The 57,671-nt window shown below is 69.2% G+C and carries 44 protein-coding genes and 6 pseudogenes (2 of these 50 running past the window's edge); 22 read left to right on the plus strand and 28 right to left on the minus strand.

All coding sequences use genetic code 11. The features are described from left to right. The 5 genes and pseudogenes from ACHMXA_RS33305 to ACHMXA_RS33325 all read right to left on the minus strand — a co-directional run. Nucleotides 1-239, minus strand: partial view of a VOC family protein gene (locus tag ACHMXA_RS33305; protein ID WP_395321644.1) — the beginning only. Its footprint begins 280 nt before the window's first position; only the first 239 of its 519 coding nucleotides appear in the window; it begins with the start codon at nucleotides 237-239; the stop codon falls past the left edge of the window. Between the two features lie 16 nt (nucleotides 240-255). Then, nucleotides 256-1,293 carry a WD40/YVTN/BNR-like repeat-containing protein gene (locus ACHMXA_RS33310; protein WP_395321646.1) on the minus strand — a complete coding sequence of 346 codons (1,038 nt, stop codon included), beginning with the start codon at nucleotides 1,291-1,293 and terminating at the stop codon, nucleotides 256-258. A 25-nt stretch (nucleotides 1,294-1,318) separates the two neighbouring features. Beyond that, entirely contained in the window at nucleotides 1,319-2,113 is a 795-nt protein-coding gene (locus tag ACHMXA_RS33315; protein ID WP_176666441.1) for an SDR family NAD(P)-dependent oxidoreductase, read from the minus strand. Nucleotides 2,114-2,157: 44 nt separating this feature from the next. After that, nucleotides 2,158-3,716, minus strand: a pseudogene (locus tag ACHMXA_RS33320) (acetolactate synthase large subunit). Nucleotides 3,717-3,764: 48 nt separating this feature from the next. After that, nucleotides 3,765-4,751, minus strand: coding sequence for a tripartite tricarboxylate transporter substrate binding protein (locus ACHMXA_RS33325; protein ID WP_256099081.1), 987 nt, complete (start codon nucleotides 4,749-4,751; stop codon nucleotides 3,765-3,767). A gap of 582 nt (nucleotides 4,752-5,333) precedes the next feature. Here ACHMXA_RS33325 and gstA (ACHMXA_RS33330) point away from each other — a divergent pair. The 6 genes and pseudogenes from gstA (ACHMXA_RS33330) (at nucleotide 5,334) to ACHMXA_RS33355 (ending at nucleotide 9,706) form a co-directional block, all read left to right on the plus strand. Further along, nucleotides 5,334-5,960, plus strand: a complete 627-nt coding sequence (gstA, locus tag ACHMXA_RS33330) for a glutathione transferase GstA (protein ID WP_176666439.1) — start codon at nucleotides 5,334-5,336, stop codon at nucleotides 5,958-5,960. Between the two features lie 33 nt (nucleotides 5,961-5,993). Next, a complete protein-coding gene (gene gstA / locus ACHMXA_RS33335; protein WP_176666438.1) occupies nucleotides 5,994-6,641 on the plus strand; it encodes a glutathione transferase GstA in 648 nt (215 codons plus the stop codon). Nucleotides 6,642-6,673: 32 nt separating this feature from the next. Continuing rightward, complete coding sequence (locus tag ACHMXA_RS33340; protein ID WP_395321649.1) at nucleotides 6,674-7,645, plus strand: Bug family tripartite tricarboxylate transporter substrate binding protein; 972 nt, start codon at nucleotides 6,674-6,676, stop codon at nucleotides 7,643-7,645. A 32-nt stretch (nucleotides 7,646-7,677) separates the two neighbouring features. Next, a pseudogene (locus tag ACHMXA_RS33345) lies at nucleotides 7,678-8,328 on the plus strand (Bug family tripartite tricarboxylate transporter substrate binding protein); the annotation flags it as partial. A 97-nt stretch (nucleotides 8,329-8,425) separates the two neighbouring features. Continuing rightward, nucleotides 8,426-8,662 (plus strand): tripartite tricarboxylate transporter substrate-binding protein, encoded by a 237-nt coding sequence (locus ACHMXA_RS33350; protein ID WP_395321651.1) that lies wholly within the window; start codon nucleotides 8,426-8,428, stop codon nucleotides 8,660-8,662. A 39-nt stretch (nucleotides 8,663-8,701) separates the two neighbouring features. Further along, nucleotides 8,702-9,706, plus strand: coding sequence for a tripartite tricarboxylate transporter substrate binding protein (locus tag ACHMXA_RS33355; protein ID WP_176666435.1), 1,005 nt, complete (start codon nucleotides 8,702-8,704; stop codon nucleotides 9,704-9,706). Between the two features lie 31 nt (nucleotides 9,707-9,737). On the opposite strand, the gene ACHMXA_RS33360 is transcribed toward ACHMXA_RS33355, so the two are convergent. The 5 genes from ACHMXA_RS33360 to ACHMXA_RS33380 all read right to left on the minus strand — a co-directional run bounded on the left by ACHMXA_RS33360 (nucleotide 9,738) and on the right by ACHMXA_RS33380 (nucleotide 14,909). Next, nucleotides 9,738-10,610 (minus strand): IclR family transcriptional regulator, encoded by an 873-nt coding sequence (locus ACHMXA_RS33360; RefSeq protein WP_256099080.1) that lies wholly within the window; start codon nucleotides 10,608-10,610, stop codon nucleotides 9,738-9,740. Between the two features lie 208 nt (nucleotides 10,611-10,818). Then, complete coding sequence (locus tag ACHMXA_RS33365) at nucleotides 10,819-12,660, minus strand: RecQ family ATP-dependent DNA helicase (protein ID WP_395321653.1); 1,842 nt, start codon at nucleotides 12,658-12,660, stop codon at nucleotides 10,819-10,821. A 57-nt stretch (nucleotides 12,661-12,717) separates the two neighbouring features. Beyond that, nucleotides 12,718-13,251: a hypothetical protein gene (locus tag ACHMXA_RS33370; protein ID WP_395321655.1), complete on the minus strand. Its 534-nt coding sequence runs from the start codon at nucleotides 13,249-13,251 to the stop codon at nucleotides 12,718-12,720. 227 nt (nucleotides 13,252-13,478) lie between these two features. Further along, on the minus strand, nucleotides 13,479-13,964 hold the full coding sequence (locus ACHMXA_RS33375; RefSeq protein ID WP_371132214.1) for a hypothetical protein: 486 nt from the start codon (nucleotides 13,962-13,964) through the stop codon (nucleotides 13,479-13,481). Nucleotides 13,965-13,970: 6 nt separating this feature from the next. Then, nucleotides 13,971-14,909 (minus strand): LuxR C-terminal-related transcriptional regulator, encoded by a 939-nt coding sequence (locus ACHMXA_RS33380; protein WP_395321657.1) that lies wholly within the window; start codon nucleotides 14,907-14,909, stop codon nucleotides 13,971-13,973. A gap of 367 nt (nucleotides 14,910-15,276) precedes the next feature. Between ACHMXA_RS33380 and ACHMXA_RS33385 the strand changes: the two genes are divergently transcribed. Beyond that, nucleotides 15,277-16,074 carry a helix-turn-helix domain-containing protein gene (locus tag ACHMXA_RS33385; RefSeq protein ID WP_395321659.1) on the plus strand — a complete coding sequence of 266 codons (798 nt, stop codon included), beginning with the start codon at nucleotides 15,277-15,279 and terminating at the stop codon, nucleotides 16,072-16,074. A 14-nt stretch (nucleotides 16,075-16,088) separates the two neighbouring features. Here ACHMXA_RS33385 and ACHMXA_RS33390 read toward each other — a convergent pair whose 3' ends face one another. The 13 genes and pseudogenes from ACHMXA_RS33390 to sctV all read right to left on the minus strand — a co-directional run bounded on the left by ACHMXA_RS33390 (nucleotide 16,089) and on the right by sctV (nucleotide 28,118). Next, a complete protein-coding gene (locus tag ACHMXA_RS33390) occupies nucleotides 16,089-17,120 on the minus strand; it encodes an EscU/YscU/HrcU family type III secretion system export apparatus switch protein (RefSeq protein ID WP_395321661.1) in 1,032 nt (343 codons plus the stop codon). 4 nt (nucleotides 17,121-17,124) lie between these two features. Further along, the gene (sctT, locus tag ACHMXA_RS33395) at nucleotides 17,125-17,907 is read right to left on the minus strand and encodes a type III secretion system export apparatus subunit SctT (RefSeq protein WP_395321663.1); all 783 of its coding nucleotides are present in this window, start codon (nucleotides 17,905-17,907) and stop codon (nucleotides 17,125-17,127) included. 43 nt (nucleotides 17,908-17,950) lie between these two features. After that, complete coding sequence (locus ACHMXA_RS33400; RefSeq protein WP_176666429.1) at nucleotides 17,951-18,439, minus strand: serine kinase; 489 nt, start codon at nucleotides 18,437-18,439, stop codon at nucleotides 17,951-17,953. Next, nucleotides 18,436-19,784 (minus strand): annotated as a pseudogene (locus ACHMXA_RS33405) (FliI/YscN family ATPase). The gene ACHMXA_RS33400 and the pseudogene ACHMXA_RS33405 overlap by 4 nt, the downstream one beginning before the upstream one ends. Next, nucleotides 19,781-20,419 (minus strand): type III secretion system stator protein SctL, encoded by a 639-nt coding sequence (sctL, locus tag ACHMXA_RS33410; protein ID WP_395321665.1) that lies wholly within the window; start codon nucleotides 20,417-20,419, stop codon nucleotides 19,781-19,783. Before sctL ends, ACHMXA_RS33405 begins: the two are co-directional and overlap by 4 nt. Beyond that, nucleotides 20,401-21,105, minus strand: coding sequence for a type III secretion system protein (locus ACHMXA_RS33415; RefSeq protein ID WP_176666426.1), 705 nt, complete (start codon nucleotides 21,103-21,105; stop codon nucleotides 20,401-20,403). Before ACHMXA_RS33415 ends, sctL begins: the two co-directional genes overlap by 19 nt. A gap of 6 nt (nucleotides 21,106-21,111) precedes the next feature. Next, on the minus strand, nucleotides 21,112-21,918 hold the full coding sequence (gene sctJ, locus ACHMXA_RS33420) for a type III secretion system inner membrane ring lipoprotein SctJ (RefSeq protein ID WP_371132211.1): 807 nt from the start codon (nucleotides 21,916-21,918) through the stop codon (nucleotides 21,112-21,114). A 7-nt stretch (nucleotides 21,919-21,925) separates the two neighbouring features. Further along, entirely contained in the window at nucleotides 21,926-22,339 is a 414-nt protein-coding gene (locus ACHMXA_RS33425; RefSeq protein ID WP_093305386.1) for a hypothetical protein, read from the minus strand. 73 nt (nucleotides 22,340-22,412) lie between these two features. Further along, the gene (locus ACHMXA_RS33430) at nucleotides 22,413-22,619 is read right to left on the minus strand and encodes a hypothetical protein (RefSeq protein WP_021004014.1); all 207 of its coding nucleotides are present in this window, start codon (nucleotides 22,617-22,619) and stop codon (nucleotides 22,413-22,415) included. A 144-nt stretch (nucleotides 22,620-22,763) separates the two neighbouring features. Continuing rightward, a complete protein-coding gene (locus ACHMXA_RS33435) occupies nucleotides 22,764-23,954 on the minus strand; it encodes an FHA domain-containing protein (RefSeq protein ID WP_395321669.1) in 1,191 nt (396 codons plus the stop codon). 2 nt (nucleotides 23,955-23,956) lie between these two features. Beyond that, a complete protein-coding gene (gene sctC / locus ACHMXA_RS33440; protein ID WP_395321671.1) occupies nucleotides 23,957-25,720 on the minus strand; it encodes a type III secretion system outer membrane ring subunit SctC in 1,764 nt (587 codons plus the stop codon). 14 nt (nucleotides 25,721-25,734) lie between these two features. Then, nucleotides 25,735-26,001, minus strand: a complete 267-nt coding sequence (gene sctS / locus ACHMXA_RS33445; protein WP_093200459.1) for a type III secretion system export apparatus subunit SctS — start codon at nucleotides 25,999-26,001, stop codon at nucleotides 25,735-25,737. 44 nt (nucleotides 26,002-26,045) lie between these two features. Continuing rightward, the gene (sctV, locus tag ACHMXA_RS33450; RefSeq protein ID WP_395321673.1) at nucleotides 26,046-28,118 is read right to left on the minus strand and encodes a type III secretion system export apparatus subunit SctV; all 2,073 of its coding nucleotides are present in this window, start codon (nucleotides 28,116-28,118) and stop codon (nucleotides 26,046-26,048) included. A gap of 312 nt (nucleotides 28,119-28,430) precedes the next feature. On the opposite strand from sctV, the gene sctQ reads away from it, so the two are divergent. The 3 genes from sctQ (at nucleotide 28,431) to ACHMXA_RS33465 (ending at nucleotide 40,321) form a co-directional block, all read left to right on the plus strand. Next, the gene (sctQ, locus tag ACHMXA_RS33455; RefSeq protein ID WP_395321675.1) at nucleotides 28,431-29,546 is read left to right on the plus strand and encodes a type III secretion system cytoplasmic ring protein SctQ; all 1,116 of its coding nucleotides are present in this window, start codon (nucleotides 28,431-28,433) and stop codon (nucleotides 29,544-29,546) included. A 28-nt stretch (nucleotides 29,547-29,574) separates the two neighbouring features. Beyond that, nucleotides 29,575-30,234, plus strand: a complete 660-nt coding sequence (gene sctR, locus ACHMXA_RS33460) for a type III secretion system export apparatus subunit SctR (protein WP_125947233.1) — start codon at nucleotides 29,575-29,577, stop codon at nucleotides 30,232-30,234. Nucleotides 30,235-30,487: 253 nt separating this feature from the next. Continuing rightward, on the plus strand, nucleotides 30,488-40,321 hold the full coding sequence (locus ACHMXA_RS33465; protein WP_395321678.1) for a DUF4781 domain-containing protein: 9,834 nt from the start codon (nucleotides 30,488-30,490) through the stop codon (nucleotides 40,319-40,321). A gap of 42 nt (nucleotides 40,322-40,363) precedes the next feature. Here ACHMXA_RS33465 and ACHMXA_RS33470 read toward each other — a convergent pair whose 3' ends face one another. Continuing rightward, nucleotides 40,364-41,098 carry a helix-turn-helix transcriptional regulator gene (locus ACHMXA_RS33470; protein WP_395321680.1) on the minus strand — a complete coding sequence of 245 codons (735 nt, stop codon included), beginning with the start codon at nucleotides 41,096-41,098 and terminating at the stop codon, nucleotides 40,364-40,366. A gap of 311 nt (nucleotides 41,099-41,409) precedes the next feature. Between ACHMXA_RS33470 and ACHMXA_RS33475 the strand changes: the two are divergent. The 8 genes and pseudogenes from ACHMXA_RS33475 to ACHMXA_RS33510 all read left to right on the plus strand — a co-directional run. Continuing rightward, nucleotides 41,410-41,706, plus strand: a pseudogene (locus tag ACHMXA_RS33475) (ABC transporter substrate-binding protein); the annotation flags it as partial. Between the two features lie 55 nt (nucleotides 41,707-41,761). Then, nucleotides 41,762-42,433, plus strand: a pseudogene (locus ACHMXA_RS33480) (ABC transporter substrate-binding protein); the annotation flags it as partial. Nucleotide 42,434: 1 nt separating this feature from the next. Continuing rightward, nucleotides 42,435-43,004: a hypothetical protein gene (locus tag ACHMXA_RS33485; protein WP_395322698.1), complete on the plus strand. Its 570-nt coding sequence runs from the start codon at nucleotides 42,435-42,437 to the stop codon at nucleotides 43,002-43,004. 5 nt (nucleotides 43,005-43,009) lie between these two features. Further along, nucleotides 43,010-44,029: a M14 family metallopeptidase gene (locus ACHMXA_RS33490; protein ID WP_256099106.1), complete on the plus strand. Its 1,020-nt coding sequence runs from the start codon at nucleotides 43,010-43,012 to the stop codon at nucleotides 44,027-44,029. A 38-nt stretch (nucleotides 44,030-44,067) separates the two neighbouring features. Further along, nucleotides 44,068-45,046, plus strand: a pseudogene (locus ACHMXA_RS33495) (ABC transporter permease). Continuing rightward, nucleotides 45,043-45,954: an ABC transporter permease gene (locus tag ACHMXA_RS33500; protein ID WP_176666416.1), complete on the plus strand. Its 912-nt coding sequence runs from the start codon at nucleotides 45,043-45,045 to the stop codon at nucleotides 45,952-45,954. Before ACHMXA_RS33495 ends, ACHMXA_RS33500 begins: the two are co-directional and overlap by 4 nt. Further along, nucleotides 45,951-46,964, plus strand: coding sequence for an ABC transporter ATP-binding protein (locus ACHMXA_RS33505; protein WP_395321682.1), 1,014 nt, complete (start codon nucleotides 45,951-45,953; stop codon nucleotides 46,962-46,964). Before ACHMXA_RS33500 ends, ACHMXA_RS33505 begins: the two co-directional genes overlap by 4 nt. Nucleotides 46,965-46,968: 4 nt before the next feature. Then, nucleotides 46,969-47,994, plus strand: coding sequence for an ABC transporter ATP-binding protein (locus ACHMXA_RS33510; RefSeq protein WP_176666414.1), 1,026 nt, complete (start codon nucleotides 46,969-46,971; stop codon nucleotides 47,992-47,994). Here the strand turns inward: ACHMXA_RS33510 and ACHMXA_RS33515 are convergent. Continuing rightward, complete coding sequence (locus ACHMXA_RS33515) at nucleotides 47,949-49,112, minus strand: hypothetical protein (protein WP_395321684.1); 1,164 nt, start codon at nucleotides 49,110-49,112, stop codon at nucleotides 47,949-47,951. The two genes, ACHMXA_RS33510 and ACHMXA_RS33515, sit on opposite strands and share 46 nt — an antisense overlap. A gap of 61 nt (nucleotides 49,113-49,173) precedes the next feature. Between ACHMXA_RS33515 and ACHMXA_RS33520 the strand changes: the two genes are divergently transcribed. The 4 genes from ACHMXA_RS33520 to ACHMXA_RS33535 are packed head-to-tail and all read left to right on the plus strand — an operon-like array spanning nucleotide 49,174 to nucleotide 55,597. Next, nucleotides 49,174-49,779: a hypothetical protein gene (locus ACHMXA_RS33520; protein WP_395321686.1), complete on the plus strand. Its 606-nt coding sequence runs from the start codon at nucleotides 49,174-49,176 to the stop codon at nucleotides 49,777-49,779. Next, nucleotides 49,776-52,826, plus strand: a complete 3,051-nt coding sequence (locus ACHMXA_RS33525) for an AMP-binding protein (protein WP_395321688.1) — start codon at nucleotides 49,776-49,778, stop codon at nucleotides 52,824-52,826. The genes ACHMXA_RS33520 and ACHMXA_RS33525 overlap by 4 nt, the downstream gene beginning before the upstream one ends. Then, the gene (locus ACHMXA_RS33530) at nucleotides 52,819-53,748 is read left to right on the plus strand and encodes a DMT family transporter (protein ID WP_395321690.1); all 930 of its coding nucleotides are present in this window, start codon (nucleotides 52,819-52,821) and stop codon (nucleotides 53,746-53,748) included. The genes ACHMXA_RS33525 and ACHMXA_RS33530 overlap by 8 nt, the downstream gene beginning before the upstream one ends. After that, a complete protein-coding gene (locus ACHMXA_RS33535; protein ID WP_395321692.1) occupies nucleotides 53,738-55,597 on the plus strand; it encodes an FAD/NAD(P)-binding protein in 1,860 nt (619 codons plus the stop codon). The genes ACHMXA_RS33530 and ACHMXA_RS33535 overlap by 11 nt, the downstream gene beginning before the upstream one ends. Before the next feature lie 137 nt (nucleotides 55,598-55,734). Here the strand turns inward: ACHMXA_RS33535 and ACHMXA_RS33540 are convergent, their stop codons facing one another. The 3 genes from ACHMXA_RS33540 to ACHMXA_RS33550 form a co-directional block, all read right to left on the minus strand. After that, nucleotides 55,735-55,896, minus strand: a complete 162-nt coding sequence (locus ACHMXA_RS33540) for a polysaccharide deacetylase (RefSeq protein WP_395321694.1) — start codon at nucleotides 55,894-55,896, stop codon at nucleotides 55,735-55,737. 9 nt (nucleotides 55,897-55,905) lie between these two features. Further along, entirely contained in the window at nucleotides 55,906-56,082 is a 177-nt protein-coding gene (locus ACHMXA_RS33545) for a hypothetical protein (RefSeq protein WP_395321696.1), read from the minus strand. Nucleotides 56,083-57,295: 1,213 nt separating this feature from the next. Further along, on the minus strand, nucleotides 57,296-57,671 hold the end of the coding sequence (locus ACHMXA_RS33550) for a putative zinc-binding metallopeptidase (RefSeq protein WP_395322681.1). Its footprint extends 701 nt past the window's final position; 376 of the gene's 1,077 nt are visible here — the last part of the coding sequence; its start codon lies off the right edge, out of view; its stop codon occupies nucleotides 57,296-57,298.

The following is a 57,671-nucleotide window of genomic DNA, read 5'->3' on the forward strand; positions in this document are numbered from 1 at the left end:
GGCTCGTCCACCTGGATGAGCGCGATGTCGTGGTGCTTCTGCCCGAAGGAGAGGAACACCCAGCGCGTCCCGCGCGCCGTGACCTGCATGCCCAGCACCTCCTCGTACCAGGGCGCGGAGGCGAAGGGGTCCTTCACGAACAGCGCCAGGTGCGTGCGGCGGATGCGCGGACGAACCTCTTCGGCAATGTCGCCGGCGCCGTCGGTGCCGTCGGTGGATGCGGGGTCGCGGGTGTTCATGGCCGGCCTCCGTGCTTCAGTGGATGGACTGCGGATGCGCGTGCACCGGCGCCACGAAGGGCGTCCAGGCCACCGAGGTGATCTCGCTGAAGTCGCGCCACTCCTTGAACCAGCTGCGCCCGCCGTTGGTGGAGCGCAGCAGGTGGCCGTACTTGGTGCCGGCAAAGAGCAGCCCACGGTCGCTCGCGTGGCCGCCGAAGGCCCACACGGTGGAATTGGGCGCGGTGTTCAGCAGCGTCTGCGCCCAGGTCTCGCCACGGTCGGCGGAGCGGTAGATGCGCGTGCGCGAACCCGGCGTGCCGTCGCCGATGGCCAGCAGCAGTTCGCGGCCTTCAGGGTCCAGCGGCTGCACCGTGCGGGTGTAGTACAGGCCGTCGAAGCGGTCCTTGGAGGGATGGCAGACGAAGCTCTGGGCATCGTCGATGCTCTCGCACACCGAGTTGACGGTGACCACGATGTGCTTGGCAGGCGCATCCTGCGTGGCCGGCAGCACCGAGATGGCGTGGATGTCGGAGTTGTTGATGCCGCGCCCGGGCGTGTCGATGCGCTCCCAGCTGTCGCCCGCATCGCGCGTGCGCCAGGCCCCGCCTTCTTCCACGCCGAACCAGGCCTCGCCCGCGCGCTGCGGGTGGAAGGCGATGGTGAGGATGCGCGGGCGGTGCACGCCGGAGCAGAACTCCGGCAGCTCCACGTCCAGCAGCTGCCAGCTCAGGCCGCCGTTGCGCGAGCGGTACATGCGCGCCCGCGAAGGTGCGCCGGTGCCGGCAAACACCAGCTGCGGGTCCAGCGGGCTGAAGGCCAGGGCCCATACGGTCTGGCCATCGGCCGGCGAGGCCATGCGCTGGAAGTGCGCGCCACCGTCGATCGACAGGCAGATGCCCGCGTCGGCGCCCGCCAGCACGCGGCTGGGGTCCGACGGGTCCACGGCCAGCGCGCGTACCGTGCCGTCGAATTCGATGGCCTCCTTCAGGCCCAGGCGGTGCCAGGTGGCGCCGTCGTCCACGCTGCGCAGGATGCCTTGCCCTGCCGTGCCCACGAGAATGGTTCCGTTCATGTCTGCGACTCCTTGGATGGATGGCTCAGAGGAAGATGCCGCGCGTGATGCCGCCATCGACCGCGATGGATTCGCCGGTGATGGCCGCCGCGCGGTCCGAGGCCAGGAAGAGCACCACGTCGGCGATCTCATTGACCTGCAGCACACGGCGGATGGGCGTGGCCTTGGCGTAGTTCGCCTCGACCTGCGCGGGCGTGAGGCCCTGCAGCCTGGCTTCCTTGGCGTAGAGCTCGTGGATGTGCGGCGTCTCGACCACGCCGGGGTGGAGCACGTTGACCGTGATGCCCGAGGGGCCGAGCTGGTCCGACAGCGTCTTGGTCATGTGCGCCACGGCCACGTTGCGCATGCCCGAGAGCTGCTTGCTGCCGCGCCCGGTGAGGCCGCCGATATTGATGATGCGGCCCCAGCCGCCCTTGCGCATGTGCGCCGCGCAGGCCTTGGCGAAGCGCATGTAGCCGACCACCTTGATGTCGATGTCCTGCAGCAGCCCTTCGGGGTCGGCGTTCTCGATCTCGCTGCGCACCAGGCCGCCCGGATGGGCTGCGCCGTTGATCAGGATGTCGATGCGGCCGAAGTGCGCCGCCGCCTTGTCGACCGCGGCCTGCACCTGCGCGGTGTCGCTCACGTCGGCGGGGGTGGCCAGCACCTCCACGCCGGTCTTGGCGGTGATTTCGCGCGCGGCTTCCTCCAGCGCGCCCTGGCTGCGCGCCACGATGGCCACGCGCACGCCCTCGGCCGCGAAGGCTTCCGCCACCGCCCGGCCGATGCCCAGGCTGCCGCCCGTCACCACGGCCACTTTGCCCTTGAGTCTGAGATCCATGTTCGATTGCTCCTTGGATGTTGGGAAAGGCGCCGGCCTGCGGCTCAGAGCGCCATTTCGATGAGGGCCGGCCCGCGGCGCCGAAGGCGTCACGCAGCTGGACCGAGAGTTCTTCGGCCGTGGCGGCCCGCGTGGCCGGCACGCCATAGGACTGCGCCAGGCCCACCCAGTCGATGCGCGGCGAGTCGAGCGCGGTGAGCGCCTCGGCGCGCGCGCCCAGCGCGGCGCCGCCGCGGCGCAGCTCGTTGCGCAGGATGGCGTACTGGTGGTTGGCGGCGATGAGCACGACCACGTCGAGCTGCTCGTGCGCCATCGTCCACAGCGACTGGATCGTGTACTGGGTGCTGCCGTCCGACAGCAGCCCCACCACCCGCCGCCCGGGGCAGGCGATGGCCGCGCCCACCGCCACGGGCAGGCCCTGGCCGATGGCGCCGCCGGTGTTGGTCAGCGTCGTGTGCGGTGCCGCGGCAGCCGACGCCGCATAGAAGGGATAGCCACAGGTGCCGCCTTCGACGGAAACGATGGCGCCTTCGGGCAGCGCGCGCGTGAGCACCGCGCCGATGGCCGCGGGCGTGAGCGCGCCGGTGGGCTCTGCCGGCAGCGGATGCACCGGCGCTTCGAAAGCGGGGGCCTGCAGCGCATCGGCCAACTGCTCCAGCGCCTCAGCCACCGGATGGCCGGGCTCACCCAGGCTCAGCAGGCGATCGGCTTCGACCATCAGGCTGGGATGGCCCGCGTAGCCGAAGTAGGTGACCGGCGGCAGCGCGCCGGCCAGCACCACCAGGTCGGCGGGATCGAGCACGGCGCGCGCCGGCTCGGGAAAGTAAGGCAGCCGGTCGAAGGCCGGCAGGCCTTGGCCGCGCTCCGCGCGGGCCGGGAAGGTCTCGGCATAGGCCGTGGCGCCCAGCGCTGCGCACAGCCGCGCGGCGGCATGCTGCGCCCGCACGCCCAGGCCACCGAGTTCACCACCGCCGCCCAGCAGGAAGACGATACGGCGCGCCGAGCGCAGGCGCTGCGCGCAGGCGGCGATGTCGATGGGCGCAGTGGATGCCGCGGCCTGCGCCGGAGCAACGGCATCGGCCGCCGCGCCCTGCAGCGGATCGGCCTGGTAGTCCGCCGGAAAGATCAGCGTTGCGCCCTGCCCGCCGTTGGCCAGCGACTGGCGCACGGACTCGGCAGCAGCGCGCGGCGCATCGGCCGTGCTGGCGATGCGGTGCACCCAGCCCGACACCGGCCGCGCCAGCGACTCGATGTCCGAGGTCAGTGGCGCATCGAAGGGCAGGTGCCAGCTGGTGTGGTCGCCGATCAGGTTGACGATCGGCGTGCGCGCGCGCCGTGCGTTGTGCAGGTTGGCGATGCCGTTGGCGAAGCCTGGGCCCAGGTGCAGCAGCGTGGCGGCGGGCCGCCCAAGCATGCGACCGTAGCCGTCGGCCGCGCCGGTGCAGACGTTCTCCTGCAGGCCGATCACGCAGCGGATCGAGTCCTGGCCTTCCAGCGCGCGCACCAGGTCCAGCTCCGTCGTGCCGGGGTTGGCGAAGCAGGTGTCCACCCCTTCGCCGGAGAGCGCTGCCCACAGGGCCTGCGCGCCAGTCTGCTCAGTCATCGCCGATGTCCTCTCATTGCTTCTGTGTTGGGAATGCAGCGACCGACGTCACTGCACCTTGATGCCGCGCTCGCGCACGAGGCGGCCGATGCGGTCGTTGTCCACGGCGATGCGTGCGTCCAGTTCCGCGGGCGTGGAGGCGCCGGCGCCCAGGCCGCGCTCGGCCGCCCAGCGCTTGAGCTCGGGCTGCGCCAGCACCTTGGTCAGCGCCGCGTTCATGCGCGCCAGGATCTCGGGCGGCACGCCGCTCTTCGCGTGGAAGGAATAGGAGGTGGACAGCAGCATGTCCGAGCCGCCCGCCTCCACGATGGTGGGTACGTTCGGCACGATGGCCTGGCGCGTGGGCGCGCCCACGGCCAGCAGCTTGAAGCTGCCCTTCTGCACGTAGGGCAGCATGGCCTCCACGCCGCCGGAGGTAACTTCCACCTGGCCGCCGAGCATGGCCGGAATCACCTCCGCCAGGGCCTTGTAGGGCACGTGCAGGAACTTGACCCCGGTGCCAGATTCGAGCAGCTCCATGTTCAGGTGCATCACGCTGCCCACGCCGCCCGTGCCGAAGGTGACCTTGCCCGGGTTGGCCTTGGCATAGGCAATGAAGGACTTGAAGTCGTTGGCCGGCAGCTGCGCGCTGGTGACCAGGTACAGGTTCACGTCGGCGATGTTGCTGACGGAGACGAGGTCCTTCTTCGGGTCGTAGGGCGGCTGGTAGAGCAGCGGGTTGACGGTCAGCGTGAGCCGGTCGACCAGCAGATAGGTGTAGCCGTCGGCCGGCGCCTTCACCACTTCGGCGGTGCCGATGATGCCGTTGGCCCCGGCCTTGTTCTCCACCACGACGGAAGCCTTCAGCTCCTTGGAGAGCCCCTCGCCCACGAGCCGGGCCATGACGTCGGGACCCGTGCCCGGCGGGTAGGGCACTTCGATGCGAATCGGCCGCGAGGGCCAACTGCCCTGGGCCGAAGCCAGCGGCGACACCAGCCCGCATGCCGCCGCCAAGGCGACGGCACCACAGACCTGCAGAACGGACTTTCTATTCATTGCGCGATTCCTCGGTACCCCTGCGAAGACGGGGCCGACACCAGGAGCCAGAGGGGACGCTCCTGGGCGGCAATGGACGACTGACGACACCGAACACTCATCGGTCGCCGAATCATATGCTGATTTGTCGAATAAACGAAATTCAGCAATCTAATTGGCTTTTAGTGGTTTCCCTTAGGATCAACTTTCGTCCATGTGACACATGAGCAAGCAATCGGCGTTCCAGGGCGAGTGTGGGCCGACAATCTACGTATTACTGCATAGTGATAAGTGATGATTCAGGCACCACGTCCTAGGGAAAAGGATGTCACCGCCGGCACGAAACGCGCGCCGCAACCAAGCGTTTGTCAACTATCCAGGTACTTCTACCGACACGTGCGGCCCAGATCGAATGGCATATTTATCGCATAGAAGTAATTTCATGACCATGTCTTCGACCCTATGCAACACAACGGGGCACCGTTGCACCAGAACGCTGCGCGGGCAGCGGGTCGGCACCGCATCCGCGCCCGCAACGGCGCTCATCCCGGGTCTGCCGGCACGCAGGCGCGCCCCTCCATCCCCGCGAGGCGCCTTGCTGCCATGAAGCTCTATCTCACTCCCAGGACCTGCGCACTGGCCGTCGACATCGTGGCGCGCGAGATCGGCCTCGCGCTCGAACTCGTCTGGGTCGACGTGCGGGCCAAGAAGCTCAAAGACGGCGGTGACCTCCACCGCATCAATCCCAAGGGCCAGGTGCCCGCGCTGGAGACGGACGACGGCCAGTTCCTCACCGAGGGCGGCGTGATCATTCAGTACCTGTGCGACCGCCACGGGGCGGACCACCTGCTGCCTGGCAGCCTCGACATGGAGCGCTACCGCGTGCTGGAGTGGATGAGCTTCATGAGCTCGGAGCTGCACAAGACCTTCACGCCGCTGTTCCGCGCCAACACGCCGCCCGCCTACCGCGGCATCGCCATCGAGAACCTGCAGCGCCGCTTCGCCTGGCTCGACCGGGTGCTCGCCGCTCGAAGCTTCCTCCACGCGCAGCGCTTCACCGCGGCAGACGCCTATTGCTTCACCATCGTGATGTGGGCCGAGCTGCACGCCATCGACCTGGCGCAATGGCCGCACCTGCACGGCTACCTGCAGCGCATCGGCGCGCGCCCCAGCGTGCGGGCGGCGCTGGCCGACGAGCGCGACGAGCTCGCTACCCACCCGGCCGCCTGAGCCGCCGGCGCCGTTCCATTCCCGGAGAACCCCATGAAGCTCTATCACGAAGTCCGCGGCTGCTCGCTCTCGGTGGACATCGTCGCGCGCGAACTGCAGCTGCCCCTGGCGCTGGAGTGGGTCGACATGAAGACCAAGCGGCTGGCCGATGGCCGCGACTACTTCGGCGTCAACTCCAAGGGCACCGTGCCCACGCTCGAGATGCCCGACGGCCAGCACCTGAGCGAAGGCTGCATCGTCATGCAGTACCTGGCCGACCAGTGCCCCGGCAACACGCTCCTGCCCGCGTCGGGACTGCCGCGCTACCGCGTGCTGGAGTGGATGAGCTTCATCGCGGCCGACCTGCACAAGGGCGGCTTCATGCCGCTGTTCAAGGCCGTCACGCCGCCCGAGTACAAGGCCATCGCGCGTGGCATCGTCGAGGCCAAGCTGCAGTGGGTCGACGAGCAGCTGGCGGGCCGCACCTACCTCACCGGCGACACCTTCACCATCGCCGACGCGCACTGCTACACGATCGCCATGTGGACGCGCGCGCATGCCATCGACACGCGGCGCTGGCCCGACCTGGAGGCCTACCTGGCGCGCTGCAGCGCCCGGCCCAGCGTGCGTGCCGCGGAAGCCGCCGCGGCCGCGCAGGGCGAACGCGAGCGCGCTGCAGCGGCAGCCGCAGTCGCGCACTGAGCCCGTCTTCGCCACCCTCGCAAGGACCGACCATGCCCATGCTCCGACGCCTCCCCTGCCTGGCCGCCCTCGCCTGCCTGCTGCCGGCGCTGGTCTGCGCCCAGGCCTCTCCCTCGGCGCCCATCCACCTGGTGGTCGCCTTTCCGCCCGGCGGCGGCACCGACGGCGCGGCGCGGCTGATCGCCGAGAAGCTGGCGCCGGAACTCGGGCAGTCGATCGTGGTGGACAACCGCGCGGGTGCCGGCGGCACCATCGGCGCCCAATCGGTGGCACGCGCCAGGCCCGACGGCCAGACGCTCTTCTTCGGCACGGGCGCCGAACTGCTGATCAACCCGGTCACGCGCAAGACCGCTCCCTACGATCTCCTGAAAGACTTCGTCCCCATCATCGAGGTGGGCACCGTGAGCTTCGTGCTGGCCGTGCCCACGGGCTCGCCGGTGCGGGACGTGCGCGAACTCATCGCCGCCGCCAAGTCGCAGCCGGGCAAGCTCAACTACTCGTCCTTCGGCATGGGCTCGACCAACCACCTGATCGGCGAGATCTTCCTGAAGGCCACCGGCACGCGGGCTGCGCACGTGCCCTTCCAGGGCAGCCAGCAGGCCATGACCTCCTTGCTGGCCGGCGACGTGGACTTCACCTTCGACACCACCGCCGTGGTACTGCCGCAGATCAAGGCCGGCAAGCTGCGCGCCCTGGCCACGCCCTCCCCCAGCCGACTGCCGGGCCTGCCCGACGTGCCCACGCTGCAGGAACTGGGCTACGGCGGGCTCGTGGCCGAAGGCTGGATGGGCGTGTTCGCGCCCGCGGGCACGCCGCCGGCCGTGGTGGCGACCCTGGGCGCCGCGCTGGACAAGGTGATCCGCACGCCCGACATGGAATCGCGCCTCAATGCGCGCGGCGTGGCGGTGACGGCGGCCGACGGCCCGCAGTTCCGCGCCAAGCTGCAGGCCGAGCTGGACAAGTGGCGTCGCGTGGCCCGCGAGGCCAACGTGTCACTGGACTGACGCCGCTGTTGCACCTTTTCCTGGAGCCCGCCATGCCGATCCTTTCCTCCACGCGTCGCCGCGCCCTGCTCTCCCTCCTGGCCGCGGCCTGCCTGCTCGGCAGCACCGCCGCCTGCGCCGATGCCTGGCCCTCGCGCCCGATCACGCTCATCGTCTCCTTCGAGCCGGGCGGCTCCACCGACATCTCGGCGCGTGCCGTGGCGCAGGCACTGTCAGTGGAGCTCAAGCAGCCCGTGGTGGTCGAGAACCGCGCGGGCGCGGGCGGGCGCATCGGCACCAAGGCGGCGGCCATGGCCAGGCCTGACGGCTACACCCTGCTGTGGGGCAGCGGCAGCAGCCTGACGGCGGCACCGGCGATCTACCCCAACCAGGAGCACGTCGCTACGCTGGTCCCGGTGAGCCTGGGCGCCACGCAGGCCTTCGTCTTCGTCACGAATCCGGGCCTGGGCGTGCGCACAGTGCAGGAATTCGTGGCGCTGGCCAAGCGCGAGCCGGGCAAGCTCAACTTTGCCTCGGCCGGCGCGGGCTCCAGCAACCACCTGCTGGGCGAGATCTTCCTGGCCGCCACCGGCGCGCCCGTGGTGCACGTGCCCTACAAGGGCGCCGTCATGGCCAAGGACGCGGTGATCCGCGGCGAGGCGCAGCTGATGGACGAAGTCACCTCGCCCCTGATCGGCGCCCTGCGCGCCGGCCAGCTGGTGCCGCTGTTCATGACCGGCGAGCGGCGCGACCCCGGCCTTCCCCGACATTCCCACCGCCGCCGAGGCCGGCCTGCCCGAGATGACCATCCAGGGCTTCTTCGGCCTGCTGGCCCCCGCCGGCACGCCGCTGGAGACCGTGGCGCGGCTCAACGCGGCCATGCGCGCCGCACTCGCTTCCGAGCCCGTGGCCAGGACCTTCGGCAACCTGGGCTTCACCACTGTCTACAGCACGCCCGAGCAGATGGCGGCCCGCATCGCCGAGGGCCGCGCAACCTATGACCGCATCGTCAAGGCGCGGCAGATCCGCGTCGACTGACGCGCAGCCCTCTTCTTCTCCCAGTTTTCCCGCCACACCATGACTTCAGCCCCGTTCCATCGCGAACTTCTCGTCCATCGCCGCAAGGCCCTCGGCGCACTCGCCGCCCTGGCCGCCTGCGGCAGCGGCCTGGCGCGAGCGGCGACCTGGCCGGAACGGTCGATCAACCTCGTGGTGCCCTTCGCCGCTGGCGGTGGCACCGACACTGTGGCCCGCCTCATCGGCCAGAAGCTGCAGGCCGCGCTGGGCGGCACGGTCGTGATCGACAACAAGCCCGGCGCCAACGGCCTGATCGCCGCGCGCACCGTGCTGCAGCCGCCGGCCGACGGCCACATGCTGATGTTCGGCAGCAACTCCACGCACGTGATCGCCGCGCTCGCCTCGAAGCAACAGGTGGCGCCCGGCAAGAGCATGCAGGAGGCCTTCACCATCGTCAGCGTGATGGCCAACGCGCCGCTGGTGCTGGCCGTGCGCGCCGACAGCCCCGCGAAGGACCTGCGCGCCTTCCTGCAACAGGCCAAGGCCGGCAAGCTCAGCTACGGCAGCTTCGGGGCGGGTTCCTCGGCCCATGTGATGGGCGAGGTGCTGGCCGGGTCGGCCGGCGTCGAGCTGCTGCACGTGCCCTACAAGGGTTCGTCGCCCGCCATCACCGACCTGATGGGCGGCCAGGTGGATGCGGTGTTCCTCACCGTCGCCGCCGTCGAGGCCATGGTGACGGCCGGCTCGGTGCGCCCGCTGGCGGTGACCGGCCTGCGCCGCGTGAGTTCGCTGCCGGCGGTGCCCACCTTCGAGGAACTGGGCGTGCGCGACATGGGCAACGCCGGCTGGTTCGCGGTGTTCGCTCCCGCGGGTACGCCGGCCCCGGTCGTCGCCAGACTGGCGACTGCGCTGCAGTCCATCGCGGGCGATGCCGAGGTGCAGTCGCGCATGGTGGCGCTGGGCCTCGAACCCGTGGTGAGCACGCCCGCACAGGCATTGGAGACCTGGCGCCGCTCGCTGGCCGCGGCTGCGCCCATCGTCAAGAAGGCCAACATCGTCTTCTGAAGTGGCCAGCCTGCCGGGTCGACTGGGGTGTCTACAGGTGCCCGTCGGCCGACAGCCGCACGCTGATCATGTGCGCGGTGCGCTTGACCAGCTCGGCGATGGCCTCTGCATCGAAAAGCGCCAGCCGCGCATCGCTGCCCAGCGCAGTGACGCTGGCGACCACGAGCCGCCCACGACCGAAGATCGGCGCGGAGACGCCGGTCTTGCCCTCGTTGAGTTCGCCCGAGGTACGGCAGTAGCCCTCGCGGCGGATGCGCTGCGCCTCTTCGTAGAACGCATCCCATGGCGGGGTGTCGACCGCCTCGCCGGCCATTTCCTGGTGCAGCTTGCGCAACCGCGCAGCCGGCAGGAAGGCCACCAGGGCCTTCGCGCTCGCGCCGCGCGACACCGGCACTGGCCTGCCGCGGCCATAGCGCAGGTGCGGCAGCGGGTCGTTGAACTCGGTGTGCACCGTGATGATGGAGTGGCCATAGAGCTTGGACAGGAACACATCCAGCCCCGTCTGCTCGGCCAGTTCGCGCATCGGCGGCGCGGCGGCACGGATCACCGGGTCGGACTCGCGGATGCAACGGTCCAGCTCGATGATGCGCGGACCCAGCGTGATGCTGCGGTCCAGCCGCACCAGCAGACCCACCTTCGACAGTTCCTGGATGTAGCGGTAGGCCGTGCTCTTGGGCACCTTGAGGCGGGTGGCGATCTCTTCGACGGTGAGCGAGGGGCTGGCGGTGGAGAAAAGCCCCAGCGTGCCAAGCAGGCGCGAAAGGCTCGACTCCGCCGCGCCGCGCGATGCGGCGTCGAGCTGTCCATCGATCTCGCCGGACAGCGCCGGCGCACCTGCATCCGCAGGTGCGCTGCGCTCCACGCTTACTTTGCGGCGCGACTCGCGCCCGCCCTCTTGCTTCATCGGACCGATCTTAGTGGATGCGATCTGCGCGGGGCGGGTCTTGCGATGCTTCACTCGCTGCTGAGCGGCAGGCGCCGCGCCCGACCCGATCGGCATCGGCGAGGCCCGAACTGAGCTCGGCGTTGCCATGCTTTCGAGGCCTCGCTCCGAAGCGACATATCGCTCGGGCCAGGTCACTCGGCCGGGCAAGTTCATCTTGCCGAGGCACTCAGGCCGGCATGCTTGCTTTGAGCAGGCCGCGCGCCGATGCACCGCCGGCCAAGAGAGCATCGGTATCAGTCTCTGTCTCGGGATCGGAGCTCACCGACTTTCGTGGCACGCGACGACGAGTGACGTAGTCCGGATGAATGCAACGCTGGGTGCCATCCTCGAAAGCCACGGTGATGGACCCCTCGGTCGAGGCGACGACGACGCCCGCACCAAAACGCCTGACCTTGACCGGATCGCTTTCGGCGAAACGCAGCTTCCGTGCGGGCGCCTTCGCCGGAGGGTTCGGAGCCACGGCCACAGTCGCCGTTGTCGACTGCGTGTTCATGAGGATCGGCTGCGCCATCGCGGCCTCATGGGCTGCAATACGACGGCAGTTGTCGCATGTGTCGCAGCGCTTCGCCTCGGCCGAAGGATCCAGATCGGCCAACAGCATCTGCCAGCGACACTGACCTGCCTGGGCGTACGACAGCATGCGCTCGAGCGTCTCCCGGTCCTGCAGCCGGCGCTCCTTGTAGGCGTCCAGCATCGTGCCCAGGTCGACGCGCGAGGCCGCCTCCTGTCGAAGCGCAATCTCTCCTCGCCGGCCGATGCGCAGCAGCTTTTCCTGCCGCAGCAGAGCAACAGCGGCCTGCATCTTGCTGCGCGGGCGATCCATTGCGTCGAGGAGACTGGCCGAGGTCCAGCCCTCGCCCGCAGGCGGTGTGGCGAGCAACTGCCGATAGACCGCATCGAGGTCCTCGAGCTGGGGATACTTTCCGGCCAGGAAAAACTGCTGAACCGCCCGGTCCTTGGCATGGAAGAGCAGCACACAGCGCGCCCGCAGCCCGTCGCGGCCGGCGCGCCCCGCCTCTTGGTAGTAAGCGTGCAGACTCGATGGCATCTGTGAGTGAACGATGAAGCGGATGTCCGGCTTGTCGATGCCCATGCCGAAGGCATTGGTCGCCACCATCACCCGCGTGGCACCGCTCATAAAACGCTCTTGGGCTTCGCCACGCTCGCGCGTTCCCAACTTGCCGTGATAGAGCGCGACCGACTCGCCTCGCGCGCGCAGCGTCTCGAAGGCCTGCTCCGCGGCCTTCACCGTGGCTGCGTAGACGATGCCGCATCCGGTCTCCTCCTGCACCAGCTCCACGATGCGTCGCTGGCGATCGTCCTCCTGCTGCATCTGCTCCACCGAGAAGTGCAGGTTGGCGCGATAGGCACCCGTGTCGATCAGCCCGCTGCGCGGGATCCCGAGGTGTTTCATCACGTCTGCGGCAACCTCGGAGCCGGCCGTGGCGGTGAGGGCCAGCACGGTGGGGGCGCCCAGCGCCCGAACGGCGGGGCCGATGTCCAGGAACGCCGGCCGAAAGTCGTGGCCCCATTGCGAGATGCAGTGTGCCTCGTCCACCGCCACCAGAGCGACGGGATGGGTCGCGAGCTGCTGCAAGAAGGCGTGATCGGCAAGCCGCTCGGGCGTGGTCAGCACGATGCGCGCGCTGCCATCGCGCAGTGCCGCCTCGGCCGAAGCGAGCTCGTCTGCGGAAAGGGCGCTGTTGACCTGGATTGCCCGTATACCCAGGGCTCTGAGCTTGTCGCACTGGTCCTTCATCAGCGCGATCAGTGGAGAGACCACCACCGTGCGCCCCTCCAGCAGCATCGCCGGCAACTGGTAGCACAGCGACTTTCCTGCGCCCGTGGGCATCACGGCGAGCGTGGACAGCCCCCGCATGATCCGCTCGATGACTTCGGCTTGACCGGCGCGCAGACGGGTGTGACCGAACACGCTGCGCAGGGTGCGGTTCAGCTGGCTGGAGGATGGACGCCGTCCGGCAGAGGCAGGCAAGCAGGTTGAAGGCATCAGCGCTGCCCGCTGCCTTGGTCCTCAGGCTCCTCGCTCCCCTCGCCCTCTTCGCCTTCAGCCGCTTCGCCCTCGCCTTCTGAATCGACTGCAACCTCGTCGGCCAGGTCCTGCGCGCTCAGCGCCTCCGGGGTCGTCCACCGAACCCTCAACCTCGGCCGCGGCATCCGGGAGGACGCCTACGCGGTCCGGAAGAATGTCGGCATTGGTAGGGGCCTCGAGTCCGCCTTCGTCCGCCGCGTCATTGGTGCCCGATGCGTCGCTCCCGCTGTCGCTGGAGTCGCTCGGCCCGAGGCTCTCCGCATCGGTGCCCTTGGGTGTGATCGGCGCGCGCTCGCCGCCGAGGATGCTGCTGGTTGCCATGATCTTTCGTGCCTCGAAAAGAAAAAGATGCACCAAGCCTGCGCGCTGCCGGGCGTCGAGGAAGTAGGAGATTGGCGCGTTCCGGCCGCTTCTGATTTCGGTCGAGACGCAGACAGGCGCTGGGGCGATGCATGCAGTCACGTGCCACGCCGCGTAGCCGACTGCACGGGCGCGCGCAGGGCATGTACGGCATTCCATCAAACTGACCGCCGCGGGCGAAGCGCTCATGCCCTGGCTCATCGCGTGGCGCTGCCAGACGAGATTTTCAGCCGGACGCCGGCGAACATTCGAGAGCTGAGTTCGTGCTCACGGTCCGCGCCTGCGCGGTCCACGCACTTGCCTGCATGCGCAAACGACTGGCCGTGCGCTAAGCGCTAGACGCAGAAAGGCTCAAGTAGCTTGCGCAGGATGCTGAACATGCGGCAATCCTGGGACCCGGAACGGCGAGGCCATGCCTACCCGCCAGTCGCGGACATGTGGCGGACCAGCTTGACCGGCAAGACGCGTCCTTGAAGCGAGAATTCGTGTCCCTTGGGCTTTTGCTCCACGGCATGGCCGATGGCCTCATGCACGTGCGCCTCGCTCATCGAGCTACGCAACAGCTTTCTGAGATCGATGCCGTTCTCATGCCCAAGGCAGGTATAGAGAGTGCCGTCAGCCGTCACGCGGACGCGATTGCAGTCACCGCAGAAGTGCGCGGTGAGCGGCGTGATGAAACCAATAAGCCCTCCTGTTTGCTCGACCCTTGCGTAGCGCGCAGGGCCTCCGCTGCGGTCCGTCAGGTCGCTGAGAGTCCAGCGCCTGCTGATCTCGCGGCGCAACGCGTCCAGGCCCAGGAACTGTTCCGTGCGATCGCAGCCGGTCTGGCCCAAGGGCATGGTTTCAATAAGGCTCAGGGCCATGCCGCGGCCGTGTGCGAACTCGATCAGCTCGTGGATCACGCGGCATCAACTCTCCCCGAGCACCCCGAAATCGCTGTCGCCCTGCTGCACGGCATTGACCAGCTGCACCCGGTTGCGCGCTGCAAAGCGGCGCCGCAGCTGCCGCATGTGGTAGTCCACCGTATGGGACGAAAGGTCCAACCGGTTGGCGATTTCCTTGTCGCTGCGCCCCTGCAGCAGATGCTGGAGGATGTCCTGCTGCGTGGCCGAGATCTCGATGCGGCCCGCGCCCGGCGCACCGACGATGCGCGTGTGGCGCGACACGTACTCGTGCACGCCCAGTCCCAGTATCAGCCCCTGCCCGATCACGCTGTCGCTGATCCAGTCGCTTCCTGGCCTGCGCGACAGCAGGCTGATCACCGTGTGCTGGTTCACGTGCGTGGGAGATGCCAGGCGAAACAGCAGCCCGCTGCGGATGCCGCTGGCATACAGGTCGTCGAGAAACCGCTGCCGCTCTTCGCTCAGCTCGTCCGACGTCTCCGCCGCCAGGGCCTCGAGCTGGGCCACGTCCCAAGCCAGCGGAAGGCTCGACGCGGGCACGCCCTGCTGCCTGAGGTCGACGCCGCAATGGTTGTGCGCGAAGTAGCGTTTCGTCCATTCGGGGTTCGCGTAGGCGGTGAAGAAGCTCAGCGGCCACCAGTGGCCCCGCATGTACGCCACCGTGCCGTAGCCCAGCCAATCGAAATCGAGCGCGTGGAGCATGCCGCGCACCAATGCCGTGCGGGCTTCATTGCTGGGCGCATCCAGCAGCTCGCCGACTATGGCCGGCACGCCGCCGGCATGGGGCGGCGCACTTCGCGGCAGGTACAGATGTTCTTCGTCATAGAACTGCGGAACCGGATTGGCGGGTTGCTGCTCCGCTTGCGACCGCGACACCGGATCGAAACCCTGCGCCTCGGACGCCGACGCAGGCGAGGCACGATGAAACAAGGTGGACAGAATCATGGAAGGCCTGATGGATGTACCGCCATGCCGGAGAGGACGACGGACTTGGGCCAAAGTACCGCAAGGGCCTTGTCATCGCCTTGTAAATTTTTAGCTTCCGGCGCATTTGCCAAAACCCCACGCATCCAATTGAGTACCTTCGCTTGAACAAGGCGTAGTCTGCACGGGTCCTTGTCCGGCGGAGGCTTCACAGATGCCGGCGGCGCTGGCATGCTGCACATCGCGCGAGGCAAACGCCCGACCTCCGCACACACCCCGGTCCTCCATGGCACTGCCTGCCTCCCAATACTGGCGAGACGCGGATCTCGCTGGTCTTCAATTCACGATCAACCGGTTTCGCCATCGCGAAGTCCGGCCGCACCGGCACGTGGGTTTCACGCTCGCGGTGGCCGACACCGAGCTCCAGGTGCGCAGCGGCACGCGCGTCACCGTGGTGCCGCCGGGCGCGCTGTTCCGGATCGCGCCGCATGTCTGGCACTCCGTGCAGGCGTGCTCGCATGCCTGGCGCGAAGACGCCCTCTTCTGCAGCCTTGCCGTGGCACGCTGCATCAGCCCCGCGGACGATGCGCCGCCGCTCGCGCGCGTGGAGAACGATGCGGGTGTCTCGGTGTTCATCGACGCCGCCGCCGCGCTCGAATTTCTCGAATGCCACCGCCTGCTTTTCGTTCCCACGAGCACCGGCGACCCCGAGGACATCGCGGCCGGCCGCGCACTGCTGCGCCGGCGCCTCGCGCAGTGGCTCCCCGCTCCCTCGCCCACGGAGAACGACTCCCTCGACGCGGAACGACCATTCCCCGACAGCGGCGACGAACGCCTGAACCGGCTCTATGCCCTGATCGCGTCGGGCTTCCATCAACGCATGACCCTCGACAGCCTGGCCGATGCGGTCGGCTGGCACCCCGTGCACGTGCAGCGGCGCTTCAGCGCGGCCTGGGGCTTCACGCCGCACGAGATGCTGGTGGGCCACCGCATCGAGTACGCGCGCGACCTCATCGCCGGCGGCGCCCATGTCACCTACGCGGCGCATGCGGCGGGCTTCACCGACCAGAGTCATCTGCACAAGACCTTCATGAGCACCTACGCCGTGCTGCCGGGCGACTACCGCAGGCTCGCCGCGCTCGACGCGCTGCAGCCACCCTCGGCCAGGAACGGCATCGCCGGATAGCTCGCGACCCGGTGTCATCCGAGGCCCTGCGCCCAGCGCAGCAAAGTGGCCACAGGCGCATACAGCGAACGCGGAATCGGCTGGTCCACCGGAACCTCCGCATAGATGCGCTCGGCCAGAGAAGGCTCGAACTCCATCGGCACCAGGCCCTCGCCGGCAAAGCGCCGGATCTGCGCCGCGACTTCGCCCTCGCCGCGCGCGATCACGCGCGGCAGGTCGGTCTCGCCGAGGTACTGCAATGCGACGGCCGTGCGGGCCGAATGGATCACGGCCGAAGCCATGCGCACACGATCGCCCAGGCTGGCATACACCGCCTCGAAGTGCGCGGAGCGGCGGCGCGACTGGTTGATCGGGTCCCCCTCCACTTCCTTGTATTCCTGGCGGATGTCCTCGATGGACATGCGCTGCTGCTTCATGAACTCGAAGTGCTCGTGCGCGTAGTCCACCGCGGCCATCAGCGCGAAGATCACGACCGACCACCCGAAGGTCACCAGCACCATGTGGGCCGAAGCGGTCATGATGGCTGCAGGGTTGGCATACCCCAGCTTGAGCGAGGTATCGACGAAGCCGCGCACCACCACGAACATCAGGCCCGCGAGCAGCAGCGTCTTCAGGCTCATCTTCAGCAGGTTGATGAGGTTGCGCGTGGAGAAGATGCGCTGCAGCCCCTGCGCCGGGTTCATGCGGTTCAAGTCGGGCTTCAGCCGCTCCCACGCCGCCACGCCCCCCACCTGGGCTAGCGAGCCCGCGATGCCGGCTACGGCCGCGATGGCCATGATGGGCAGCGTGCCCCACGCGAGTGCCTCTCCCGTGTGCAGCAGCAGTTCGGCGAAGCGGTCGTCGGGCTGCGTCAGCAGGCTGGTGCTGGTGGCATGCAGCCAGAGTTCGCGCAGCAGGCTGTAAAGCGCACCGCCCCCGAGCCACATGCAGACCACGACCACGGCGAACACGACGGTCGATGCCACGTCGCTGCTGAACACCACCTCGCCGCGCTTGCGCGCGTCGCGCAGCCGCTTGGGCGTTGGGTCCTGGTCTTTCTCCGCCATGGCGCTAGAGCGTGGCCCGCAGGAAGTCGAGCACGCCGTTCTCGGGCCGCAGGAATTCCTGCAGCGACTCGTACACGAAGAACACGAACAGCAGCATCATCAGATGCGCCAGCAGGCTCTTGAGGGGCTGCGAGAACACGAACACGTTGAGCTGCGGCGCCACGCGGCTGACGAGGCCCACGCCCAGTTCGACCAGCAGCAGCACGAAGATCACCGGCGAGGCCAGCTTGACGATCCACAGGAACAGCGTTTCGCCCTGGCGGATCGCGAACTGCTCGATCACCAGCCCCAGGTTCGGAAAGAACGAGGCCACCGGCCAGAGCCGGTAGGAGTCGACGACCACGCCCAGCATCGCGAGCAGCCCGCCGGCCGAGACGAACAGCGTGATCACCATCCAGCCAAGGAACTCGCCCGTGGGCCCGTTCTCGTGGCCCGCCACGGGGTCGAAGAACGACGCGTTGCTGGAGCCGGTCTGGAAGTCGATCAGGTCGCCCACGCTCTGCACCGCCCAGATGAAGATGCCGAAGCCCAGGCCCAGCAGCAGGCCGATGAAAGCCTCCTTGCCGGCGATGAGCACCCAGGTGCCGATGGAGGCCACCGGCATGTCGCCCGCCACGGGCGACATGAACAGCGCGAGCATCAGCAGCAGGCCGTTGCGCACCGTGCCGGTGATCATGCCGCCCGAAAGAAAGGGCACCACCGCGAAGATCGCGAACAGCCGCGGCAGGGTGAGCACCACCGACGAGAAGAACCTCTCGAGGCTGGCCAGTTCGATGGAAGCGTCCACGGCAATGGATCTCTCTGGTTGTCTTTTCGTCTTTTCGTTGCCCCTAGGCCCGGCGCCGCGCAGCCCATGCCTGCGAGGTAGCTTCCTCGGTCGCATCGTCGAGCCGGAGCTCGCGCAAGCGCAGTTGCTCGCTGCGTGCGCGCTGCAGCATCTGCTGCGCCTTCTCAACATCGCCGCTGACGGCGCGCAGCTTCTGCCGGCTGGCTTCGAGCGTGCTCTCGCGCAGCGCGTGGGCCTGTCCGGCCTGCGCGGCGAGCTGGCCTGCCTCGGCGATCCGCGCATCGAGCGCGGTGCTCCAAGCACCCGCATGCCGCAGTTGCGCAACGCTGCATTCCCCGTGCGAGAGCGCGCCAGTCGTCGCCTGCCAGTGCGCGGCCTTGTTCTGCACCTGCTGCTGCTGCCACGCCTCGGCCTGCCGGAGTTCGGCGTGGCTCTGTTCGGCGGCGGCCCTGTCGCGCGCGACCACGCCCATGGCCGCGGTCTTCTGGCGCTCCCGCACGCCCACCAGCAGTTTCCAGTCGACGCCGCTCATCGCGCGCGCTCCCCGGTCCAGCCGAACTGCCGCAGTACCTCGACCGATTGCGCATAGGGCAGGCTCGCGTCCGGCGGCTGCGACAGGAATTCGAGCGTCGCCGGTCGCGCGCCGATCGCCTCGTCGGCCAGCGCGTCGGCGCCGGCCTTGTACTCGCCGATCTGCACGAGCAGCTCCATCTCCTGGTACTTGGCCAGCAGGCCGCGAAAATGCGCCGCCGCCGCGCGGTGCTCGCGCGAGGTCACCAGCGGCATCACGCGGCTGATGCTCGCGAGCACGTCGATCGCCGGATAGCGGTTGGCCGCCGCGACCTTGCGCGACAGCACGATGTGACCGTCGAGGATCGAACGCACCTCCTCGGCGATGGGGTCGCTCTCCTCGTCGCCCTCTGTGAGCACCGAGTAGACGGCCGTGATGGAGCCGGTCCTGCCCTGCCCAGCGCGCTCCAGCAGCTGCGGCAGCATCGAGAAGATCGAGGGCGGATAGCTGCGCCGCGTGGGCGGCTCGCCGCTCGCGAGGCCGATCTCGCGCTGCGCGCGCGCGCGAAGCGCGTGAGCGAATCGACCAACAGCAGCACCTTTTTGCCCTGGTCGCGGAAATGCTCGGCGATGGTGGTGGCCACGTAGGCCGACTTGATGCGCTCCATCGGCGGCCGGTCGGAGGTGGAGACCACCATCACCGTCTTCGCCAGCCCCTCTGCGCCGAGATTGTGCTCGATGAACTCCTTCACCTCGCGCCCGCGCTCGCCGATCAGCGCAATCACGTTCACGTCGGCCGTCGCGCCGCGCGCGAGCATGCCCAGCAGCGTGCTCTTGCCCACGCCCGGCGGCGCGAACACGCCCACGCGCTGCCCCTCGCCGAGCGTGAGCAGGCTGTCGACCGCGCGGATGCCCGTGGGCAGCGGCGCCTCGATCATGCGGCGCGCCAGCGGACTCACGGGTTCGCGGTGCACCGGCAGCAGCGTGCGGGTCTTCAGCGGCCCCTTCTCGTCGATGGGCTGGCCCAGCGCATCGAGCACCCGCCCGAGCAGGCCCGCGCCGACGGGACAGACATGGCCGCGCCCCGTGGGCAGCACCTCGGTCAGCGCCGAAATGCCGGTGATCGGCCCGAGCGGCGTGAGGATGGCGGTGTTGTCGCGAAAGCCCACCACCTCGGCCAGCAGCGGCGGCTCGCCTGGCGTGACCAGCTCGCACAGCTCGCCCACATGGGCCTGGATACCCGATGCGTCGATCAGCATGCCCACCGCCTTGCTCACGCGCCCGCGGATCGTCGCCGGCGTGACGCGGCCCAGTGCCTGCTCGAGCTCGGCGACGATGCCCAGCGCCGCGTCGGACACCGGATTCACTGCTGCCCCTCCCCGCCCTCGCCAAGGCCGCTGCGCTCCACCGCGCGGCGAAAGGCCTCGAGCTGTGCATCGGCGCCGATGTCGAGCACGCCGGACGCCGTCTGCAGCACGCATGCACCGACGGGCAGCGCCGCGTCGGCCACGAAGTGCACGGTCATGGACCAGTTGGCGTCGCTGCGCAGCCGCGCGACCACGCCGCGCAGGATCGCCTCCTGCGCTGGCGCCACGCGCACGGTGATGAAGGGCTCCTGGCGGATCAGCGTATCGACGCGCAGCAGCGCCGCCTCGAACAGCGCCGTCGGGTCCGCGTCGGCAATGAACTGCCCCACGGCCTTGACCACGATATGCGCCATGGACTCGCGCAGGGCATGGAGCTGGCGCTCGGCCGCCACGGTGTCGGTCACCAGCTGGGTCGCATATTCCGTCCTGGCCTGCCGCAGGCCCTCTTCGTAGCCCTGCCTGCGGCCGGCCTCGGCATCCTGCGTGGCCTGCTGCACGATGCGGCGCGCCTCGCGCCGCGCGGTCTCGACCACGGTCGAAGCGTCGAGCAGCGCCGCGTACTCGTGTTCCTTCAGAACCTTGCGCTCGCTCAGGAGCTGAAGGTTCTCGGTGGTGATCAGAAAAGCCAATCCCATTGGGGCAGTCTTTCGGGAACGATGCACGAGAGCATCAGTTCGTTGAGTTGCAGGATCTGGCGTCGCCGCAGCGGCGGCGCGCCGAGCACCGAGATGCGGCGCGGCAGCTTGTGTTCCAGGCGGCGGCGCACCACCTCGCCTTCGGCGGCGGCCGCCGCCAGCAGCAGGCGATAGCCCCGGTCGACCGCGACCCGGCCCGCGGAAAGCGGCCACTGCTGCAGCGCGGCGTTGTCCATGCGCAGCTCGGTGAGCTGCGGCACGCGCTCGAGCAGGAACTGCACGGCATCCGCGTCGAAGCGGCGGGCCTGGCGGCGGATCTGCGCGCCCGCTCCGCCACGCAGCCGGAACAGCGGCAGGTGCACGCAGAAGCCCATGTAGGCCGCGAGCCGTCGCAGCGCGGCGCCGTCGAGCAGCACCACGCGCTTGAGGCGGGCGTCGAAGTTGTAGTCGGCGGCACCGTTCGCCGGCCCCTGGCCGCGGCGAAGCTGGCCGGCAAGAACCGTGCGGCCCGCTTCCCCCAGCCGCGCCGGGATGCGGTGGCGCGCCGGCCAGTCGGCGGGCAGCCAGCTCGGGTGCAGGTCGATCTCGGGATGCAGGTTGAAGCGCATCACCAGCCGCACGAGGTCCATCGGGCCGGGCGCGGCCTGTGCGGTTTGGGGGTCGACGGAAGGAGCGGATGCCGGCATGGCGTGTCAGCGCCTGAGCACCTGGCGGCGCGCCCAGTTGCGCCAGTCGACGCCCTGCCTGCGCAGCAGCACCGGCAGCACCATCAGGCAGACGGCGGCCACAAGCAGCAGGCCCAACAGCACCATCGCGGTCGAGGCCGGGAACAGGCCCAGCACCATCGGGCGCTCCCTGGCGCCGCCTGCCAGGGCGGCCGCCGACACCGCCGGCCGGCGCGCCTCGAACAGCGACAGCGACACCTGGTCGTGCGTCAGCCCCTCGATGCTGTGCGCCACCATCTCCTTCACGGCCGGCGCCAGCAGGCGGATGTCCACGTCCGGCCGGTGCTTGATGAACACCGCGGCCGACGACGGCCGCGTCTTCTCGCTGAGCGGATCGTTGGCCGGGATCACTACGTGCACGCGCGCGGACACCACGCCGTCCACGTTGCGCAGCGTCTGCGACAGCTCCTGTGAGACCGCATAGATGTAGCGCATGCGCTCCTCGGAGGGCGTGGACACCAGCCCCTGCTTCTGGAACACCTCGCCCATGGTGGCGAAGCGCTCGTGAGGCAGGCCCTGGGCGCGCAGCACGTCGAGCGCGGCGCTCATGCGGCTTTCGTCGACCTCGACCTGCCAGTTGCTGCCCTCCACGCGGCTCTTGGCCGCATCGATGCCTTCGGACGACAGCGCGGCGACGATCTCGTTGGCTTCCTGCTCGTTGAGGTTGGAATACAGGCCGACCTTGCAGCCGCCCAATGCCATCAGCAGGGCCAGCGCCGCGAGCCAGCGGCTGCGGCGCGGAATGAATGAAAGGGTGCGCGACAGCAGCTTCACGGCGTCCTCACTGCTGGTTCTTCAGCAGGGTGCCGAACAGGCTGGTGGCGGCGCTCGCCAGGCCCGTGGAAATGTGCATCTTCGCGAACATCATGTGCGCCTCCATGGCGTGGTCGGTCATCGCGAACATGGTCTTGATGGGGTCGGACATGTCGATCGACTCGAGCATGCTGCGGCGCATCTCCTCGTAGGAGCGCACGTTGCCCGAGAGCTGGGACGCGAGCGCCTTGGCGGCATCGCCCAGCGCACTCGGCGCGGCCACCGCGGACGGCGGCGCCTGCACGCCCTGCATCATGTTGGCGAACATCCGGGTCTCGCCCGGATCGAGGCGCGAAGGGGCCGCGGACTGCTGCGGCGCCGCGGGCCCGGACACGCCGGCCGGCTGCGCGCCTGCCGCGACCAGCGCGGTGGGATCGGTCATGGTTCACCTCTTTCGGGGGTCCTTGGGGGAAAAGGGCCGCGCGATGCACCCCGGGGGCATCGCGCGGACCTGCTTACGAGGACTTGGCCGACTGGCGGATGTCGTTGCCGGTGGACTTGGCCACCTCGCCGCCGGCGGCGCTCGCACCGTTGACCGTGTGCGCGGTGGAGGCCGCGCCCTGGATGCTGGTGGAGGCGGCCATGCTGGCCGACATCAGCCTGGCGTTGTCCGCCGCGGCCTGGTTCATCTGCTGGATAGAGCTGTCAACTGCGCCTGCCATGTGTATCTCCTGGTCAAGAAAGGATGATTTACGAGGGTTGAAGCGCTCCGTCCCGGCGGGACGAGCCATTCCACGCGGCGCACGGATGCGGCGCCGCATGAAATCCGGAGTGCGCGCGAGGAGGACCTTGCCGATGGCCATGCCTCACCTCCCGCGCCTGTTGTTGTTGCCGCTGTCGGGCACGCCGCCGCTCAGGACCAGCCCATCGGCGTCGATGCGCTTGAGTTCCGCGCCGGAGCGCAGCACCGAGCCTTCGTAGTACCTGCTGCCGTTGGACAGCTGGATGTGGCGCAGGCCGTTGCCGTCCTCGGTGATGCTCACCATGCGCGCCGGCAGCACGCTCTGCCAGCCGTCCCACTGCGTGCGCAGGTCGGTCTCCTTGGGCTCGGCGGCGGGCTTCTCGCGGTACTGGACCTTGTCGGAGACCAGCACCGACGGATGCAGGTCTTCGCTGAGCCTGCGGATCTTCTGCCGCACGGCCGCGTCTTCCACGGTGCCGGTGAGCACCAGGCGGCCCTGGCCGGTGTAGGTGACCGCCACGCCGGGGTCGCCGACGTAGCGACGCGCCTGCTCGACCATGTCCTCGGCGGAATGCACGTTGACGCTGACCTGGCTGCCGAAGGGCTCCATCGCCTGCTGCAGGGCCTCGCGGCGCTGCCTCGACTCGACATAGCCCTTCACGCCGAGCCGGCCGCCCTGCGCGGCCACTACTTCCACCTCGGGGAACGGCACGAGCGCCTTCTCCACCGCCGCCAGGTCCACGCGGGCGGTGCGCCGCGAACTGGCGCCCGCATCGCCGAGCGACACGGCGGCCAGGCCGACGAGCGCCAGCATCGCCATCACGCCGCCCGCCCAGTAGCCCAGGCGCCGCGATCGGGCCGACGACGGGCTCGCCTGTGCGAGCGCATCGGGCTGCGCCACATGGTCCGGAGCGAACATGCGGTCCTCGCGCACGCGGGTCGCATAGCTGCGGTCGAGCTGGAAGTCGATCTGCCCCAGGCTCACGACATCGCCCGCCACCACGCTCCTGCGCGGCTGCCGCATATCCTCGCCGTTGAGCCGCGCCGAGGCCGTTCCCAGGCGCTGCATCGACACCACCAGTTCGCCGACGGTGAACGCCAGATGGCGCGGCAGCACGTCGCCGCCGGGCAGCATCACTTCGCAGTCGCCGCCCGAACCCAGCACGTTGAGGCCGGGCTTGAGCGCGATGGTCCGCCCCTTCACCGCGCCGCTGAGGAAGCGCAGGCACCAGCCGTCGCCGAGCGCCGCCGGAGCCGGGCCGGCCGCGGCCTGCTCTTCGCCGTCGAGGGAGATGTCGTCGTCCTGGTCGCGCACGTTCAACCTCCCACTTCCGGCAAGGGCAGCGTCGGCACGTTCGCCGTGGCGCCGGGCAGCACCAGGCGCGGCGTCAGCAGGTAGAAACGCTCCATGTTCGAGTGCTTCTTCTCGGTCGAGCGGAAGAGTCCGCCGACGCCCGGAATGTCCTTGAGCAGCGGCACGCCCGTGACGGCATTGCTCTTCTCTTCCGACGAGTAGCCCGCGATCAGCAGGCTCGCGCCCTCCTCCACCAGCGCCTGCGTGTTGACGGTGCGGCGCCGCACGATCGGGATCTTGTCGACCGACATCGGGCTGAGGTCGCCGTCGACGATGTCGATGGACATCATCACGCCGCGGGAGGCCTTCTCGTCGATAACCAGCGGCGTCACCCGCACGGCGGTGCCGGCCGTGATGCTGAACAGGCCCGCGTCCTGGAAGCCGTCCACCCGCACGTAAAACTCGCTGAGGTTCTCCAGCACGGCTTCGGTGTTGTCCAGCGTCATCACCTTGGGGCGCGCCACGAAGTTCGCGTTGCCGTTGGTGGCCAGCGCGGTCACGCGGGCCAGCAGGTAGTTGCGCGCGCTGTTGCCGATGGCGGCGGTGAACATGCCGCCCAGCGGCGTGAGCGGATTGCCCGAACCGTCGGAGCTTCCGATCTGCCCGGCCTCGCTGCCCGTGCCGCCCCAGGTCAGCTGCCCGCGGTCGCCGCGGCCCGTCTGGAAGTCGGCGTGCCGGCCATGCAGGCGCCAGTCGATGCCCAGGCTGTTGAGCGTGTCGGAGCTGATGTCCATGATGGTCACTTCGATCTCGACCAGCCGCGGGCGCACGTCCATCGACTCGATCAGCTTCGCGTACTGCGCCATCTTGTCGGGCATGTCCCGCACCAGCACCGCGTTCATGCGCGTGTCGGCCTGGAACTGGGGCAGCTCGCCGCCCGCGATGCCCGAGACGCCGCCCGGTGCGATGGCATCTCCGCCGCCGCCCCCGGCGATCTCGACCTTGGGGGCGTTGATGGTCTCGCCGCTGCGCAGCTTGATCTGCCGGTTCGGCCCGAGCGACATGCCGCCGCTCATGCCCCGCGCGCCGCCGCCGCCCGACGGGGCATTCCCGCTGGCGCGGCCATAGAGGCTGCGCAGGACGTTGGCCACACCGGGAATGACGGTCTCCTTGCCTGAGCGGTTGATCCGGAAATCCGACGCCCACGCGTACTTGAGCGGAAACAGCCTGATCTCGGCGCCCTCGGCCATCGCGCTCTTCTGGTCGGCCAGCTTCACCGCCTGGCGCACCATCTCGACGTAGCGGCGCGGCCCGGTCACGTACACGCTGGCGTCGCGCTCGCTGATGCTCAGCGGATAGCGCTCGTCGGAGATGTGCAGGCGCACCAGCGTCTCGGCGATGCGCCCTGCGTTCTCTGCCGCGATGGGCAGCACCTCGCTCTTCGCGTCGGCGGCCAGGTCGATGAACAGGAAGGCGCCGTCGAAGTACCAGGTCAGCCCGTTGACCGCGCACACGCTGTTGAGCGTGGCCAGCGCGGAGCCGGCGAACTTGCCGCTGATGACGCCGGCCACCTTGGTGTCGATCACCGCCGTGACGTTCTGCGAAGACGCCAGCTCGCGCAGGAAGTCGGCCAGCGGCTTCTCGTTGGCGACGATCTGGAACGGCCGGTTGCTCCAGCGCAGCTCGGCCGCGCGCGCCGGCGGCTGCACGGCCAGCAGTGCGAGGGCGGCGTAACCCCACAGCACGAGGCTGCGCAGGCTGAAGGTTTTCAGGCGCGGTGCGGGCATGTCGAAGAAGTTCCTCACGGCAGCGAACTCAATGCCTGGATCGCGCGCTCGGCGAAGCGCATCACGTCGCGCCCCATCCAGCCCGCGGTGGCGATGATCGCGACCATCACCGCGATCATCCGGATGGACTGGCCGATGCTCTGGTCCTGCACCTGCGTCACGGCCTGCAGCACCGCCACCACGAGGGCCGTGAGCGTCGCCACAGCCACCACCGGCAGCGAGATCCACAGCACGAGGAGCAGGCCCTCGCGCGTGATGTCCAGGATGTTCTGCGGAGTCATTGCGTTGTTCTTGCGGTGCGCCTTCGAAGGCTGTGAAAAGTTCATCAGTGGGCTTGCGGATTGGTGACCCAGCCCACCGGCTGCAGGGCCACGTCTTCGTCGACTTCCTGGTAGGACAGCACCGGCAGCAGCGGGGCCACCGGCTCGATCAGCGTCTTGATGTAGCGGCGCACGTCCGATGAGGCGATGGCCACCACGCGCGTCGCGGCCGACCCGAGGATGCGGCGCACCTGCTCGCGGATGTCCTGCGTGACCGCCGGGCTCAGCAGCAGCAGGTTGCCGCGGGGCGAGCGCTCGATCGCGTTCTGGACGCGCTCCAGCAGGCTCGACTCGAAAAGGATGGCCTCGAGCTGCCGGTTAGGCCCCACGTAGCGGCTGGTGATGTAGCGCCCCAGGTCGATGCGCACCAGCTCGGTCAGCGCGATGGCGTCCTGCTCCTTCGGCGCCCAGGTCGCGAGGCATTCGAAGATCGCATGCAGGTTGCGGATCGGGATGCCTTCCTGCAGCAGCCGGCGCAGCACCTCGGCGATGCGCTGGCTCGAGGCCACGCGCGACACCTCGGCCGCGAGCTCGGGCGCATCGCGCTGCACCGAATGCAGCAGGCGCTGCACCTCCTGCAGGCCGATGAGCTCGCGAACGTTGCCGCGCACCGCATGGTCCAGATGCAGGCCCACCACCTCCTCGTTGTCCCAGGCCTTGAAGCCTGCAGCCTCGCCCGGCACCCAGACCACCCGCGCGAAGGGACCGAAAGGCTCGGCCACCTCGGCACCGGCCGGCGGTGCGGCCGCTTCTGCCGGATCGAGCATCAGCCACCCGGGCCGGAGCGTGCCCTCGGTCACGGCGACGTCGTGCACCAGAACCTGGTAGCCGTGCTCGGCAAGGCCGTCCGCGTACGCGAGCTGCAAACGCGGGAACACGGGACCGAGATCGGACTCGACCGAAGTCTTGACCCGGGCCAGTTGCAGGTCGAGCGCATGACGGTCGATGCCGCCGCGCAGGCCGCTCGACAGCCGCACCGCCAGCGGCGCTGCGATCGCGTGGTCGCCGTCGGTGTCCTCCTGGTCGGCGCCCTCGCGGTGCGAGATCCAGCCCGGCGTCTGGTTCTTCTGGCGCCGCATGCGCACGGCGAAACCCAGACCCAGCAGCACCGCTGCCAGCAGGCCGAACACCCACTTCGGAAAACCCGGTACGACCAGGAAGCTCGCGACCGCGAGGCCCGCGATGATCAGCGCGCGCGGGTGCGCCATCAGCTGCTGCCCGATCTGGTTCGCGAGCTGCGTGTCGCGGCGCTCGCCGGTGCTCACGCGCGTGATGACGATGCCGGCCGCGATCGACACCAGCAGCGACGGGATCTGCGAGACCATGCCGTCGCCCACCGTGAGGATCGCGTAGCGCTGCAGCGCGCCGCCCAGGCTCATCTCGTGCATCATCGTGCCGATCGCGATGCCAGCGAGGATGTTGACCAGCGCGATCACGATGCTCGCGATCGCGTCGCCCTTGACGAACTTCATCGCGCCGTCCATGGCTCCGTGGAGCTGACACTCCTGCTCCAGCATCTGGCGGCGCTTCTGCGCCTGCGCGGACGACAGCACGCCGGCGCGCACGTCGGCGTCGATGCTCATCTGCTTGCCCGGCATCGCATCGAGCGCGAACCGCGCGGCCACCTCGGCCACCCGCTCGGAGCCTTTCGCGATCACGATGAACTGCACGATCGCGATGATCAGGAACACCACGCCGCCGACCACCACGTTGTTGCCGACGATCAGCTTGCCGAAGGTGTCGATGATGTGGCCCGCGTGCGCATGCAGCAGGATCAGCTTGGTCGACGCGATGTTCAGCGCGAGGCGGAACAGCGTGGTGAACAGCAGCAGCGACGGAAAGGTCGAAAGCGAAAGCGCCGAAGGCACGTACATCGCCACGATCAGCAGCACCAGGCTGACGGCGAGGTTGCTCGCGATCAGCAGGTCGAGCAACGGCGTGGGCAGCGGCAACACGAACAGCGCGACGATCACCACCAGCAGTCCCGCGAGCAGCAGGTCGTTGTAGCGGCCCGCATTGCCCAGCAGGTCGCGCACGCCGCCGCTGTAGGCAGGGAAGGGTCGCGGAGAACTCGCCATGGTGTCTTTTCTTCTTGCGGGTGTTCCGAAGTGCCGTGCGATGCCGATTGCATTGCATCGCTTCGTTGTCGATCGCGGGGATTCGCGTCGCGACGGACTCTATGCGCCGCCATCCATTCACGGCAACCACGAGTTTTCGTAAACGCTCGCCGCGTGTGGCGCGCACGGCACTACGTGTTTGCGGACTACCTTCGCGCAATGCGTCTGGCTAAGCTGCCGGTCCCGATGCGAGCCGTCTCGCGTTGCTCCGAGGCATGAAGAAGGTGACAAGAAGCACAGCCGCCAGCATCCGCATACCGACCGAAAGCACGCATGCCTGACGCAGGCGCCGACGCAGTGACTGAGCTCGGCGAAGCCCGCGCATTGCCGCGTGCCGATGCAGCCAATGTGCGCGCGCTCTATCGCCTCTACGGCGCCGCGCCGCTGCCCGACATGGCGGCCGCGCGCGGCGCGCGCTACCGCATCCGCTGGCACCACGACCCGGCCTCCGGCCGCACCGCGCGCGAGAGCTTCCGCTTCAGGCTCGGCGCGCACATCGGTCATCTCTCGATGGATGCGCCCAGCCTCCAGGCGTTGCTGGGCGAACGCCGCATCGACCTGCTGCCGCGCGACCTTCGCTACATCCTGCTTGCCGATGCGCTGCATCCACTGGTCGATGCGCTCGAGAAGGCGCTGCGGCTTCATTTCGAATGGCAGCCTTCCGAAGCGGAAGCGCGCGAGGCCCGCGAGCGCAGCCCGCAGGCGGTGCCGCTTCACTGCGATCCGGAACGCGCGGCCTTCTTCGTCGCCATGCCGCTGGAAGGCAGCGCCGTGCTGCACGGCTTCGTGCAGTTCGAGGATTCATCCACGCTCGACGCGCTGGTGCCCGCGGGCTCCGGCCCGCGCCACAACGCCCACGCCGCCAATGCCTTCGACGCGCTGCGCCTGCCCGTGAGCTTTCGCCTCGGCAGCACGCCGATCCGCCTGGGCGAGGTGGGCAGCATCCGGCCCGGCGACATCGTCGGCATCGAGCAATGGAGTTCTTCTGGAGCCGCCATCGTGGTCACGGCGGAACTCGGAGGCCCCGCGGGTCGGCATCTTTCCGCCTTTGCCGAAGGCTCGCGCATCACCGTTCAGCAATCGAGAGACAGTGCCATGAAGCCAGACACACCCGCCCTCGCGACCGACGTCGCGGACAACGCCAACCTGCCGATCGACCGGCTCGACGCGCTGGAGGTCACGCTGCGCTTCGAGGTCGGCGACCTCTCCGTGTCGCTGGGCGAACTCCGGAGCATCCGCGCAGGCCACGTCTTCGACCTGGGCCAGCCGCTCAATCGCAGCCCGGTGCGCATCCTTGCGCACGGCAACGTGCTGGGCAAGGGCTATCTGGTCGCGGTGGGCGACCGACTGGGCGTGCGCGTGTCGGAATTCGCGCCGGGCGAAGTCTGAGAGGCCGCCCCTCAAGCGGTCCATACCCATGCAAGGCGGACTTCCCGAACCCCTCACGCTGGTCGCGCTCATCGTCGCCTTCGGCATCGCGCCGTTCGTGGCGCTGATGGTGACGAGCTACACCAAGCTGGTCATCGTGTTCGGCCTCCTGCGCACCGCGCTGGGCCTGCAGCAGACACCACCCAACATGGTGCTCAACGGCATCGCGATCATCCTGTCGGTCTACATCATGGCGCCGGTGGGCATGGACATCGGCGACACGCTGCGCAGCCGCAGCTTCGGCGCCAAAGGCGAAGGACTCGGCGACATCATGGCCGTCATCGACGCGGCCAAGGCACCGGTCAAGGAGTTCCTGCAGAAGCACACGCACGAGCGCGAGCGGCAGTTCTTCCTGAAGTCGGCCGCCAACATCTGGCCGAAGGCACGCGCCGAGCAACTGAAGGACGACGACTTCATGGTGCTGGTGCCGAGCTTCACGCTCAGCGAGCTCACGCGAGCGTTCCAGATCGGCTTCATCATCTACCTGGTGTTCGTGGTGGTCGACCTGATCGTCGCCACGGTGCTGCTGGCACTGGGCATGTCGATGATCTCGCCCACCACCATCTCCCTGCCCTTCAAGCTGCTCCTGTTCGTGATGCTCGACGGCTGGACGCGACTGGTGCACGGGCTCGTGCTGTCGTATCGATGAGCTCGCGACGGCGCATGACTCTTCGGCTGCCGCGCGCATCGCGCAGCCCCTCGAATCCACGCATTGGCGCGCGTCCGTCTACGAGAACTCGTTGTTGCCCGCGCGCGGGTATGCCACTTAGAGTTCGCGCGGCATCGGAGCCGGCCGGGCAGTTCCGCGCGCCCTTCTTTCAATCTGCAACTTCATCCGGGGTCTTATGGTTCTAGCAGTCAGCAGCGATGGGTCGGGAACGCAATCCGCCGCACAGGCAGCGATGGAGGCATTGGCGGCTGCCAGGGCTGCCGAAGAACTGCGGCGCCAGGCGGAAGCCGCGGCGAAGCGCGCGGCCGAGGAGGCACGTCGGCAGGCCGAGGAAGCGCGCAAGCAAGCCGAAGCGGCACGCCGCAAGGCGGAGGAAGCGCGCAAGGCCGCGGAAGCCGCCGAGGCCAAGGCCGAGAAAAGCAAGGCCGAGGCCGACCAGCAGGAAGCCACCAAGGCGCGCAGTGCCAGCGACGCGGCCGAGCGCGATGCGCTCAAGCAGGAAGCGGCGAGCAACCTCAAGCAGAAGCAGTCCACGCTCGCCGATGCCAAGCTCGACGACATCCAGCAGCGCCGCGCGGACAACAATCCGTCGGAAGCCACGCGCGCCGCGCAGGGCGAGGTCGACGCGGCGCAGAAGATGAACGCCATCTTCGAGCCGCCGGCCAACCAGCCCAAGGGCCAGGCCCCCGCGACCAGCCCGGGCACGCAGGACCTGCTCGAGAAGGCGCAGACCGCTGCCAAGCCGGTGTTCAAGGCGCAGGCGAACGGCGGCGACGGCACCAAGGAACAGAAGGCCGCCGTCGACACCGCCATGACGGACTGGCTGCAGGCCGCCGAGCAGGACATGCGCAAGGCCAGCCTCAAGGCGATCGCCGAAGGCAAGGACCCGAACGACGCGATCGACAAGGTGGCGGCCGACGCCCACGACGCGCTCGACAAGGGCGGCGTGTTCGACCCGAAGAGCATCGGCGAGTACATCGACAAGGCGCGCGACGGCGTGCGCGCGGACTCGCCCGAGGTGCGGCAGTTGCGCGGCGAGCAATACGACGCCGGCCAGGCCGGCAAGGCGCACGTGGCCGACGCGCGCAGCCGCGCACAGGACGCCGACGCCGCCGCGACCAAGGCCGAGAAATACGCCGCCAGCTTCGGCACCGGCGGCGGCGGCAACGACACGATCATCACCGCGCAGCAGAACGCGAAGGCCGAAGCCGAGCGCCTGCGGGCCGTGGCCAACCGCGCCAAGTCCGAACTCCAGAGCGCCGAGAAGGCTTTCGGCACCACCGATCCGTCGGACCCGCAGAACCCCAAGACGAACACCCTCGGCACGGTCGATGCCGACTACAACGCGCGCGTCGCCGACGCCGAGGTCAAGGAGCTGAGCTTCAAGTACGACCAGGCGGTGGCCGGCGGCGATGCCAAGGAGATCCAGAAGGCCGACGCCGCCCTGCGCGATGCGCAGCAGGGCCAGCGCTACATGCACGCGCTGAGCGACGACCTCGACGCCAAGCTCGGGGCCAGCGACGCCGAGAATGCCAAGACCGACGCCGAGAGCGCATGGAGCGCGGCATCGCTGCAGCGCCCCGCCCGCGTCACCGTGACCGAGCACGACGGTGACAAGACCACAACGCGGAACATCGATCCCGACGGCTACGACCCCGCGTTCTGGGCCAAGCCCGGCAGCGAGGAAGGCAAGAAGGTCAAGAACATCGACGGCAAGTACTTCTACGTCGACGGCGACAAGAAGACCGAGCTCGATCCGCTGACCGCCGCGCTGTACGCCGCGAACGAAAAACAGGATGCCGCCAAGGCCCGCGGCGACCAGACCACGACCACGCTGAACGCCGTCAAGGACGACCTCTTCGGCGGCGCCGACGGCAGCCGCGCCAAGCTCGACGAGGCCGGCTATCTCGATCGCGCGGACAAGATCAACCGGGGGCTGACCGACGCCAACAACGCCGTCGCCAACGCCAGGCCGCAGGACCTGGGCCGGGCGCTCGAGCAGCAGCGCGCCGCGCAGGCCGACGCCAAGGCGCTGAAGGCCATGCAGGACCTGCGCGCGGCCGAGCGCGACCAGGCCGCGGGCAAGACCGTGGACGGCGGCAAGCTGGATGACCTGCGCGTGGCGGCGCGCGAGGCCCAGCGCCTGGCCGACGGCGCGAAGCCGAAGCTCTCGGCCGACGACGAGAAGAAGATGCGCGAGACGCAGTTGCCCGCGGCGAAGGAGGCCTACGACAAGAAGGCCGCGGAGGTGACGACGCTCACCGCGCCCGGCAGCAAGGCCACCGGGGCCGAGCAGCAGAAGGCGCTCGACGAACTCGACGCGCTCGATCTCTCCAAGCGCGACATCGAGACCCAGCTCGGCCTGATCGACGCCGAACGCGCCTGGTATGCCGCTCGCTACCAGTACGACCGCACGACCTTCGCCAAGCCGCAGCTGACGATGTTCATGAACGGCGACAAGTCGACCACAGGCGACGTCTACCCGAAGAACTACGACCCGACCTGGAACATCAAGCGCGGCGACGACGGCAAGGTCAGCGCCGAGGGCCTGCCGCGCGGCCTCTCGCCCGACGACATCGAGGTGCACTCGGACTGCAACGGCGGCTACAACGTCACGATCAAGAAGGACTCGAAGGTCTTCGGCTGGCAGCAGTCCGACCAGGGCAAGATGGTCGACTTCTCGGTGCGCGCCGGCACCTACAAGATGAACCCCGCCACGGCCGCGCGGTGGAAGACCTCCGAGTTCGGCGACGGCGACCTGGCGAAGGCGCGCGGTGCGCGCGCCGACGTCGAGAAACGCCTTGCGCAGGCCGCGGCCGATGCGCCGCCGCAGCCCGGCGCACAGCCGGCGCCCGGGCCCGACGGCAAGCCTGCGCCCACGCTGAACTTCGGCGACGACCTCGCGCCGCGCAAGAAGACGGTGGACCAGAACCTCACGGATGCGATCAAGGCACGCGACAAGGCACAGGCCGACTACGACGCAGGCACCGGCGACCGCACCGCGCTGGGCAACGACCTCGACGACGCCAAGACGCGCGTCACCATCGCCCAGAACGAACAGCTCGCAGTCGATGCCGCGATCGCCTGGCAGGAGGCCAACCACGCGCGCCAGCGCATCGAAGCCGACAAGCGCGCGGGCCGCGCACAGCTGTGCTACGCCACCTCGCCGCAGCAGACCGCCGACGATGCGCGCGACAAGGCCGACGCCGCGCGCAAGGACTGGCTCAGCTCGGTCAACAAGTTCCACACCGACACTGCGGCGCGCGATCTCGCAGCCGCGAAGTCGGCGCACGAGAAATGGAAGAGTGCCAACCCTGGCCTGGCCGAGACCGGCAGCGACACATGGAAGAAGCTGCAGGCGGCGCAGACCCAGTCGGACACGGCCGTGCGCTACCAGGCCGCCGGCGCACGCGACAACGCCTACGCGCAGCAGCAGGAATTCACCATCCAGAACCTGCCGTTCAACCAGCGCGAGGACAAGCGCGCGCTCTACCGGCTTTTCGAGAAGAACCCGCAGGTGATGGCACAGGCCATCATGAACGACCAGTTCGTGCAGTACGGCGGCGGCCCGATCGAGATGAAGAGCCGCACGCAGCTCGAGAACGAGATCGGCCTTGCGCTCGGCTGGAACCCCAGCCGCTCGCTCGATGCCGCGACGCCGGCCGACAGCGAGCGCATCCGGCAGAACCAGCGCCTCTTCGGCAACCTCGGCGACGCGCAGAAGGACTTGCTCTCGAAGATGGTCGACAAGGTGGTGGAAGTCGGCGGCGAGCACGCGCACGTGACCGTGCTGCCCGTCGTCTACGCCCTCGACAGCGACGACGGCGGCATCATCAAGACGGCGATCTTCAAGGTCGAGAGCAAGGACAAGCCGGGCGAGACCAAGCTCGTCGACGAACAGGCCTGGACCTACAAGAACCTCACGGACTACCGCGCCAACAACAGCCTGCCGGTAGAGGGCGTGAAGCTCGTCACGCCCGAGGACGCCAGCTACTCGCTCGACCAGAACGGCAACGTCAAGCTCTTCGCCGGCGACGCGCGCACCGAGACCGGATGGGAGACCTTCCGGCGCGCGACCCACCTGGACATGGTGGTCGCCGGCGTGGGCCTGGTGGCCGGCGTGGCGCTGACGGTGGGCTCCTTCGGCACGCTCGCGGCGCCTGGCGTCATGCTGGCGGCCGGCGCGTTCACCGTGCTCGCGGCCGGCTACGGCGTCGCGACCTCGGTCGAAGACCTGAACAAGCTCAGCGCGCACGGCCAGAGCATCAATCCGGCGAACAGCGAGCAGGCGCGCATGGACTGGCTGAACCTCGGTCTCTCGACGGTCAGCGTGCCGGTGGTGGGCGCCTCCACGCGCGCCACCATGGCCGCGCTGCGCGCAGGCCGGGCCGCCAAGGCGGCCACGGCCGCCGAAGCCGCCGGCGACGCCGTGACGGCACAGGCACGCGCGGCCGACTTCGCGCGCTACGCGAAGACTGCCCAGGCCTGGGGCAAGCCCGCGGCGATGGCCTCCAAGCCGCTCGGCCTCGGCAGCGCCTACGCCACCGGGGAAGGCGTGCACTCGCTGGTGAAGAACTGGGACCAGATGAGCCCGGCCGAGCGCGAGCAGCAGATCATGATGCTCAGCGTCAACGCCGCGGGCTTTGCCTCGCCTATCTTCGCCAAGGGCTACGTGCGCGTGCACAACGCGATCAAGCCGCCATCCACGAACACCGCGCGGCCCGCGGTCGTGAACCGGCCGGCCGGCACGGTGGGCGACGAGGCGCGGAACACGACGCCCACCGACGCGGCCGTGCCCGGGCGGCCGGCGCAATCCGCGTCGCCCAAGCCTGTCGATGCGGTCGATGCCGCCGATACGGCCGGTGCCGCCAGGCCGGCGGACGCAACGACAAAGCCCGACGCGCTCACGCCGTTCCGCGAGCCGCCGCGCATGAGCGTCGCATGGCCGACAACGCCGCGTACGGTGCCCGCCGACGTGGCCGGTCCGGCGGCGCTGCCGTCCATCGTGACCGATGTCTCGTTCAACCCGGTCATGGCCTCGGTGCGACGCGCGGGCGATACCGCCGATGCCCCGGGAGCCGCGCGCGCACCGACGGGCGCACGCAGTCCCCAGGAGAAACGCGCGGCCCCAGGCTCGAACACCGCGGAAGACGCACCGCGCGCCAACGCCCCCTTCGTGCGCTCGGCGCAACGCATCGGGCTGAAGCAGAACGCAGGCACCAAGGACCTGGTGAGCGTGAAGTCCACGCCGGCATCGCCCGCCAAGGGCGACGAGGGCAGCTTCGCTGTCTACAAGCCGGCACAGGACCCCGAGCTCGGCGGGCCCACGAGCTATCCGCTGCCGGCAACCAGCCGTCTCGGTCCGACGAACTGGTCGGATTCGCTGCTCACCGTGTTCGCCGCCGGCGGCGAAGCCGAGGGCGTGCGCTACTACGTCTATCCGCGCACCGTTGACAACAACGGCTTCGTCTTCGCCGCGCATCGCGACGGATTGCCTGCCGGCACGGACAGCCCCAGCGCCGCGCAGCGCGCCAGCGCCCATGCACAGGGCGAAAACAGCGGCGACTTCTCCGGCGTCCTGCCCGCTCACTACACCACCCTCGACGAAGCGCTCGCGACGGTGCAGCCAGAGGGCTTCGTCGCGCTGGGCGACGAGATCGCGATCGTGCACGCGGCAAGCATCGCGCCGGACGGCAGCGTCCCACCCTCGGCCGTGATGGCCACCGTGAAGGTCGAAACCACCCAAGGCGGCCCCGCGAAGGCCATGCAGGTCACCGCCCATCCAGGCAGGCCCGCCCTGCGCATCGCCTACCCCGAGGGCTATGCGCCGGGCCGGCCGCTGATCTACACCAGCGCCAACGGCCAGCGCGTCGACCTGCTCAACACGCAGTCCGGCCGCAGCGAGATGGGCATCAACGCCTTCCGCCGCCGCGTGGCCGACCTCGAGATCTTCGCGCCGGGCGAGCGCGCCGTACGCAGCGACGGCAAGCCGGGCAGCGAGGCGGTCCCCATTCCCGAGGGCTACTTCGCGGTCAACGGCCACGGGCTCGAAGGCATGATGAACGACGCGAGCGGCAATCCGCTCACGGCCGAGGGGTTGGCGCGAGCCATCGTCGCGCACGAGAACTATCACGGCCAGCCGGTGCTGATGCTGTCGTGCCTCAGCGGAGACGGCGCGGTGCCGATGGCGCAGCGCCTGGCCACGCTGCTCGGCCACGACGTGTACGCGGCAACCGAGTCGGTCATGATGAACAACCGCGACGCGAACGCGCCGGGCTCCCTCTACACCCGGCGCATCTCCCTGAGCAACGAAGGCAGCTCCTACAACGGTGGCGCACTCAAGGCCGAGCCGCTGCAGTCGCTGCCCATCGTCGGAATCCGCGAGAACGGGCGTACCGTCTACGACGACATCGCGGTGCAGGGCACCCCGGTCTACGCGCGCTTTCGCCCGGGCCTGTCGATCGAGCCGGCCGGTGCGCAACCCACCGCGCCCCGCGCCGCATCCGCCATGCCGGAGCCCCCGCGCACGACAAGACCGATCGCGCCCGAGTTGCCGCGCACCGCCGGCACCGGCCGCGGCGACACCGACACGCCCTCCGTCAAGACGGCCGGCCAGCCAAGGGACCCCGCCGCCACCGGCGTGGATGCGCACGGCGCTCCCCTGCCGCCGACCACGCTCGGCAACGGGCGCAGCTGGCTGCAGATCGCGCTGCGCGGCGACAGGCTCGTCGGGTTCCACCAGCGCGCGAGCGAGCCCGGCTCGGGGCTGCGGCCGCTGCAGCCCTCGCCCGACGAGGCCGCGGTGACGGCCCGCATCACCGAGGACCCCGCCGCGGGTTCGAACGTGCGCTTCGCCGTCCATCCGATGGCGCCGGGCGAAGCCATGTACGGCGGCACCGGCGTGCGCGCCAAGCGCAACAACACCTTCGGGACCTTCGCCGAGGCCTCCGCCGCGGCGCAGCAGAAGGGCGGCGCGTGGGTGTACCGCATCCATCCCGACGGCACCATGGCGCCGCTGACGAAGCGCGGCCGCGCGACGCCCGAGGAGATCATGGGTTCGGTGCACGTCGGTGCGAACGGGAAGCCGATGCCCATCGGCATTCCGAACGTGCGCTCGGCCGCATGGCGCGAAGGCGCAACCGCGCCGGCAGCACCGAGCACGGCGGCGGCCAATCACCAGGCAGGCGAGTCCACCGGCCTCGCGATGGTCGAGCCCGACATGGACGCGCTGCTCGAAGGGGGCAGCGACTACACCAAGCCGCGCCCCGCCTACGCGGGCCCGGCCACGATGCGAGAACTCCAGGCAAGCAAGGCCCCGGCCACGCCCGAGGACGTCGAGCAGACGCACTACCTCGCAAGCGCCGGCTCGCCTGACGGCCATGCCGCGCGCGACGTTCCGCTGCGCACGCGCTTCATGCAATGGGCACGCGGCCAGGCGCCCTCCTTCATCGGTGCGCCGGACTACGTCGGCGGGCGCTACGTGCTGGCCCGGGACGCGGCAGGCCTCAACCAGGGCGCGCCCGACGCCACCTTCTCGCTGCTCGACCGATCGCACGTGTACTCCAGCTTCGAGACCGCGCGCGCGGCGGCGGCCGCGCATGCGAACGCCGAAGGCAGCGGCCTCGTGGGCGTGGTGCGGCTGATCGGCCCGAAAACCGAGATGGCCCAGGTCGCGGCCACCGGACGCTTCACCCAGGCGCAGGTCGACGGCATCGTGGGCGTGCGCCCCGACGGCGCGATACACCCCGTCAGCATCAGCAACCGCCAGGCCGCGCATGCGCCGAAGCCCGGCGAGGTCTTCGTCGATCCGCACAAGACGATGGAGCAGAACGATCAGGTGATGACGCCGGCGCAGAAGAGGAAGATCTTCCTCAAGTCCGTCGGCTACATGGTCGGCACCGGCGCGGCCTTCTATGGCGCCGTGCGCTTCGGCGGCGCGGCACTGGGCCTGCACATGACCAACCCGGCGCTCGGCGTCGCCGGCGCTTCGCTCGGCGGCTACGTCGGTGCGCGCGCCGTGTTCCTTCGCTACGCCTACGAAGCCTTCTTCTACCGCGGCAGCATCGCGGGCCTGAAGCAGGGCGGCAAGATCCGGCTGCAGAAGTACCTCAACCCAAAGGACCAGGACACCTTCGCGCTGATCGGCAACATCGCCGATCCGGCCAAGCGCGAGGCCTCGCTGTTCCAGCTCAAGAGCCAGCTCGACAGCTGGCACGCGGCGCGGCGCGGCATCGAGGGCCGCCACGACTATGCCAAGGCGCTCAGGATCCTGTCGAGGAACCCCGACAGCACAACCGCCCTCGACACGCTCTACAAGGGCGCGATCGAGCGCAGCGCTCGCCCGGTGATCGGCAAGCGCGGCTGGCTGAACCGGATACCGCCGGCGCTTCGCAACGACTACGCCCAGGCGCTGAAGGCATTCAACGCAACCCCCCGCGACACCCAGGCCGCGGCGCTGCTGATGACCGCACCGGAAGTGGGACGCGGCACCCAGCATGCGGGATTCGTGCGCGGGCGCCTGCTGCGCAACGTGCCGGGCGCGGACCGCGCGCGCTACCGCGAGGCTGTGCAGACCATGGCGAACAAGAGCGGTGACGTCAACGCCGCGCTCAAGACGCTGGAGGGCATTCCGCTCGACACCGTCGCGCGCCAGACCACGGGCGCCCGCGGCGCATTCCGCGGCATTCCGAAGGCCGACCGCCAGACCATCGCGATGGCCACGGAAACGCTGCGCGCCAACCCGTCGGACGAACGCTCGCGCGCCGTGCTGGACCAGAGCCCCGGCAAGCTCACCTCGCCAAACTCGCCGGTGGGCCGCGCGCTGTTCGGCGCGCGCGTGCTGAGCTTCGGGCTGAGCCACTCGGCGGGCACGCGGCTGTACCTGAACCCCTTCTTCGACGCGCCGAGCCACCAGTGGACCTGGGACATCACCACGCTCGACGGCGTGCGCCAGTGGATCAGCAACGAGGGCAGCCTGCACTATGCGGTGGGCAACGCCACCGGCCTCGGCGCCAGCGTGGCGAACCGCTATGCATCGATCGCGCAGGCGCGCGGCGGGCACGTCATGAGCGAGCGCGGATCGACCGAGGCCCCGGCCCCCAAGGCCGGCGAGACGCCGCCGCCCAAGGCCACCACGGCGCCGCTCGACAAGGACGGCAATCCGCTGCCGGTCTACAAGGCAACCAACGGCTACTCGTGGTTCAGGCGCGCCCTCATCGGCCTGGGCAACCCGAAGGCCGTCACGCACGACGGCGTGGCACCCGACGGCGGCCCGATGGTCAAGCGCACCTTCACGCAGCGCCTGGCGCAGTTCTCGTCGTGGGGCGACTCCAGCGGAACGATCGGCCTGACGATCTCCGACAGCATCCAGGCCTACATGTACATCCGCGCCGGCCAATGGGACCTCGCGACACCGCAGTTGATGAAGGTGGCGAGCGACATAGGCATCTTCCGCGGCACGCAGAAGGACTACATCGACGAATACCGCTCGAACCGGCAGATGGGACCGATGGTCTACCACTCGCGCCTGACCAACTACTTCAACGCCCCGCTCGGAGAGGCCAGGACGAATCCGACCGAGACCTCGCACGGCTGGATCCGTCGCGGCGCGGCGCCGCTGGTTCTGCTGGGCGTGGCCGTCGCCGCACGGGTGGCGGCCGAGGAATGGTCGATGCACGAGAAGAACAAGAAGCCGCAGCAGCCGGCTCCTACACCCACACCGACGCCCACTCCTTCGCAGACGACCACGCCGGTGCCGACTCCGTCCCCTACCCTGACGTTCACTCCGACACCGATACCCAAGTCGACGACAACGCCCAACCCGACACCGAATCCGAAGCCAACTCTGACGCCAACGCCGACACCGACACCGACGCATCCCCAGCGCGGCGGCGTGCGCTTCATCGTCGACACGATGCAGCCCACGGCCGTCGAACTCCAGGCGATGCTCGATGCGGGTACGGCGCAGGACCCGCTGCAGCCCGTCAACCCGGCGCTGTCGGGCTTCCTCAACGTCGATCCGGGCCACTCCCAGCGCACGAAGGCGGCGGAGGTACTGCTCGCCTGACTTGGACGCGACCCGTGCGGGGCCGCGTGGGGTCGCGCGGCGTCAGTCGACGATGCCGTTCCTCGCCGCCGGCGGTTGCAGCGCATCGAGCGCCGACAGCCGCCGGTACTCGCTCGGCGCCACCGCGTAGGTGCTCATGAAGGTCTTGTGCAGGTGGCTCTGGTCGCTGAAGCCGGCCGCGTGCGCCGCATAGGTCACGCGGGCGCCGCCGGCCATGAGGTCTCGCGCGTATTCGATGCGGTGCCCCACCAGCAGCTCGTGCGGCGTGAAGCCCCATGCGTCCTTGAAGCGGCGGTGCAGATGGATCGGATGCCAGTTGACCGCCTCGGCAAGGTCGTCGAGCGTCAGGCGTTGCTGGAAGCCGGTGGCGATCAGGCCGTAGGAGCGGCGCAGGCGATCGTCCGCCTCGCCTGACTCGGTCGTCTTGCCGGCTTGCATCGGGATCCACTGCGCGAGCAGGCGGCGCACCAGTGCGCGCGCCGCGATGCCCGCGTCCTCGCGGCCCGTGTCCGCGATCTCGTGCAGCAGCCTGTGGCACTGCGCGAACTCGCGCCCCCAGGGCTCGCACGCGAACACCGAGACCGGTTCGGGCTCTGGCCCGTGCATGCCGTCGTCCGCCTCGGGCACCGGGTTCACGCAGCGCGCAACCGCCACGCTGCAGTACATCGCGTCCTCGCGCCACGGCGTGCTTCGCGCCTTGATCGAATGCCAGACCTGCGGACCGATGCGCAGCAGCGCACCAGGGGGCACCACGGTGACGCCGGCGCTCGTTCTCACATGCAACTCGGTATCGGAAACCGACAGCGTGTAGCCGCCATGCCGGTGCGCCCGGATCTCTCGTTGAACGAACCGGTTGGCGGTGAACTGCAGGCCTGCCAACTCTTTGTCGCGCCAATAGGAAGATGCAAGAAGTTCCATGGAAGCTAAGAATCTACATGGCGGGGGAAGCCGCCGCTTGCTAATGTCCCGGCATCGATTTGCGCCCACGGATCCAACGATTCAAGCGCATGAATGTGTGTCGATGGCGGGCTGGATTCTATGAATCCCGAACCGTTGCGACAACCGGAATTCCAACGGAGACAGAACCCATGAGACCGACCCTGCGTCACTGGCGCGCGCTGCTGTGCGGCGCGCTTCTCGCATGCCTTGCATGTCTTTCCAATGCGCAGGAACTGCGTATCGGGCTGAGCAGCAATCCTTCATCGGTCGATCCGCATTTCGTGAACAACGATGCGATCAGCGCGGTGGTGAGCCACGCCTACGAAACCCTCGTCGCGCTCGACGCCGACGCACGCCTGACACCCGCGCTCGCGACCTCGTGGCGCGCCATCGACGACACCACCTGGGAGTTCAAGCTGCGCGACGGCGTGAAGTTCCACGACGGCAGCCCGCTCACCGCGCAGGACGTGGTGTTCTCGCTCGAAGCGTCCCGCGACCATCGTGAACAGCCCGAGCTCGTTCGCCGCCTACACGCGTGCCATCACGGGCAAGAAGATCGTCGACCGCCTCACGCTGCAGCTGACGACCGCCACGCCGGCGCCGCTGCTGCCGAACGACCTCACGCGCATCTTCATCGTCTCGCGCAAGTCGGCCGAGAAGGCCAGCAGCGACGACTTCAACCAGGCGAAGGTGCAGGCCGGCACCGGCCCCTTCAGGCTCGTGAAGTTCACGCCCGGCACCGGCGTGCAGTTCGCGCGCTTCGACGGGTACTGGGGCTCGAAGCCGGCGTGGTCCGGCGTCACGCTGCGCGCCCTGCCGGCCGAATCGGCGCGCATGTCGGCGCTGCTGTCGGGCGACGTGGACCTGGTGGAGAACGTGCAGGCCAACCTGGTCTCCCAGTTCCGCCAGAACAAGAGCCTGAGCGTATTCACCAAGGTGTCGAGCCGGGTGATGTTCCTCTACACCGACCATCGCGATACCTCGCCCTTCGTCACCGACAAGGACGGCAAGCCGCTCGATCGCAATCCGCTGAAGGACGCGCGCGTGCGCCAGGCGATCTCCAAGCTGATCGATCGCGGCGTGCTGGCCGAGCGCGTGCTCGACCAGCTCGGCGTGCCCACCGGCAACCTGGCCGCGAGCGGCATGTTCGGCTTCAACCCCGAGCTCAAGCCCGATGGCGTCGACGTGCAGGGCGCGCGGCAGCTGCTCGCCGAGGCAGGTTATCCCGCGGGGCTTCGGCCTCACGCTGTTCGGGCCGAACGACCGCTACGTCAACGACAAGCAGGTCGCGCAGGCCATCGGCCAGATGCTCACCCGCGGCGGCATCGTGACCAAGGTGCAGGTTTCACCGATGGCGACCTATGTCGGGCGCGCCTCGAAGAAGGAACTGGGCTTCGGCCTGCTCGGCTGGGGCGTGGGCGGCGGCGAGCCCTCGGGCGCGCTGCGCGGCCTGCTCGCCACGCCCGACAAGGAGCGCGGCATGGGCGCGACCAACTGGAGCAGCTACAGCAATCCGCAGTTCGATGCGCTGCTGAACGAAGCGCTCAACACCGTCGACGACGCGAAGCGCGAAGCCCTGCTGCAAAAGGCCACCGCGATCGCGCTGAAGAAGGACTACGCGATCATTCCGCTGTACCACCAGGTCTCGACCTGGGCCGCGCGCAAGGGCCTCACGATGGTGCCGCGCGTCGACGAGTTCACGCAGGCCCAGCAGGTCCATGCCGAGGCGGAGGACCGCAAGTGAGCGACATGTCCGACCTGCCGCATGTGCTCGACCACCTGCCGCCCGCGTTCATGGGCGCGTCGGCGCGCACGCTGCACGAGGTGCTGCCGGCACCGACGCTGATCCACCTGCCCGGTGTGCGGCCCCGGCCGGTGTTCGTCTCGGTGCTGCTGCACGGCAACGAAGACGCGGGCCTGCTGGCGCTGCAATCGGTGCTCGCGAAGTTCGAAAACCAGCCGCTGCCTCGCGCCCTCTCGATCTTCGTCGGCAACGTGGAGGCCGCGCGCGCCGGCGTGCGCCGGCTGGAAGACCAGCCGGACTACAACCGCATCTGGCCGATCGCCGTACCGGCCACGCCGCACCAGCGCATGGCGGCACGGGTGATGGAAGCGATGCGCGAGCGCGAGGTCTTCCTGGCCATCGACCTGCACAACAACTCGGGGCGCAATCCGCTCTATTCCTGCCTGAGTTCGACCGGCGCGGAGCATCTGCGGCTCGCACGCATGTTCTCGCCGCTCGCGGTGCTCATCCAGGCGCCGCAATCGCTGGGCGCCGCGTTCACGCCGATCTGCCCGACGGTGTGCTGCGAATGCGGGGAAATCGGCAACGCCGAGGGCGTGGCACAGGCCGCGACGCTCATCGAACGCTGCCTCGCCGACGACTTCGGGGACGGCACCGCGCACGACGACGCGAAGGCGATCGACATCTACCAGGCCTTCGCGATGCTCAAGGTCGCCGAGGGCCTCACGCTGAGCTGCGACGGCCAAGCCGCCGACCTCCAGCTGCCGCCAGAGATCGAATCCTTCAATTTCCGCGCGCTCGAGCCCGGCCACGTGATCGCCACCACGCTGTCTCACCCCGACACGGAACCGCTTCGCGCCTACCGGCTCGACGGCGAGGCGATCGCCGGCATGCTGGTTCGCAAGGGAGCCGACGTCTGCCTTTCGACGCACGCGGTCGCCGCCATGTTCACGCGCGACCTGCGCGCCATCCGCCAGGACTGCCTCGGCTACCTCATGCAACGCGTGCCGGTGCTCGCGCCCTAGGGCGCACGCGCAACCTTCGATACAGGACCTTCACCTTCATGCTGGTTTATGTGATTCGCCGCCTGGCGCAGAGCGTCGGCGTGCTGCTTGCGATGTCGATGCTGGTGTTCGCCAGCGTCTACCTGATCGGCAATCCCGCCGACATCCTGATCAGCATGGACGCCGATCAGGCCGAGCGCGCGCGGCTCGTGCGGGCCATGGGCCTGGACCAGGCCCTGCCGCTTCAGTACTGGAACTTCCTGCAGCACGCGCTGCGCGGTGACCTGGGCAACTCCTTCGTCCATGGCGTGCCCGCGATCTCGCTGGTGTTCGAGCGGCTTCCCGCCACGCTCGAGCTGGCCTGCGTCGCGATGCTGATCGCCATCGCGCTGGGCGTGCCGCTCGGGCTGTCGGGCCGGCCTGCGGCCTCATTCGTGGATAGGCAGGAGCATCATGACCGGCTCGATCCTGGGCTTCTCGCTGCCGACCTTCTGGGTCGGGCTGATGCTCATCGTCGTGTTCGCGGTGCAGCTGGCCTGGCTGCCCGCGGGCGGGCGCGGGCCGACGCGCGAGGTGCTGGGGCTTTCGCTGTCGATCTTCAGCGTCGAAGGCTGGAAGCATCTGCTGCTGCCGGCGGTGAACCTCGCGCTCTTCAAGCTGGCGCTGGTGACGCGACTCACCCGGGCCAGCACGCACGAGGCACTGACGCAGGACTACGTCAAGTACGCCCGCGCCAAGGGCCTCTCGCCGGCGCGCGTGGTGGGCGTGCACGTGCTCAAGAACATCCTCGTGCCGATCGTGACGGTGGTGGCGCTGGAATTCGGCGCGCTGGTCGCGTTCGCCGCCGTGACCGAGACCATCTTCGTCTGGCCCGGCGCGGGCAAGCTGATCATCGAGTCGATCGGCTCGCTCGACCGCCCGGTCATCGTCGCCTACCTGCTGGTGGTGGTGTCGATGTTCACCCTGCTCAACCTGCTCGTGGACATCGCGTACTCGAGCCTCGACCCGCGCGTGCGGCTCGACGAACAAAGCGCATGACGACCATGTTCGAAGAAGACGAATCCCCCCTGCGCCGCCTGCTGCGGCAGTACGCCCGCTCCAGGCTCGCCGTGCTCGGCGCGGCCGTGCTGCTGGCGCTGATGCTCGCCGCGCTGTTCGCGCCCCTGCTCGCGCCGCAGAACCCGTACGACCTCGCGCAGCTCGACATCCTCGACTCGCGCCTGCCGCCGGGTTCGCACGGCGGCAACGATGCCGCCGGCCAGGGCAAGCTCTACCTGCTGGGCACCGACGACCAGGGCCGCGACATGCTCTCGGGCATGCTCTACGGGCTGCGCATCTCGCTGGGCATCGGCGTGGTGGCAACGCTCGCGGCGCTTTCGCTGGGCGCGACGCTGGGCCTGCTCGCGGCCTACGCCGGCGGCCGGCTCGATGCGCTGCTCATGCGCATCGTGGACATCCAGCTGTCGTTTCCCGCAATCCTGGTCGCGCTGGTGCTGGTCACCGTGCTCAAGCCGGGCGTCGGCAATGTCGCCATCGCGCTGGTGGCGGTGCAATGGGCCTACTACGCACGCACGGTGCGTGCCGCGGCGCTCGTCGAGCGCCGCAAGGAATACATCGAAGCCGCGCAAGGCCTGGCGCTGAGCGATACGCGCATCGTCCTGCGGCACCTGCTGCCCAACTGCCTGCCGCCGGTGATCGTGGTGGCCGCGCTGCAGGTGGCCAACGCGATCTCGCTGGAGGCCACGCTGTCCTTCCTGGGACTGGGCGTGCCGATCACCGAGCCCTCGCTCGGCCTGCTGATCGCCAACGGCCAGCAATACCTGCTGGCGGGCAAGTACTGGATGTCGCTCTACCCCGGCGTCCTGCTGCTTCTCACGATCCTCGCCATCAATCTCGTCGCCGATCAGCTGCGCGACGTGTCGAACCCGAGGCTGCAGAAGCAATGACGAGCGCATCTCAACCCGTGCTGCTCGTCGAGGGCCTGAAGACGCAGTTCGCCACGCGCGCCGGCATCGTCAAGGCCGTGGACGACGTGTCGTTCTCGATCGAGCGCGGCCAGATCATGGGCCTGGTCGGCGAATCGGGCTCTGGCAAGTCGATGACGGGCTACTCGCTCATAGGGCTGATCGACCCGCCGGGCCAGGTGGTGGCGGGCCGGCTGCGCCTCGCGCCGCGCAACGGCGAGGTGCTCGACCTGCGGCGCCTGTCTCCTCGCGCGCTGCAGGGCGTGCGCGGCAATCGCATCGCGATGATCTTCCAGGATCCGATGATGACGCTGAACCCGGTGCTGCGCATCGACACGCAGATGATCGAGGCGGTGCGCGCGCACCACCGGGTCAGCGAGCGCGTGGCGCGCGAACGCGCCGCCGCGGCGCTCGCCAAGGTCGGCATCCCGTCGCCGCACGAGCGGCTGCTGGCCTATCCGCACCAGTTCTCGGGCGGCATGCGCCAGCGGGTGGCGATCGCGATCGCGCTGCTCAACGAGCCCGACGTGATCATCGCGGACGAGCCGACAACGGCGCTCGACGTCACGGTGCAGGGCCAGATCCTCGCGCAGATGCAGAGCCTGTGCCGCGCCTCGGGCACCGCGCTGATCTGGATCTCGCACGACCTGTCGGTGGTGGCGGGGCTGGCCGACACGGTCTCGGTGATGTACGCCGGGCGCATCGTCGAGCAGGGCCCCGTGGCCGAGGTGCTCGACCGGCCGCGCCACCCGTACACGCGCGGGCTGATCGCGAGCGCGCCGTCGCGCAACCCGCGCGGGCGCCCGCTGCAGCAGATCCCGGGCATGACGCCCTCGCTGCTCGCGCTGCCGCAAGGCTGCGCATTCCAGGCGCGCTGCGCCAGCGCGGACGTGGTCTGCCGCAACGAGCCGCCGCTGGTGGCGCTCGACGGCCGCAGGCTGCGCTGCTTCCACCCGACGCCCCTGCCCTCTCCCTGTGCGATTGCGAACTGACACCATGGACACCGTCACCCCGTTGCTCGAACTGCGCGCCAGCGCCAAGCGTTTTGTCCGCAAGCCCGATGCCGCGGCAAAGATCGCGCGCCTGTTCGGTGCCCCGGTGCCGTCGCGCACCGTCCACGCCGTCGACGGCGTCTCGCTCGCCGTGCGCCCCGGCGAAGTGGTGGGGCTGGTGGGCGAATCGGGCTGCGGCAAGTCGACGCTCGGGCGCATGGCCGCGGGGCTGCAGTCGCTGAGCGAGGGCGAGCGCTGGTGGCAGGGCGAGAACGCCGAGCTGCGCAAGCGTCGCCTTTCGGCGAGCGCGCACCGGCGCGACATGCTCGGCGTCCAGATGATCTTCCAAGACCCGTATGCGAGCCTCAATCCGCGCATGCGGGTGCGCCAGATCATCGGCGAGGCGCCCGTGGCGCACGGGCTGGTCGACGCCGGGGACCAGGAGGCGCACGTGGCTGCGCTGATGCAGAAGGTCGGCCTCGACCCCGGCTTCATGCGCCGCTTTCCGCACCAGTTCTCGGGCGGCCAGCGCGCGCGCATCGGCATCGCCCGCGCGCTGGCCGTGCGGCCCCGGCTGCTGATCTGCGACGAAGCCGTGGCCGCGCTCGACGTGTCCATCCAGGCGCAGGTGATCAACCTGTTCATGGCGCTGCGCGAGGAGCTCGCCCTCACCTATCTCTTCATCAGCCACGACCTCGGCGTGGTGCGGCACATCAGCGACCGCGTGGTGGTGATGTACCTCGGCCGCGTGGTCGAGTCGGCGAGCGCCGACGCGCTGTTCGAACAGCCGCTGCATCCCTACACCGAGGGCCTGCTGGCCGAGGCGCCGAAACTCGAGGTGCGCAAGAAGGCCTTCGTGGCGATCCGGGGCGAGATCCCCTCGCCGCTGAATCCGCCGCGCGGCTGCCATTTCCATCCGCGCTGCCCGCGCGCGACGCGACGCTGCGCCGAGGAGATACCGGCGCTCGTGCGCGTGGGTACCGATCATTGGGTCGCCTGCCATCTGATCGAGCGGGCGGGCAGCGCATGAAGATCGTCGTCATGTGCTGGCTCGCGCGGGCATCGGTCGATGTCTTCGTCGCGCGCAACATCGTGCTGCGGCCCGATCTCGCGGCCAAGGCGCCGCACCAGGTCGCCGCGGAGCTCGCCGCGCTCGCGCCCGACGTGGTGATCGCGCGCGAGGCGCAGTACGAGGCGGTCTCGGCCATCGCGGCCGGCCCCCCCGGCTGCCGCTTCATCTTCTGCGGCCTCTCGGCCTCGCGGGTCGCCATCGATCCATCGACGCTCCAAGGGCGCTGCGCCTTCGTGACCGGATCGAACTGGGAGCGCGCCGAGTACGAAGCCTTCGTGCTTGCGGAATCCATGTGCCGGCCGAGGCATGAGCCGGCCGCCAAGGCGGTGGCCGGTGCGCCGGGCGAGGTGATGCTGGTCGGCGCGGGCGTCGTCAACCTGGTCACGGCCCTGACGCTGTGCCGGCGCGGCCATCGCGTGTCGGTGTACGACCGCATGGCCGATCCGCGCCGGGGCGACACGCCGCACGCCGAGCGCGCCGGCGCGACCTTCGGCGGCAGGGACGCGCGCATCTTCTCGTACAACGAATCGCGCCATCACCTGGCCTGTTCGCCGCTCTATACGCCGCGGGACACGCCGCGCTTCCGCCTTAGAATTTCGCGGGACGGCTGGCTGTCTCGCGACTACGAGACGATGTCGAACGCCGACCGCCGCTGGATCGACCAGCTCGAACAGGTGCCACCCTGGGCGGCGCTGCTCTATGGCAACGACATCGTCGGCTTCAACCGGCAGAGCCACCGGCTGTGGCGCGAGCTCTTCAGCCTCTATCCGGAGCTGCTGCGCGAGACACACCACGTCGGCCGGCTGCTGCGCATCTACCCGAGCGAGGCGTCCCTGCGCTCGGCGCAGACGGCCGAGGCCGAGATCGGTGCGCTGATCGGCACGGTCCCGCTCACGCGGTTGCGCGAGCGCGAGCCCGCGCTGGGCAGCGCGATCAACGAGGGAGCGATCGCGGGAGCGCTCGATGTGCAAGGGTTCTCGCTCAACATCGTCTCGTTCTGCCGCAACCTGATCGGGCTGCTCGAGCGCCTCGGCGCGAGCTTCCACTGGCAGCATGAGGCGAGCGAGGTGCGGCATGCCAGTTCGGGCGCGGTGACAGGCATCGTCGTCAACGATGCCTTGCGGCGAGCCGACCACTATGTACTCTCCCCCCGGCGCGCAGGCGCACACCCTTGCCGCGAGGATAGCGGGGCTGCCCGCCATCGGCGCGATGGTCGGCATGTGGGTCACACTGCCGAACGACGGCGCCGCGCTGAACACGCCGCTGAAGGTGCGCCGGCGCGCATTCGCCAGCAGCGAAGCGGCCCAGGGCGCCAACGTGGTACCGGGCCGCGACGCCGCCGGGCGGCCGGTGCTGCACTGCAGCTCGGGGCATGGCTTCGTCGGCGTCTCGGCCGACGACGTACGCCTGGCCGACCTGCCCGAACTCGCGCGCTGCGTGATGGAAACGGCGGAGGAACTCTTCGGCGACAAGTTCAGGCGTGCCAGAGAGTCCGGCATGCTCGGCGAGCGTCCGCGCTTCTGCGTGCGGCCCTGGACGCCCTCGGGCCTGGGAGTGCTCGAAGTTCAGGAAGCGGACGCAGGCGGCAAGATGGTGCTCAGCGGCGGCCACAACACCGGCGGCTTCGCGCAGTCGCCGGCCGTCGCGGAGGCCGTGGCCTGCGCGCTGGAGGCAGGCCCCCATGCGATGCACACGCTCTACCACCCACGCCGCTTTGCCGACGTGTTCGAGGTGACACTGTGAACGCGCCGCGACCATCTCTCACCGCGCTACTGCGAGACGGCCTGCGCACCGGTGCGGCGACGCTCTGGATCGACGACGACGGCGCCATGAGGCGCGACGAATTCGCGGCACTCGTGGTCGCGCAGGTGTCGCTGCTGCGCCGGCAAGGCGTGAAGGCTGGCGAGCGCGTGGTGCTGCATGGCGTGGCTTCGCGCGGACTGGCGGCGATGCTCGTGGGCTGCCTGCTCGAGGGCGTGGTCGCCGTGCCGGTCGACGCGGCGCTGCCGCCGGCGCGCAAGCAGGCGATGCTGGACGCGGCGGCCGCCACGCTTGCCATCGAGTTCGCGATGCAGTCGCCGCTCGGGGCCGACGGCATCCGGCGTGTCGCGGGCGTTGCATCGCCGCAGGCCGGGTGGACGCTCGACGACCTGGGCCTGCCGAAGATCGCGCCCGATGCGGGCTGCTACATCTTCTTCACCTCCGGCACGACCGGACGGCCCAAGGGCATCCTCGGGCGGCGCGGCGGCCTCGCGCATTTCTTGGCCTGGGAAGCCGGCATGCTCGGCCTCCAGCCCGGCGACCGCGTGGGTGTGCTCACCCGCCTGTCGTTCGACGTGGTGCTGCGCGACCTGCTGCTGCCGATCGTCGCGAGCGTGACCGGCTGCCTGCCGCCGGCAGACGCCCCGCCGACACCGGCTGAAGTGCCGGACTGGCTCGCAAGGATGGGCGTCAGCGTGCTCCACGCGGTGCCGTCGCTGGCGCAGGCCTGCCTGGCGGCGCTGCCCGCGGGCGCGCGCAACGCTACGCTGCGCCACACGCTGTTCGCAGGCGAACCACTGGGCAGTGCGCTGGTCGGGCGCTGGCGCACGGCGTTTCCTTCGAGCGCGGTCTACAACCTGTACGGGCCGACCGAAACCACGCTCGCCAAGTTCTGCGCCCGCGTGCCCGACCCGGCGCCCGAGGGCATCCAGTGCTGCGGCCTGCCGCTGCCCGAGGTCGACGTGCGCATCCTCGACGAGGCGCTGCAGGCGTCAGGCCCGGGCGAGCCCGGCGAGGTCGCGATCCGCACGGTGCACCGCTCGCTGGGCTATCTAGACCCGGAGGAGCCCTCGGCCGCGCGCTTCATCGTGCTCGACGGGCAGCCGGCCTACCTGAGCGGCGACCTCGGCTTTCTGGACGCGCAGGGTGCGCTGCACCTGCGCGGACGCAAGGATCATCAGGTCAAGATCCTCGGCACCCGCATCGAGCCCGCCGGCGTCGCGGCGGTGCTGCAGTCGCACGAGTCGGTGACCGACGCGGCCGTGGTGTGCGTGACGAACGAGGAAGGCGGCGCGCAGCTCGTGGGCTACTTCAGCACGCACGCCGATGCACAGGCCGTGCGCCGGAGCCTGCGCCCTTTCCTCGCGGAGCGCTTGCCGGCGGCGGCGATACCGAGCCACCTGATCGCGCTCGATGCGCTGCCGCTCACGCCCAACGGCAAGCTGGATCGCGCACGCCTGCCCGCGCCTGCGCCGCGCGCGGACGCCGCTGCCGCCGCCTCCGACGCGGATGTCGACGAGCTCGCGCTCGGCGTGGCCGCAGCGATCGCACTGGTGCTGCGGAAGGCGCATGTCGGCGTCGACGAGGACTTCTTTGCGCTCGGCGGCGACTCGCTCGCGGCGATGCGGCTGTGCGCCGAGCTCGAAGCACGGCTCGGCGTGCATGCGCAGCCGCTGTTGCTGATGTACGCGCCCACCGCGCGCGAGCTGGCGCGGCAGCTGCAGGAGGCCGGTTCGGCCGCGCCGGCGCCGATCCCGCCCGCCCCGCGCACCCGCTGGTTCGCGCTGAGCCCGCAGCAGCGGCGCTACTTCCGCACCTTCTGCGCGGGCGGCAACCGCAACTGGTGCAACATGGTCGCGCTGTTCGAACTGCCCGACGAAGTCGACGCCTATGCGGTAGGCCGCGCGCTGACAGAGATCGCGCTGCGCCACGACAGCCTGTGCCTGCGCTTCGACCATGACGAGGAAGGCGCCGTGCGCCAGTCGATCGTGCCGACGGAAGACGTTCCTGTGGCTCTGTGCGACCTGAGCGCTCTCGACGCGGAAGCACTGGCGCGCCGCATCGACGCGCTGCGCGTGGCCCAGGGCGAGGCGGAGATCGCGCTGTTCTCCGACGCACCGCTGTTCCGCGCGACCCTGCTCGTCCTGCCCGGCAGGCGGCGACGGCTGCTGTGGACCGTCCACCACCTGGTCAGCGACGGCACGAGCCAGGGCCTGCTCGGGCGCGAGCTGGCCGCCCGGCTTGCGGGCCGACCCTGGACGACGGATGCCCCGCCGTCGATGCGCGACATCGCGGCCTGGGCCGGCGCGCGCAACGCCTCGGCACAGGCCGCGCGCTCGCATTTCCGCGAGCTGCTCGCCGCGCCCTACCGCCACCGCTATATGCCCGACAGGCTGCGCTGCGACGATCCGCAACGCTGCCATGCCATCGAGGCCGCCATGAGCGGCACGCTGCGCGATGCGGTCGTGGCGGCGGCGCGGCGCCTGAAGTGCACGCCCTATGTGCTGTACGTGGGCGCGTATTTCCGCTGGCTCGCGGCGCTGACCGAATGCGACGACCTGGTGGTCGTGACGCCGCTGGCCGGCCGTGCCCACCCGCAGGTCGCGCAGGCCATCGGCGATTTCATCAACCTGGTGCCGCTGCGCGTCACGGGGCTGGGTGCGCTGTCGCCCGGGCAGCTTGTCGAGCGCGTGCGCGACGGCATCGCGCTGGCCGCGCGCCACCAGGACTTCCAGTTCGACCAGGTGCTCGACGAACTGGGCCTGCCCCCCGGCGCGGACCGCAACCCGCTGACCGGCTTCTCGCTCAACTTCATGCCCCAGGCCGATGGCGACGCGCCCGGACTTGCGACGCCGCGGCACGCCGATCGCGGCTACCGGCTGAAGTACGACCTGCTCATGCTGATCCGCGGATGGCACGACGCCACGCACGTCGAGTTCCAGTACCGCGCCGGCCTGCTTTCGCCCTCGGAGATCGAGGAGTGCTTCACCGACTACTGCTCACACCTGGAGGCGCTGAGCCATGCCTGAGAAACAAGGGACAAGGGCCCCGGCGCCGCCGGGCGAATACATGCTGCTGGTGCTGCTCGCGATCCTCTGGGGCGGCTCCTTCACGCTGATCAAGGTGGCGGTGGCCGGCTATCCGCCGGCCACGCTGGCTGCGGCGCGCATCCTGCTCGGCGGCGCGCTGTTGACGGCGCTGGCCCTGGCGAAGGGCTTCACGCTCCCGACGCGCGCCGGCCGCTGGGGGGCGCTCTGGGTGCAGGGGCTGCTGCAGGGCGCGCTGCCGTTCACGCTGATCGGCTGGGGCGAGCAGCACATCGCAAGCGGGCTCGCGGGCGTGCTCAACGCCACGGTGCCGCTGTTCGCCTTCATGCTGTCGGTGTTCGTCGTCGGCTCGGCGCCCTTCGTGTTCACGAAGTTCGTGGGCGTGCTGCTCGGCCTTGCGGGCGTCGCCGGGATCGCCGGCCTCGGTTCCCACGCTGCGCTGGGCGGCAGCGACTTTCTCGCGGTCATTGCGGTCCTGGGCGCGAGCGCGTCGTATGCGTGCGGGGCTGTATTCGGCCATCGCTTCGGCGACCAGCCCGCCGTGGTCACCGCGGCCGGCTCGCTGCTGTGCGGCGGGCTCACCATGCTGCCTTTCAGCCTGGCCATGGACCGGCCCTGGACGCTCACGCCAAGCCTCGAGGCCACGCTGGCACTGCTGGCCCTCGCGGTGCTGTCAACCGCGCTGGCCAGCGTGATCTTCTTCAGGCTGATTCGCACGCTGGGCCCGGTCACCACCACCAGCAACGCATATCTGCGGGCACTGGTGAGCGTGGCGTTCGGCGTGGTCTTTCTCGCGGAGCCTTTGAACTGGAGCCTGCTGGCCGCGAGCACGCTGATCGTCGCCGGGGTGATGCTGGTCACGCTGCCGAGCAGGCCCAGCGGGGAGCTGCGCCGTGCGGGTTGAGATCGCGATCGTCGGCGCCGGACCCTGGGGTCTGGCGGTGCTCGATAGACTGGTCACCGCCGCGCGCCGGTGGCCACGGCTTGCGCTCACCGTGCACGTGATCGACCCCGACGAGCCGGGCCCGGGCCTGCACAAGCCCCACCAGGAAGACTTCCTGCTGCTCAACACCGTCACCGGCCAGCTCGACAGCTTCAGTGCACGTCATTTCGGCGAAGCGCCGCTCACGGGCGCCATGGCGTTCATCGACTGGCTGCGCGAGGCGCGCGACATCGTGGCCGATCCCCACGGCTTTCTGCCTCGCGCACTCTTCGGCGCCTACCTTCGGCACGTGTATGCAGTGCTGTGCGACAACGCGCCCACGCAATTTCGGATCTCGGAGGTGCGCCATCGCGCGCTCGATGTCTCGATCGTGGCTAACGAGCGGGCGTGCGTGCGCCTAGGCGACGGGTCTGCGCTCACGGTGGACCACGTCTTTCTCTGTACCGGCTATGGGCTGGCACGTTCCGAGGTCGAACGGCCGGCATCTCCGGCCACGCCGCTGGCCCCATATCCTCTCGCGCCGCTGCAGGCCCGCATCGAGGTCGGATCTGCAGTGGGCATCTCGGGCGGCGGACTGGTGGCCGTCGACGTGGTGGCAGCCCTCACGGCCGGGCGGGGCGGGCGCTTCATGCGCGACGAAGACGACATGCTGCAATACCTGCCGAGTGGCCGGGAACCCGTCATTTTCGTGTACTCCCGCAGCGGCATGCCGTTCGCGTGCCGTCCCGCGCAATCGCTCGACCTATCGGGCATTTTCGCGCCGATCTACTGCACCGATGCCTATCTGGCCTCGCGACGCGCGGCACGCGGCCCCAAGGGCCTGCTGCTCGACGAAGACCTGTTGAGCGTGCTGGCGGCCGAGATGCGGGCGGCCTACCTGATGCGCGCGATGGCGCTGTCACAAGGCCCGGATGCTGCCGCGGCGTGCCGGCGCGTGCTTGCCTTGCTCGCACCCGCTGAGGTGAGGGATTTTTGCGAGGCGAAGCTCCCATCGATGACCACGTTCTCGCCTGAAAGGCTGCTCGCATCGGAATCCGCGTCTGTACCCTTACCGGCGCCGCGCAGCAGCGCGGAATTCAGCGCCGCCTTCGCAGCTTGGCTGCGCTTCGACGTGGACGAATCGCGCAAGGGCGAGGCACACAGCCCATACAAGCACGCGGTCGAATTGCTGCGCGTACTGCGCGGCTTCATTCGTCAAGCCGTGGAGTTCGATGCGCTCGCCCCGGCATCGCGCCACCGTTTCTTCGATGTCGTGGCCCCGCGGATCTCGCAGCTGGTCGTCGGCCCTCCGATCCGGCGAGGGCTCGAATGGCTGGCATTGATGCGCGCCGGGCTTCTGCGTGTCGATCTCGGCCCGGCGCCTATGCTCGAACGCGATGCGGCGCTCGGCGTCTGGCGGGCGCGCTCCAGCGCATTCGAGGTACCCATCGTGGCCTGTCTCGATCATCTGGTGAATGCGCGGGCAGGCCAGCGCGGCATCGACACCAGGGATGGCTCCCTGCTCGCTGCCCTGTGCCGCTCAGGCTTATGTACCGGCACCGCGCCGCCCGAACCGGCACACACCCGACGGCGAGTGCCTCGCACCGACGTGGCCGGCCATCCGCTCGACGCGACGGGTCTGCCCGTGCGGCAGTTGACGCTGATCGGCGTGCCGACCGAAGGCCTGCGCTACTTCAACCACTACCTGCCGTCCCCCAAGAGCAGGTCAAGGGTTTTTGACAACATTGAGTTGGCACTCGGCGCCTTGTGGGAGCGACTCGCGGCGACGCCTGGCAGGGGGGTGCCGAGGGCGGACTCGCCCTGTGCTTGAGCGCAACTGCTAAGGACGAGACGTGCCCCGACTGGTCGAGGGACGGGGGCGGGATGAAATGCGTTCATTACTTGCCCGAAAGAAGGGGCTCATATCGCGCTGCGCCTGCGAGGTCGTGGCCGCCGCGTCTGACCCGATCAGATGGCCTTGACCGGCACATCAGGCAGACTCAACGCCAGTTCCGCGATCCGGTCCTTGCGCATGAACACCACGCCTGGGTGCTGCTTCGCATAGCGCAGGAAATCGCCCAGAACCTTCACGCGCGCTGGCGTGCCGCCGATGCGGTCGTGGGTCGACATCGACATCATTCAGCGTCGGTGAGCGGCTTCCTCGTAGAGCTGGTCGAACTCGTCCTTGAGCTCTTGACCGAAAGCCGAGGCCGTGAGCGGGCCTTCGGCGCCCCAGCGTGCGATGTCGTTGTTGCGCAGGGTGTAGGGAACGATGGCGAAGGGCTTGCCGTTCACCCTTGTGGTCAAAGGCGTCACTGGACAGATCATTGATGCGGTACGTGAAGCCCAGGTCCTGCAACACACCCAACGTCCGCGGCCTGCCACGCAGCCAGAAGGCATTGAAGCCGACCGGACGCATGCCCGTGGCCTGTCGATCGCCGCGATGTTGGCAGCGTAGGAGGCGCGCTCCTCGGCTTCGGTCAACGTCCAGTGCGGTGTCCAGGTCTGGCCGTGAGCGGCGGCTTCATGCCGGCGCGCCACGATCTCGCGCCAATGCCGGATTGCGCTCGACCGCCTGTCCCGTCATGTGCAAGGTGATTTGCAGGCCATGCGCATCCCACAGGTCGAGCATGCGAGGGATGAGATGGGTGAAGTAACCGGTTTGACATGCACCGACTCAACCTCCGTCGGGAGACAGCGTAGAAGCGAGCTTTTGTCAAATCGATTGCTTGGAATCTTGTGAAGCAATTGGTTTGACAAGCCGCGGTTTGGCAGCGACGGTGGAGCTTTGCTGGGAGTGATCCTCACCCGGACTGCATTGGGAGCCAAGCACCTCTGGCAGTTGTGGAACGCCATTGATCTTTCGCGTCGAGGGCTAGAGCCCATGGGCTGCTAACTCATGCGCCAGCAGATCCTCCCGCAGCGCGCCACTCAACTCGCGCAGACTCAGACTTCCACGCTTTCAACTTTCGCGAATCTGCCCCAGGGCGTCTGCTTTGGGCCCGAAGCTCCCGATGGTCGTCGGGTTACATTCAGTCGCACGCCGACATTGACTGCCGTCCTTAAATTCTTCTGCGAAGATGCGGCATGAGCCGTCCCGAACTGCCCCTGGCTGGAGGTGCCGCGCCTGTAAATCATTTGTTATCGATAGATGGGTGAGGGTTTGACATGCGCTGATTTGGCTTTTCTCTCTCGAGCGAGTTGCTTGGTGCATATCTGTCGAAGCGAATGCCAGGATATTGGCTGAGGCAACTGATTTGACAGGCCGCGGGCTCAGCGATGGTGGTTGAGCTTCGCCAGGAGATGATCGTCGTCCGGGCCGGCGCTCGGGGGAGCCAAGCACATCTTGCACTGCCCCCTGGCCACTTCGTGGTCAACGCGCCGAGGCAGAAAAGGGCGCCTAATGCGGATTCAGTCGCGGCGAATGCCTGCATGCGCAGCATCGCCGGTCTTCGGATGCAGCTTGCACAAGGACATGAGCAGATGTCTTGCCCATGCGCGATCTGCGGCCACGGCGGCCACGCCTTACTCAATCTGGCGGCAGGAAATTCGTCGGTACACGGCCCGCGCTTCCGGCGCGCACCACGCGATGGATGAAGTCAAGCTTCTCGATCACCGGCGGGACAATGATGAATGGGTAGCTGTCGTGCGCGCCGAGGCTTCGGTCCATCGCGTTGATGAATTGTGAGACCGGCAGCCATTGCAGGACGATGAGCTCGCGGATCGATTCGGCATTCAGGTCAAGTGGACGCACCTTCAAGGCCGGGCCGGACGGCGAGGGCAATTCAAGGTGTGTGCCCCATGAGGCGGCTGTTTCCAGGCCATCCACCAGGTGCAGGTAATGGGCCCAGGTCTCCGCCCAGTCTTCCCACGGATGCGAACTCGCGTATGCGCTGATGAAGTTT

Origin of the sequence: Variovorax sp. UC74_104, from assembly GCF_044055375.1 — a bacterium.
Classification (GTDB): Bacteria; Pseudomonadota; Gammaproteobacteria; order Burkholderiales; family Burkholderiaceae_C; genus Variovorax.

Bases quoted from the DNA above. Each gene is read 5' to 3' on its own strand.
- ACHMXA_RS33310 (WP_395321646.1), bottom strand. From the start codon at position 1,293: ATGAACGGAACCATTCTCGTGGGCACGGCAGGGCAAGGCATCCTGCGC.
- ACHMXA_RS33315 (WP_176666441.1), bottom strand. From the start codon at position 2,113: ATGGATCTCAGACTCAAGGGCAAAGTGGCCGTGGTGACGGGCGGCAGC.
- ACHMXA_RS33325 (WP_256099081.1), bottom strand. From the start codon at position 4,751: ATGAATAGAAAGTCCGTTCTGCAGGTCTGTGGTGCCGTCGCCTTGGCG.
- gstA (WP_176666439.1), top strand. From the start codon at position 5,334: ATGAAGCTCTATCTCACTCCCAGGACCTGCGCACTGGCCGTCGACATC.
- gstA (WP_176666438.1), top strand. From the start codon at position 5,994: ATGAAGCTCTATCACGAAGTCCGCGGCTGCTCGCTCTCGGTGGACATC.
- ACHMXA_RS33340 (WP_395321649.1), top strand. From the start codon at position 6,674: ATGCCCATGCTCCGACGCCTCCCCTGCCTGGCCGCCCTCGCCTGCCTG.
- ACHMXA_RS33350 (WP_395321651.1), top strand. From the start codon at position 8,426: ATGACCATCCAGGGCTTCTTCGGCCTGCTGGCCCCCGCCGGCACGCCG.
- ACHMXA_RS33355 (WP_176666435.1), top strand. From the start codon at position 8,702: ATGACTTCAGCCCCGTTCCATCGCGAACTTCTCGTCCATCGCCGCAAG.
- ACHMXA_RS33360 (WP_256099080.1), bottom strand. From the start codon at position 10,610: ATGAAGCAAGAGGGCGGGCGCGAGTCGCGCCGCAAAGTAAGCGTGGAG.
- ACHMXA_RS33365 (WP_395321653.1), bottom strand. From the start codon at position 12,660: ATGCCTTCAACCTGCTTGCCTGCCTCTGCCGGACGGCGTCCATCCTCC.
- ACHMXA_RS33370 (WP_395321655.1), bottom strand. From the start codon at position 13,251: ATGAGCGCTTCGCCCGCGGCGGTCAGTTTGATGGAATGCCGTACATGC.
- ACHMXA_RS33380 (WP_395321657.1), bottom strand. From the start codon at position 14,909: ATGATTCTGTCCACCTTGTTTCATCGTGCCTCGCCTGCGTCGGCGTCC.
- ACHMXA_RS33390 (WP_395321661.1), bottom strand. From the start codon at position 17,120: ATGGCGGAGAAAGACCAGGACCCAACGCCCAAGCGGCTGCGCGACGCG.
- ACHMXA_RS33400 (WP_176666429.1), bottom strand. From the start codon at position 18,439: ATGAGCGGCGTCGACTGGAAACTGCTGGTGGGCGTGCGGGAGCGCCAG.
- sctL (WP_395321665.1), bottom strand. From the start codon at position 20,419: ATGGGATTGGCTTTTCTGATCACCACCGAGAACCTTCAGCTCCTGAGC.
- ACHMXA_RS33415 (WP_176666426.1), bottom strand. From the start codon at position 21,105: ATGCCGGCATCCGCTCCTTCCGTCGACCCCCAAACCGCACAGGCCGCG.
- ACHMXA_RS33425 (WP_093305386.1), bottom strand. From the start codon at position 22,339: ATGACCGATCCCACCGCGCTGGTCGCGGCAGGCGCGCAGCCGGCCGGC.
- ACHMXA_RS33430 (WP_021004014.1), bottom strand. From the start codon at position 22,619: ATGGCAGGCGCAGTTGACAGCTCTATCCAGCAGATGAACCAGGCCGCG.
- sctC (WP_395321671.1), bottom strand. From the start codon at position 25,720: ATGCCCGCACCGCGCCTGAAAACCTTCAGCCTGCGCAGCCTCGTGCTG.
- sctS (WP_093200459.1), bottom strand. From the start codon at position 26,001: ATGACTCCGCAGAACATCCTGGACATCACGCGCGAGGGCCTGCTCCTC.
- sctV (WP_395321673.1), bottom strand. From the start codon at position 28,118: ATGGCGAGTTCTCCGCGACCCTTCCCTGCCTACAGCGGCGGCGTGCGC.
- sctQ (WP_395321675.1), top strand. From the start codon at position 28,431: ATGCCTGACGCAGGCGCCGACGCAGTGACTGAGCTCGGCGAAGCCCGC.
- sctR (WP_125947233.1), top strand. From the start codon at position 29,575: ATGCAAGGCGGACTTCCCGAACCCCTCACGCTGGTCGCGCTCATCGTC.
- ACHMXA_RS33465 (WP_395321678.1), top strand. From the start codon at position 30,488: ATGGAGGCATTGGCGGCTGCCAGGGCTGCCGAAGAACTGCGGCGCCAG.
- ACHMXA_RS33485 (WP_395322698.1), top strand. From the start codon at position 42,435: ATGGCGTCGACGTGCAGGGCGCGCGGCAGCTGCTCGCCGAGGCAGGTT.
- ACHMXA_RS33490 (WP_256099106.1), top strand. From the start codon at position 43,010: ATGTCCGACCTGCCGCATGTGCTCGACCACCTGCCGCCCGCGTTCATG.
- ACHMXA_RS33500 (WP_176666416.1), top strand. From the start codon at position 45,043: ATGACGACCATGTTCGAAGAAGACGAATCCCCCCTGCGCCGCCTGCTG.
- ACHMXA_RS33505 (WP_395321682.1), top strand. From the start codon at position 45,951: ATGACGAGCGCATCTCAACCCGTGCTGCTCGTCGAGGGCCTGAAGACG.
- ACHMXA_RS33510 (WP_176666414.1), top strand. From the start codon at position 46,969: ATGGACACCGTCACCCCGTTGCTCGAACTGCGCGCCAGCGCCAAGCGT.
- ACHMXA_RS33515 (WP_395321684.1), bottom strand. From the start codon at position 49,112: ATGCCGCACCTCGCTCGCCTCATGCTGCCAGTGGAAGCTCGCGCCGAG.
- ACHMXA_RS33520 (WP_395321686.1), top strand. From the start codon at position 49,174: ATGTACTCTCCCCCCGGCGCGCAGGCGCACACCCTTGCCGCGAGGATA.
- ACHMXA_RS33530 (WP_395321690.1), top strand. From the start codon at position 52,819: ATGCCTGAGAAACAAGGGACAAGGGCCCCGGCGCCGCCGGGCGAATAC.
- ACHMXA_RS33540 (WP_395321694.1), bottom strand. From the start codon at position 55,896: ATGTCGACCCACGACCGCATCGGCGGCACGCCAGCGCGCGTGAAGGTT.